The following is a 56,978-nucleotide window of genomic DNA, read 5'->3' as shown; positions in this document are numbered from 1 at the left end:
GTATTCTTCACGCTGCACAGCTCCTCGACCCGTCTGACATCGCGGAGACTCCCTAGCGGTTTTTCTGGGTATTAACAAAGTTTAGAAAATCCTGAGAGGGCAATGCTTTCGAATATAACCAGCCTTGGGCGTAATCCACCTTATACAGCCGCAGGTAATCTGCCTGATGGGGGCTCTCGATGCCCTCGGCAACAATTTCCAGACCCAGCGTTTTAGCCATTGCAATAATATGCGTCACCACCGAACTGGACGCTGAAGATTTATCGATGGCGTCCACGAAGGATTTATCAATCTTGAGCACATTGACAGGAAGGCGCTCAAGATATTGCAAACTGGAGTAGCCCGTACCAAAGTCATCGATTGCAATCTTGAAGCCCAGCGCCCGCGCTTTTTTTAGTGTCGTAACGGCCGATTCGACATCGATGAAGCCTCGCTCAGTGGCCTCTATCCATATTTGACTGTTGTTAATCATCGAGCCTTTCAACGCTTGATCAAGCGTGTCAAGAAAACGCCCGGATTTAAGATCATCTGCACAGATGTTGATGGCCACATGAAGACGCCGGTTATCTCGTAGAAGTTGCGCCATGTCTCTGACGACGCCCTGGATGACCTGGTCAGTGATGGGCAAAATCAGCCCTGTTTCTTCAGCCAGCGGAATGAACTGATCAGGGGCCACAACCGTGCCGTCTGGTCTCAGCCACCGAACCAACGCCTCGGCCCCAGTACATTCTTCTGTTTCAAGATCAATGATCGGTTGATAGTGAACAGTGAACTCCCGCTGGGCGATTGCGATCTGCATCTCGGCCATCGGCGAGAGTCTGATTCGCATGATCCGGATGACCGACAATACGACAATGAAACCTATCCCAAGTCCTATGGGCAGCATCCAGGCCAACTCGCTGTAAAAGCTGGTGTCGACGCTTTTTATCGGCTCAGCCACGAGGGCGGACCAGTCGTCTTGAGTGGAAACAGCATAGAGATAGTCTTTACTCTTGCGATCTCGGTTTGATACGAGTTGGGAAATCGTCTTCTCATCCGCTCCCTGGGAAATATTCACCAATTGGCCTTGGTAGAAAACACCGAGTTGCATTCGATCATCCAGAATGATGTCGCTGAGCCTTCCCGCATTTATAAGGACGCGGTAGGCGCCACGATGCATGATCGTGATCGGCTGGATCCCCTGGTCACTCGGGATCAGGCGAACATTGATTTTATAGCCTCTCGCATCGGTATAAGTCGACGTCGTCGATCCAGACAGTATCGACGTGCCCCCCCATGATGTGCAGGCAAGCGACCCTCGCTCGAGATAATCAATTTCTTCGACCGCACGGGTGTTCACGGTCGCTTTTCGCATTAACGAAATATGCTCTGGAGAACACGGCACCCCAGCCCAGTTCTCCATCTGCGCTATAACATTGAGCCCTTGTTGCAATGACAAGCTAATGTTTTTGAGCGCTCGCTCGGAGTAAGTCGCCAAATGAGTCCTTTCTTTGGCCAGCGCCCTTTCCCAGGAAATGTGAGCCATCGTGATCATAGGAAGAACTGCCCCTATCAGCCCTGACAGGGTGGCTATGATGATGACTCTGGATTTACGCATTCCCTTGCCTCAAAAAATGGACTCATCCTGTACTGATGCTCATTACCTCTCGTTCAGAGTGTGATTTATCCGGAACGACCGAGCAAGAAGGCGCGGAACGTTTTCACCCCTAAGACATTCTGTACACCCCATCGCCGCTCGAAAACCCAAAGGCCACTCACTGGACGGACGTCCGGCACCTGAGATAGCGTGCGGCTCCGACCGACTTCCAGGCAGCCTCCCATGACCGACCGTCAACTCATCGTCCCGGATGAAATGCGCCTGCTCGCCGAACGCGCAGGCTATGCCCCTGCCGTCAAGGTCGGCAAAACCCTCTACTGTGCCGGCCAGGTCGGTCGAACCCATGAGCTGGCCGTGATCGAAGACCCGGAGCAACAATTCCTGGCAGCGTGGGAAAACCTGCGGCGTGTATTGGCCGCTGGAGGATGCACCTTCGAGGACGTCGTCGATCTGACCACCTACCACATCGATCTGCACAGCCATATGCCCGTATTCAGGGCGGTCAAGGACAGCGTCTTCCCTCGTGGCACCTGTGCATGGACATGCCTGGGCGTCAGCGACCTCGCAAAGCCTGGCCTGCTGGTGGAAATCAAATGCGTCGCGGTGCAGCGCTGATCATGAAGGGGGTGCCATGCGCGGGACACGCAAGGCGAAAGGGCTCGGATAACGCAGGCTGACCCGCCGGGTATTCCGACACGTCAGCCTGGCGATTTGCCTCAACGCGCGGTGATCTTCCAGGCGCGGTGAATTTTGCCGTTGCGTGCAAAGTCCGGGTCGACCGTGTGCTGGGTGATTTCTTCCACCGCATAACGCTCGACCAGCGTCTCTTCGAGCTGGAATTTGCGGAAGTTATTGGAGAAATACAGCACGCCGCCCGGCGCCAGGCGCGCCATCGCCAGGTCGATCAGTTGAACCTGATCGCGCTGCACGTCGAACACGCCTTCCATGCGCTTGGAGTTGGAGAAGGTCGGCGGGTCGATGAAGATCAGGTCGTACTCTTCGCGACTGGCCTCCAGCCACACCATCACGTCGCCTTGCTCCAGACGGTTCTTGTCCGAGAAACCGTTCAGCGACAGGTTGCGACGCGCCCAGTCCAGATAGGTTTTCGACAGGTCGACGCTGGTGGTGCTGCGCGCCCCGCCCTTGGCCGCGTGCACGCTGGCGGTCGCGGTGTAGCAGTACAGGTTGAGGAAACGCTTGCCCGCCGCTTCGCGCTGAATGCGCATGCGCATCGGCCGGTGATCGAGGAACAGGCCGGTGTCCAGGTAATCGGTGAGGTTGACCAGGAGCTTCACGCCGCCTTCGTTGACCTCATTGAATTTGCCCTGGGCGCTCTGGCGTTCGTACTGCTTGGTGCCGCTCTGCCGTTCGCGGCGCTTGACTACCACGCGGCTCTTGTCGATGCCGAGCGCCTGGGGAATGGCCGCCAGGGCGTCGAACATGCGGATCGAAGCCTTTTCCGGGTCGATGGACTTCGGCGCGACGTATTCCTGAACGTGGACCCAGTCGTGGTACAGGTCGATGGCCATGGCGTACTCGGGCATGTCCGCATCGTAGACGCGGTAGCAATCGATGCCTTCGCGCTTGACCCACTTGCCCAGCGCCTTGACGTTCTTCTGCAAGCGATTGGCGAACATCTGCCCGCCCTCGCTCAGGCGCGGTTGCTCGATGACCGGCGCAGGGGCCGGCGTCGGCTTGATCGGGTTGCCATTCTTGTTGTACTGGCGCTCTTGGGGCTCGTCCGGCGCCTGATCGTAAGCGGCTTGCTCACGCTCGGCCTGACGCTGCTCCGGGGTGCGACGCTCGCCGGTGACGAACTGATCCGGCAGCACTTTGATCAACAACAGCTTGCACGGCAGTGCGCCGTTCCAGAACGCGTATTGCTTGTGGCTGCGAATGCCCATGCGCTTGCCCAGATCGGGCGCGCCGGTGAACACCGCCGCTTCCCAGTTCAGGCAGGCCTGACGCAGACGCTCGCCGAGGTTCTGATAGAGGTACAACAGGCTCGCCTCGTCGCCAAGACGCTCGCCGTACGGCGGGTTGCAGATCACCAGACCGGTCTGGTTCTGGTCGGGACGCGGCTCGAACGTCGCCACTTCGCCTTGGTAGATCTTGATCCACTCGCTCAGGCCGGCGCGCTCGACGTTGTTGCGGCCTGGCTGAATCAGGCGCGGATCGGCTTCGTAACCACGGATCCACAGCGGCGGCTTGGCCAGGCCCGCTTGCGCACGTGCCTGCGCTTCGTCATGCAGCTTGCGCCAGATCGCCGGCACGTGACCCAGCCACGCCGAGAAACCCCAGCGCTCGCGCTTGAGGTTGGGCGCGATGTCGGCGGCAATCATCGCCGCTTCGACCAGGAACGTACCCACGCCGCACATCGGGTCAGCCAGTGCGCCGCCTTCAGCGGCAATGCGCGGCCAGCCCGAACGGATCAGGATCGCGGCGGCGAGGTTTTCCTTGAGCGGCGCGGCGCCCTGCTGCAGACGATAGCCGCGCTGGTGCAGGCTGTGGCCGGACAGATCCAGGGACAGAATCGCTTCGCCCCGGTCCAGACGCAGGTGCACGCGCAGATCCGGGTTGAGCTTGTCGACCGACGGGCGTACGCCGTCTGCCGTGCGCAGGCGGTCTACGATGCCGTCCTTGACCTTCAAAGCACCAAAATGGGTGTTGTCGATGCCCGAACCATGACCGCTGAACTCCACGGCCAGCGTGCCTTCCGCTTCCAGATGGTCAGCCCACTCGATGTCGTGCACGCCGTGGTAGAGGTCCTCGGCGTCCTTCATCGGGAAACGCTTGAGCACCAGCAGCACCCGGTTGGCAAGCCGCGACCACAGGCACAGCCGGTAGGCAGTTTCCATGTCGGCGGTGCCGCGGATGGCGGAAGTGTGTTCGCGGGTTTCCTCGAGACCGAGGGCGGTGGCTTCCTCGGCCAGCAAGCCTTCGAGGCCTTTTGGGCAGGTGAGGAAAAGTTCGTAACGGTCCGACATGAGTATTCCAGAGCCTAAGGCTATAGCGGCCGGACAACGCATTGTCCGACCCGATTCCAACAAACGCCTTTCAAGGAGGACGCCTGCGCGGCACACAGTTTGTGCCTGTCCCTCGCACCGATACATTTCGAGTGCGACGGTCCGCCAGCACTTGAGCGCCGACGTTTTGATGCTAAAAAAACACTATTCAGCACGACGGCGGCTGCAATAAAAAGTCACATCGCTGACCCTTCGTCGTTTTCCACTGACCGTAAACGGCCAGTACTCTCAATTGCGAAATAATTGCACTGCGACCTGAAAGCCCCGTTTAAAAGGGCCCCCCGCAAAAAACACTGGTCAAACGAGTGATTGCTTATGGTCGTAATGCCTGAATGGTTACGTTCTTATGACAAAACGATCATTCACAGCGCATCTTTCATTGGTTAGAAATCACCCAAGGTCATCGCCGCAACGGCGGTGGCATCAAGCCCGCGACGCCGGCAGCGGGCCGCTAACGGCAGAAGATTTTCTGCCGGACCTCAACCTGAGGTCTCCAGGGACATTACAGTCAACAAACGAGGGCAATACCCTATGAGAAGACTTAAGCGTGATCCGATGGAAAGAGCATTTTCGCGCGGATACCAATATGGCGTATCCGGTAAATCCCGTGAGCTTTGCCCATTTACTCTACCGTCAGTGCGTCAAGCCTGGATCAACGGCTGGCGAGAAGGACGCGGCGACAACTGGGACGGTATGACCGGCACTGCGGGCATTCACAGACTCAACGAACTTCACGCGGTCGGCTGACGCAACCCTCACGTTACAGCCTGACCTAAAGCTTTTTCGACATTCTTGATCGCTTCACCATTACCACGCACGCCCCACCCGGGCGGCGGGCCAAGGCCCAAGAGGGGTTCCAGTCGGAACCCCTCTTTTCGTCTGGATGATCAGCGGGACATCGACGCGATCGCGTCCACCGACTGGCGAATCAACGCCGGCCCCTTGTAGATAAAGCCTGAATAAATCTGCACCAGACTCGCCCCTGCCGCGATCTTATCGGCCGCGTGCCTGCCTTCGGTAATGCCGCCAGCGGCTATGATCGGCAAGCGCCCGCCCAACTCACCGGCCAACACCTTGACGATGTGCGTGCTCTGCTCGCGCACCGGCGCGCCTGACAGGCCGCCTGCCTCGTCGCCATGGGGCAACCCGTCGACGCCCTGACGGCTGAGGGTGGTGTTGGTGGCGATCACCGCGTCCATGCCCGACTCCAGCAGCGCGCCGGCAACCAGCACGGTCTCTTCGTCGCTCATGTCCGGGGCAATCTTGATGGCGAGCGGCACGCGTTTGCCGTGGATCAGCGTCAGCGCTTCCTGACGCACCCGCAGGGCTTCGAGCAGTTGCTTGAGCGAATCGCCGAACTGCAGGCTGCGCAGGCCCGGCGTATTGGGCGAGCTGACGTTGACGGTGACGTAACTGGCGTGGGCGTACACTTTGTCCAGGCAGATGAGGTAATCATCCACGGCGCGCTCCACCGGCGTATCGGCGTTCTTGCCGATGTTGATGCCCAGTACGCCTTTGTACTGCGCGGCCTGCACCCGGCTGACCAGATTGTCGACGCCCAGGTTATTGAAGCCCATGCGGTTAATGATGGCTTCGGCGTGGGGCAGACGGAAAATGCGCGGTTTCGGGTTGCCCGGTTGCGGGCGCGGCGTGACAGTGCCGACCTCGACGAAACCGAAGCCCAGCTGCGAGAAGCCGTCGATGGCCGCGCCGTTCTTGTCCAGCCCCGCCGCCAATCCGACCGGGTTGGGGAAGCGCAGGCCCATGACGGTCACCGGCAGCTGCATCGGCGCCTTGTTGAACAGGCCGTTGAGCCCCAGACGCCCGCCCGCTCCGATCAGGTCGATGGACAGATCGTGGGAAGCTTCGGGGGAGAGTTTGAACAGTAACTGGCGGGCCAGGTTATACATGGGCGGGGGCGGCTCGATTGCGGCTGGGATCAGCGGCGGATTATAAACGCCGGTGCAGGCGAAGCGCGAGGCATGTCGCGAACTTTGCTGACTGACCTGTTCGCCGCTGGCATATCGCTTGCTTTAAGTCCTGCATCGACTCGATCCAATGGCGGAGCGAGACACAGGACAATGACGTCGCTGTCGCCCCGGTTTCAAGGGGGCGAGGCGGCGTTTTTTTTGGACGACCGGCAGCGTTGAAAGGCGCGTCGGCCTCCACGCGGAATGGCACTCATGAATGACACGCTCACCCCCTCGCTGGCCTGGGTAAACGGCAGCGATGCACCGGAGCTGGCCAGCGTCGACCTCGGCTTCATGGCGCTCACCGACAGCGCCTCGCTCATCGTCGCCGCGACCCAGGGCTTCGCCCAGCCCTATGGCCTGCACATCAATTTGCACCGGCAGTCATCGTGGGCCAACCTGCGCGACAAACTGGTCAGCGGCGAACTGCACGCGGCCCACAGCCTTTACGGCCTGGTCTACGCCGTGCAACTCGGACTGGCCGGGCCGGCGAAGAACATGGCGGTGCTGATGGGGCTGAACCAGAACGGTCAGAGCATCAACCTGTCGAGGGCGCTGCAGGACGCAGGTGTGACCACTCCTGATGCACTCGATCGACGCACGCACCAAAGCGAACCAAAACTCACGTTCGCCCAAACCTTCCCCACCGGCAACCACGCCCTGTGGCTGTATTACTGGCTCGCGAGCCAGGGCATTCACCCACTGCGCGACGTCGACAGCGTGGTGGTGCCGCCGCCGCAGATGGTCGAGCACCTGCAGGCCGGTCGCATCGACGGCTTTTGTGTCGGCGAGCCGTGGGGTGCCAGCGCGGTTCAGCAGAACCTGGGCTTCACCCTGGCGACGTCCCAGGCCATCTGGCCGGATCACCCGGAAAAGGTGCTGGGGTGCAGCCTGGAATTTGTCGAGCAATACCCGAACACGGCGCGCACGCTGGTGATGGCCGTGCTTGAAGCCAGTCGCTTCATCGAAGAAAGCGCTGACAACCGCCGAAGCACCGCGCAGTTGCTCGGCGCCCCCGAGTACGTCAATGCACCCGTCGGCGCTATCGAATCGCGGCTACTGGGCGAGTACGACGACGGGCTCGGCAACCGGTGGCACGACCACCATGCCATCCGCTTCCATGATGAAGGCCGGGTCAACATGCCGTGGCTGTCTGACGGCATGTGGTTCATGACCCAGTTTCGCCGCTGGGGCTTGCTGCGCGAAGACCCGGATTACCTCGGCGTCGCCCGCACCGTCCAACAGCTTGGCCTGTACCGCGAGGCCGCCGAGGCACTGGGCATCGCCGTGCCGCCCTCGCCCATGCGCAGCAGCCAGTTGATCGACGGCAAGATGTGGGACGGCAGCGACCCGGCGTGTTATGCCCGCAGCTTCAAGCTGCACGCGCTGGCCGATGCCGCCCTCGCTCATGCCGATCGCTGAGGAGACGCCACCATGCTGCGAATCCTGCTGATCAATGACACCCCCAAAAAAGTCGGTCGCCTGAAAGCGGCGCTGACTGAAGCCGGTTTCGAGGTCATCGATGAATCCGGGCTGATCATCGACCTCCCCGCACGGGTTCAGGCCGTGCGACCGGACGTGATCCTCATCGACACCGAATCACCGGGGCGTGATGTGCTGGAGCAAGTGGTGCTGGTGACCCGGGATCTGCCGCGCCCGATCGTGATGTTCACCGACGAGCACGACCCCGGCGTGATGCGCCAGGCGATCAAGTCCGGGGTCAGCGCCTACATCGTCGAAGGCATTCACGCGCAACGCCTGCAGCCGATTCTGGACGTCGCCATGGCCCGCTTCGAAAGCGACCAGGACCTGCGCGCGCAACTGCACGCCCGCGATCAGCAATTGGCCGAACGCAAACGTATCGAGACGGCGAAAGGCCTGTTGATGAAGATGAAGCAGTGCAACGAAGAAGAGGCCTACACCCTGATGCGACGCCAGGCCATGAGCCGGCAGCAGAAACTGATTCAGGTGGCGGAGCAGATCATTGCCATGAGCGAACTGTTGGGCTGAGCCCCTCCACGTCCGAACCGCGCGCGCTGATTTCATTCGGCCTGCATACCGGCGCACCTTTGGCCCATGTATTGCTAGTCACACCTCACAGGTAGCCAACGGCGGTTGCCCACTCACGACAAAGACGTCGCACCCCTTCGCGCAAGCGCACAGGGCTGCGGCGTTTTTTCGTTTTTGCCTTGAACACGTCGAGGCGGGTGGAGTGCCGGTCTGGTGCTTCGCCTGCATGACCTGACCCGTAGCGGTGCGAGCAACACCTCCACCGAACACGAATCCCTGCAGATGAGGTGTTAGATGAACACGAGTTTCTGGAAAGCCGGCCACAAACCGACATTGTTCGCAGCGTTTCTGTATTTCGACCTGAGCTTCATGGTCTGGTACCTGCTTGGCCCGATGGCCGTGCAGATTGCCGCCGATCTGCACCTGACTACCCAGCAACGCGGCCTGATGGTTGCCACGCCGATTCTCGCGGGTGCCGTGCTGCGCTTCATCATGGGCATGCTGGCCGATCAGTTGTCGCCGAAAACCGCCGGAGTCATCGGCCAGGTGATCGTCATCGCCGCGCTGCTCTGCGCCTGGCAACTGGGCATTCACAGCTATGAGCAGGCGCTGCTGCTCGGTGTGTTCCTCGGGATGGCGGGCGCGTCGTTCGCCGTGGCGCTGCCGCTGGCTTCGCAGTGGTACCCGCCGCAGCATCAGGGCAAAGCGATGGGCATCGCCGGCGCCGGCAACTCCGGTACCGTGTTCGCGGCACTGATCGCACCTGTGCTCGCCGCCAGCTTCGGCTGGAACAATGTGTTCGGCTTTGCCGTGGCGCCGCTGCTGCTGACCCTCATCGCGTTCTCGCTGATGGCAAAAAACGCTCCGGAACGTCCGAAAGCCAAATCCATGGCTGACTATTTCAAAGCCCTGGGCGACCGCGACAGCTGGTGGTTCATGTTCTTCTACAGCGTGACTTTTGGCGGCTTCATCGGCCTGGCCAGTGCCCTGCCCGGCTATTTCAACGATCAATACGGCCTGAGCCCGGTGACCGCGGGTTACTACACCGCCGCCTGCGTCTTCGGCGGCAGCATGATGCGCCCACTGGGCGGCGCACTCGCCGATCGCTTTGGCGGCATTCGAACGCTGTCCGGCATGTACGCCGTCGCGGCGATCTGCATCGCCGCCGTCGGTTTCAACCTGCCCAGCTCGTGGGCAGCGCTGGCACTCTTCGTCGCGGCCATGCTCGGCCTTGGTGCCGGCAACGGCGCGGTGTTCCAGCTCGTGCCGCAACGCTTTCGCAAAGAGATCGGCGTCATGACCGGCCTGATCGGCATGGCCGGCGGCATCGGTGGCTTCCTGCTCGCCGCCGGGCTCGGCGCCATCAAGCAGAACACCGGCGAGTACCAACTGGGCCTGTGGCTGTTTGCATTCCTGGGTGTGCTCGCCTGGTTCGGCCTGATGAACGTCAAGCGTCGCTGGAGAACCACCTGGGGTTCGGCCGCTGTCACCGCTGCCCGCGTTTAGACCGTGAGCGTCAATCAGCCGCTGACGCCGGTCGCGCCCACCACGAGCGGCTTGCAGCTGCGCGTTGCCGAATTCAGCGCGACCGGGCCGCGGGCGGAGAATCAGGACGCCATTCGCGTGGTGACTCCTGCTCCGACGCTGGCGGCCAGCAAGGGTTACCTGTTCGCCCTCGCCGACGGCGTCAGTCAATGTGCCGACGGCGGACTGGCGTCCCGGGCCACGCTGCAGGCGCTGGCCATGGATTACTACGCAACCCCGGAAACCTGGAGCGTCGCCCAAGCCCTTGACCGCCTGCTGCTGGCGCACAATCGCTGGCTGCTGGCCAACGGCTTATTGACCACGCTGAGTGCGCTGGTCCTGCGCGGGCGTCGCTTCACCCTCGCCCACGTCGGCGACTGTCGCGTGTACCGCTGGCACACAGGCCATCTTCAGCGCATCAGTCAGGAGCACGTCTGGGAACAGCCGGACATGCAACACGTGCTGAAACGCGCGCTGGGTCTGGATCAATACGTGGTCATGGATTACCTCGACGGCGAACTGCGCCAGGGCGAGCGCTTGCTGCTGGTGAGCGACGGCGTGTGGGCAACGTTGGGCGATGAACGAATCGCCTCGATTCTCAACGAACAGGCCGATCTGGATACGATAGTCCGAACGCTGATCAACGCCGCTCATCTGTCTGGCAGTGCCGATAACGCGAGCGCGTTGCTGATTCAGGTCGATCAGTTGGGCTCCGACAGCCTGGGCGAAACGCTGCTGCAACTTCAGCAATGGCCTGTCCCGCCCCTTCTCAAGGCAGGCCAGACGTTTGAAGGTTGGCAAGTCGAGACACGTTTGAGCGACTCGCGACAGTCCCTTGTGTATCGCGTACGCGACAGCCAGCAGCAACATTGGTTATTGAAGACGCTGCCGCCTTCTCGCTTTGACGAGGCCGGCGCGGCGGAGGCTTTGCTGCTGGAGGAGTGGTTCTTGCGTCGCGTCGCGGGTCGCTTCTTTCCAGCCCTGCACCCCCTCGGCCAGCGCCAGCATCTGTACTACGTGATGCGTGAGTACTCCGGCCAGACCCTGGCTGAAATCTTCGATCAGGAAGGGCCAATGGCGCTGTCGCCATGGCTGAGTCTGGCCCTGGAACTGATCGCTGCCGTGGGTCTGCTGCACCGGCGCAACATCATTCATCGAGACATCAAGCCTGAGAATCTGCTGCACGAGCAGGCGGGAGGTTTACGCATTCTGGATTTCGGGCTTGCCTACAGCCCGGGCCTGTCAGTGGATCAAAGCGGCGATGTACCCGGCACCCCCAGCTTTATGGCCCCTGAAGCCTTCGACGGCGCAGAGCCAAGCCCAGACTTTGATCTGTATGCCGCCGGCGTCACGCTGTACTTCCTGCTGACCGGCCACTACCCCTACGGCGAGATCGAGCCTTTTCAGCGCCGCCGCTTCGGTAATCCGCTGCCCGTCAGCCGTTACCGACCGGATGTCCCGGAGTGGCTGGATCAGCATCTGCAGCGCGCCCTGCAGGCTGATCCGCTGAAGCGCTTCGAGACCGCAGAGCACTGGCTCGTGCACTTTCAACAGGGAGAGCTTTCGCCGCTGAATACACGTACGACACCCCTGCTGGAGCGTGAGCCCCTTAAGGTCTGGCGCGCAGTGGCCTTGTTGTCGCTGCTGATCAATCTGGTTTTGTGGGTGTTGCTGGTCAAACGATAGTGCGGACTTAGTCGTTTAAGTGGATCCGCTTAGAGGGATCCAGTGTGACCCCGGTCTCTTTGCTTAGACGGCCGGACAGCGAATCAGGGGGGACTGCGGGGTTAAATCGCAGGCAAAGAAAAACCCGGCCTGAGCCGGGTTTTTCGTGAAGCGAGGCTAATTACTTAGCTTGGGCTTCTACTTGTGCTTCTACGCGACGGTTTACAGCGCGGCCAGCGTCAGTTGCGTTGTCAGCAACTGGGCGGGATTCGCCGTAGCCAACCGAGTTTACGCGGTTAGCGCCAACACCGTACTGGTTAACCAGAACTTGCTTAACGGCGTTTGCACGACGCTCGGACAGCTTCTGGTTGTAAGCGTCAGGACCGACGGAGTCAGTGTGACCTTCAACAGTGGTGGTGGTCTGTGGGTACTGCTTCATGAAGTCAGCCAGGTTCTTGATGTCGCCGTAGCTGTTTGGCTTCACAACCGACTTGTTGAAGTCGAATTTAACGTCCAGCTCAACACGTACGACTTCAGCAACAGCTGGGCAGCCGTTAGCGTCAACAGTCACGTTTGCCGGGGTGTCTGGGCACTTGTCAACGTTGTCGCAGACGCCGTCGTTGTCGCTGTCGGAGCACACTTCAGCTACTGGAGCTGGTGCTGCTTCAACTTTCTTCGAACCGCCGCCGAAGTTCACACCGATACCGACGCTTGGCGCCCACTCGGTGTCGCCTTGGTCGATGTTGTACTGAGCTTCAACGCCAGCACGGGCATAGAAGTTGTCAGTGAAGTACAGCTTGGCACCGCCGCCGATGTTGGCGAAGGTGGAGCGGTTACGACCGTTGCTGCCGTTCTGATCGATGCTCTGATCGGAGAAACCAGCCGAAACGTATGGACGCAGCATGTCGCCCGGGTTGTTGAAGTGGTACAGAGCGTCCAGAGCGGTGTTCGCGCCCTTGATGTTCTGGCCATTGTCGCTACGGACGTTGTGCACTTCGTCATAGCCCAGACGCAATTCAACGTCGTCGGTCAGGAAGTAGCCAACAGAACCGCCGAACAGGTTGCCGTCGTTTTTGAAGTTACGAGCGCTGTCGAACTGTTCTTTCTTGGCGAAGCCTTCGATTTCGACTGCGCCTTGGCCTTGAGCCAGAGCGCCGAACGAAGTTGCGGCAACAATAGTACCAATGGCCAAGCCCAAGGTGTTTTTCAGTTTCATCCGTTAAATCCCCATCTGGTGATTGTAAAGCAGTCCCCCTTAGCGAGAGACAACTCGTCGGCAAGTCTATCAGAACTTGCCTGCTCGTTAGAGATATTTGCACCGAGTTAAGTTTCGGTAACGCCTGCAAATTTCTCACGTAATTTATCAAGTGCCCGTTTGTAACGCATTTTCGTGGCACTCAGGCCCATGTGCATGATGTCTGCGATCTCCTGAAATTCCAGCTCTGCGACAAATCGTAGCACCAGAATTTCCCTGTCGATCGGGTTCACATGCACAAGCCAACGATCAAGCCCGCCCTTTTCTTCTGGTTTCGGCGTCTTTTCTTCCGACGCTTCCTCGAGGGGGTCAAGACTCAAAGCGTCCAGTAACCGACGCTTTCGCCGCTCCTTCCTGTACTGCGTGATGCATTCGTTGTACGTGATGCTGTAGAGCCAGGTTTTGAACTTCGATTTACCCTCGAAGTTTTTCAAGCCATACAACACCTTAAGCATCACTTCCTGACAGACATCATCAGCATCACGATCGTTCCCCAGATACCGTGCGCAGACGTTAAAAAGTGTCCGCTGGTAACGACGCATCAGCTCTTCGTAGGCACGCGTCACATGAAACAGCTCGGCGTGCGAACGCGCAACCAGCTCCTCATCGGAGAGCTCGCGTGGGTCGTAGCGCAGAGAGGGCGTTTGAACGTTATTCAAAACAAGTCGTGCCGACAGTCGGGTAGATGTCCGCCGCGCCCGGGAATCGCCCGGGTTTTGCGGCGGCATACATTAGCAGATTCGCCGGCTCAACGGCTGCTCACTCGCTGCTCGAGGAGGACCCGGTTGGACATCGATACCAACTCGCCTTCCTCGGTCAGCAGGGTGGTCTTCACCGTGCCAATTTCTTCGATCTGCCCTTCGACCTCTCCAACGCGCACCTGTTGCCCCACCTGGTACAACTCACGTACATAAATTCCTGCCAGGATCTGGCTCGCGATCTCGCGACTTCCCAGCCCCATGGCCAGCGCAACGGCCAGACCAACGGTAATCAATCCGATAACGATCACATGGTTCAGCAGGTCGGTCTTGACCTCCAGCTGACTGATCGCCACCGAAATACTGATGATGATCACCAGCCACTGGGCGATTCGCCCCAGGCCAGCCGAGTAATCCAGGCCTACGCCTTCCGCAGCGCCGCGAACAATACCGTTGACTAACTGCGCGAGCAAGACCCCGACCAGCAGCACCAGCGCAGCGCCGAACACCTTCGGCAAGTACAGCGCCAGCATGTCCAGCGTCGCGGAAACCCGCTCCAGCCCCAGCGATTCTGCCGCCGACACCAGGAAAATCAAGAGCACGAACCAGTAAACGATCTTGCCGATCAGCGTCGATATCGGGACCTGAATACCCGCGCGGCTGATCAGCTTTGTCAACCCGGTGCCGCCCATCAGGCGATCCAGACCGAGCTTGGCCAACAACTTGGAAAGCAGGGTATCGAGCAGCTTTGCCACCACGAAACCCAGAAGCACCACGACCAGCGCGCCGAACAGATTCGGGATGAAGTTCGCGACTTTGGTCCACAACGCAGTCATTGCAGTAACCAGGCTCTGCGTCCAGAGATCCAATTCCATATTCAATCAGCCTTGTCTTGTACACGGGTCCCGGCAAACGCAGTACCGGTACCTTTCGCCTTGCGGCCGGAAACGGGTGAAACGTGGGCGGAGCCGTTATTCACGGCAATCATCAAAGCCTGCGTGCAACGACCCAGAAGACTGAACAGATCACCGGCGCCGACCTGACGGTTGGCGGTCTTCAACACTCGGCCCAGAACGGCATCATCGTCCCGGCTGCTGGACGAAGCGTTGAGCATGTCGCGCAGTGATTCTTCAAACGGGTCGTGCATAGGCACCTCACGCAATATCACTGAAAGACGCAGCCAATTCTGCTGGAGTCACACGACACTCGTGTGCGCCTTCCGTTTTTTTACACTCACACCCACCGCAATCGCTTGAACAACCACATTTGCCCCACCGCGACGGCCAGCATCAACAGGCAGGCGTACATAAATCCGTAGGGGTTTTCCGATCCCGGGATGCCTCCCACGTTGATACCCAACAAACCGGTCAGGAAGCTCATCGGCAGGAAGATGCCGGTGATGACTCCAAACCGATAGACGGTCCTGTTCATGCGCTCGTTGCGGCGTCTGTCTTCGGCCTCAAGCACAAGCCCCACGCGCTCTTTGGTCAGTTCCAGCTCTTCGAGATAGCGTGTCAGGCTGTTGTTCAACTCGTTCCAGTAATCGGCGTCATCCTCCACAAACCACGGCATCTTGCTGCGCGTCATCTGGGCGTAGATCTCCCGCTGCGGCGCCAGGAACCTTCGCAGCCCCGCCGCTCGCCGACGGATGTGCACCATGTTGCCGTGCTCGGGCAGATACCGTTCGTCGGCATCTATGCGCTCTTCCATGTCATCGACCAGTTCTGTGAGCTCGCCCACCACCGCTTGAACCTTGTCGGTGAGGAACTGAGCCAGATACAACAGCAATTCCGAGGCTGTTTTCGGGCCCTTGCCTTCATCCAATGACGCGATCAGTTCGTCGGTTGCCCGCAGCGAACGAAGGCGCAACGAGATAACGCGCTGGGCGGCGGCAAAAATACGCACCGACACCATGTCTTCGGGCTCGGCGCCAGGGTTCAGGTTGATCCCGCGCAGAAACAACAGCAATTCGTCGTCCGGCAAGGCCAGCAGCCGTGGCCGGGTGTTCTCTTCCAGCATCAGGTCACAGACAAACTCGCTGAGACCGCTGGTCTTGCGCAACCACGTCTGGGTCTGCGGATGGCTGCGGTCCCAGTGGAGCCACACACTTTCGTGGGGCTCCAATTGAAGGCCATCCAGTGCAGTGCGGGGGATTGAACGCGCCCCGCCCTTTCCGTCCAACACGAGGGCATGAACCAGCCCCCACTGCGCGTTTGTTTCGTCAAACATTCGTGTCCTTGCTGAGTGAATCGCTAACCGCGTAAAGAATAATCAGTCCGGCATTTTCAGTGCGCTGGGCGAGACGATGATGCCGTTGTTGTCGGCATAGATGAATTCGCCCGGCTTGAAGGTCACACCGCCGAAGCTCACCACCGTGTTCAGATCACCCAGGCCGCGCTTTTCAGTCTTGAGCGGGTGACTGGCCAATGCCTGCACACCCAGATCGGTCTGCGCGAGGACGTCGACGTCACGCACGCAGCCGAAAATCACCATGCCCTCCCAGCCGTTTTTCGCCGCCTTCTCCGCGATCATGTCGCCGAGCAGTGCGCAGCGCAGAGAGCCACCACCGTCCACGACCAGGACTTTGCCGTGCCCAGGCTGGTCAGCCTGCTCACGCACCTTCGAATTGTCTTCGAAGCACTTGAGCGTGACGATCTCGCCACCAAATGAATCACGGCCACCAAAATTGCTGAACATCGGCTCTACCACCTGAATCAGCTCAGGGTAGGCGTCGCACAAGTCCGGGGTGATGTAGTGCATGGGTAACTCCTGTCAGGAAAGCTCTGTGATGAGGGTAGACAGCCACTAGGATAGACGGCTACGAGAATAGACGGTCTGTTGAACGACCGACGCTCCCCGCGCGTTGCATCCTTATATAGCACCTCATGGCGCACAGAAAAATCTGACCAACGAGTCGCCACCTGCCGTTCGGCCCCGGTGTCGAGAATGGGTGCAGCTTAGCGCCAAGTCAGCGCCCAAGGAATGGCTGAAACCGCGACTATGACGGAGTTGCCATCATGTTCAGCGTTGATTCAGCCTTTGCCACCGGAACATGGCGATTCAGCCAGTCCGCCACGCGCGGCCACACCTGGGTTTGCGCGGCTTTGCTGACCAGCATCGGCACGTGGCCGAAGTCTTCGCTGAAGCCCTGTTCGCGGCCCAGGACGAGAAACGTCTTATCGTCGCTGCCGAAGCGCTCGAAGAGCTCGCGGCAGGCCCATTCCGGGTCCTGATGATCGCCAGCGCCAGCCACGCACAGCAGCGGGACCGTGACCTGTTGCAGCCCGGCCCACCAGTCATCCTTCTTGTGGCCGAAGCTGCCGAACAGGCCGCGCCAGCGCATGTTCTCCAGAAGGACGCCCATGGGTTCGTCTTCCGGGCCACGCTTGAAACGCGGGCCCGAAACGTGCTCGAAGCGCTTGAGCAGCAGCCGTGCGACCCATTGCAGCGGCGGCACTTTGAGCGGCCAGTGGCTGCGGGTGACCTGACTGCCGAACAACGCCACCGACGCGGCGTCGTCCGTCGTCAGGTAGTGCCCGCCCAAAGCCGCAGCGAGGGTCGTGCCGCCCAGGGAATGGCCGATCCAGTGGGGGGCCTCGCCAGTCTGCTCGCGCACGAACCCGGCGATGGCCGGCAGATCAAAGCGCGCATAGTCAGCCACGCCGTTGTCTTTGTACGCACTGTTACGCGCCGACAGGCCGTGCCCGCGCATTTCCGGAATCCACACATCGAACCCGGCACGGGCCAGATAAGCGCCCAGTCCGATGCCTTTGGGGGAGTACCAGAAGCGTCGATTGGAAAAGCTGCCGTGCAGCAGGACCACCGGCACGCCTCGGGCATCCGGGGCGGACACAAGACCCAGCCGGGTGACGGCGATTTCGACGGTGAAATCCGGGCTGTTGCCGGGCTTCAAACGGTAGACGTCCTCGGTCAGGTCGCCACGACGCTCGGCACTGATCAAGGCCACGGGAAAGAGATGACTGCTGCTTTGCATGGTGCTTTTGCTGGATGCTCTTGGTGGAGGGGGAACGGCGGTTGGGCTAGACAGCAGGTTGACGCTGCCAGCGCGCTGAAAATCACCCACAAAAAAGGGCGGATTCGTTAGAGAACCGCCCTCTCGGGAAACCGGCCCATGGAAACGGGCCGGCATCTTACTCGATCTGCATCAGGTTGGAGCGTCCTCTTCGGACAGGAAGAACCAGGTCTCCAGTACCGAATCAGGATTGAGGGACACGCTTTCGATGCCCTGCTCCATCAACCAGCGCGCGAGATCCGGATGATCGGACGGGCCCTGACCGCAAATGCCGATGTACTTGCCGGCCTTGTTACAAGCCTGAATGGCGTAGGACAACAGCTTCTTGACCGCAGGATTACGCTCGTCAAACAGGTGGGCGATGATCCCGGAGTCACGGTCCAGCCCCAGGGTCAGCTGGGTCAGGTCGTTGGAGCCGATGGAGAACCCGTCGAAGAATTCGAGGAATTCATCGGCCATCAGGGCGTTGGACGGCAGCTCGCACATCATGATCACGCGCAGACCGTTCTCGCCACGGGCCAGCCCGTTTTCGGCGAGCAGATCGATGACCTGACTCGCTTCGCCCAGGGTGCGCACGAACGGCACCATGATTTCGACGTTGGTCAGGCCCATCTCGTTGCGCACACGCTTGAGGGCACGGCACTCCAGCTCGAAACAGTCGCGGAAGTTTTCGCTGATGTAACGGGACGCGCCACGGAAGCCCAGCATCGGGTTTTCTTCTTCCGGCTCGTAAAGCTTGCCGCCGATGAGGTTCGCGTATTCGTTGGACTTGAAGTCCGAGAGGCGCACGATGACTTTCTTCGGCGAGAACGCCGCCGCCAGGGTGCTGATGCCTTCCACCAGCTTCTCGACGTAGAAACCGACCGGATCGTCGTAGCCGGCGATGCGCTTGTCGACGCTTTCCTTGATGTCCTGAGGCAGGTTGGCGTAGTTCAGCAGCGCCTTGGGGTGCACGCCGATCATGCGATTGATGATGAATTCCAGACGCGCCAGGCCGATGCCGGCGTTGGGCAACTGGGCGAAATCAAAGGCGCGATCGGGGTTGCCGACGTTCATCATGATTTTGAACGGCAGGTCAGGCATGGCGTCGACGGAGTTCTGCTTGATGTCGAAGCCCAGCTCGCCTTCGAAGATGTAACCGGTGTCGCCCTCGGCGCAGGACACGGTGACGCCCTGACCTTCCTGCAACAGCTCGGTGGCGTTGCCGCAACCCACTACTGCCGGAATGCCCAGCTCGCGGGCGATGATCGCGGCGTGGCAGGTGCGCCCGCCGCGATTGGTGACGATGGCGCTGGCGCGCTTCATCACCGGTTCCCAGTCCGGGTCGGTCATGTCGGAGACCAGTACGTCGCCGGGCTGGACCTTGTCCATCTCGGACACGTCCTTGATGATCCGCACCTTGCCGGCGCCGATGCGCTGGCCGATGGCGCGGCCTTCCACCAGAACGGTGCCCTTCTCTTTCAGCAGATAGCGTTCCATGACATTGGACGAGCTGCGGCTTTTCACGGTCTCGGGACGAGCCTGCACGATGTACAGCTTGCCGTCGTCGCCGTCTTTGGCCCACTCAATGTCCATCGGGCACTGATAGTGTTTTTCGATGATCATCGCCTGGCGTGCCAGGTTGCTGACTTCCTCGTCGCTGAGGCAGAAACGCGCGCGATCGGCCAGGTCGACGTCGATGGTCTTGACCGATTTGCCGGCCTTGGCTTCTTCGCCGTAGATCATCTTGATCGCCTTGCTACCCAGGTTGCGGCGCAGGATCGCCGGGCGACCGGCTTCAAGGGTGTTTTTGTGAACGTAGAATTCGTCCGGGTTGACCGCGCCCTGAACGACGGTCTCGCCCAGGCCGTAGGCACCGGTGATGAAGACGACATCGCGGAAACCGGACTCGGTGTCCAGGGTGAACATGACGCCTGCGGTGCCGGTTTCAGAACGCACCATGCGCTGCACGCCAGCGGATAACGCCACCAGCTTGTGGTCGAAACCCTGATGCACGCGGTAGGAAATGGCGCGGTCGTTGAACAGCGACGCGAAGACTTCTTTCGCCGCGCGGATCACGTTTTCCACGCCACGGATGTTCAGGAAGGTTTCCTGCTGACCGGCGAACGAGGCATCCGGCAAATCTTCTGCGGTGGCGGAGGAGCGCACGGCAACCGCGATATCCGGGTTGCCCGCCGACAGCGCGGCGAAAGCGGTACGGATTTCGGCGTTGAGCTGCTCGGGGAATTCAGCCTCCATGATCCACTGACGGATTTTCGCGCCGGTTCTGGCCAGCTCGTTGACGTCGTCAACGTCCAGAGCGTCGAGGGCCTTATGGATCTGAGCGTTCAGGCCACTCTGCTCAAGAAAATCACGGTAGGCCTGAGCGGTAGTGGCAAAGCCACCGGGAACGGACACGCCTGCGCCCGCCAGGTTGCTGATCATCTCGCCGAGGGATGCGTTCTTGCCCCCCACGTGCTCAACATCATGTTTGCCGAGCTTATCGAGGGAAACTACGTACTCTACCAAGGTGATTTCTCCACTAACCGGTTATTGTTGGGAACGCTTTTGGTGCGGGAATCGCGGCGATTGAAAACAGGTAGAATGCGGCCAGTCATGGCCCGCAAGCCGGCCTATCATATCCACAAATTGTCTTCAGCTTAAGGCCCCGGGGCGCAAATGAAACGATCCGCTTTTTTCATCTCCGATGGCACCGGCATCACCGCCGAAACCCTTGGCCAGAGTCTGCTAGCGCAATTTGAAAACATTACATTCAACAAGTTCACGCGGCCCTATATCGACAGCGTCGAAAAGGCGCGGGCCATGGTGCAGCAAATCAACAAGGCCGCCGAGAAGGACGAGGCCCGTCCGATCATTTTCGACACCATCGTCAACCAGGACATCCGCGAGATTCTCGCGACCTCAGACGGCTTCATGATCGACATCTTCTCGACCTTCCTCGCCCCGCTGGAGCTGGAGCTTAGTTCACACTCTTCGTACTCGGTGGGGAAATCCCACTCGATCGGGCACAACTCCAACTACATGGAGCGGATCGAGGCGGTGAACTTTGCGCTGGACAACGACGACGGCGCCAGAACCCATTACTACGACAAGGCCGACATCATCCTGGTGGGGGTGTCGCGCTGCGGCAAAACCCCGACCTGCCTGTACATGGCCATGCAGTTCGGCATCCGCGCGGCCAATTACCCGCTGACCGAAGATGACATGGAGCGCCTGCAGTTGCCTGCCGCGCTGAAGCTGCACCGGGACAAGCTGTTCGGCCTGACCATCGATCCCGACCGCCTCACCGCGATCCGCCACGAACGCAAACCCAACAGCCGCTACGCCAGCTACGCCCAGTGCGAGTTCGAGGTGCGCGAAGTCGAGGGCCTGTTCCGCCGCGAAAACATCCCGCACATCAATTCCACGCATTTTTCGGTGGAGGAAATCTCGGCCAAGGTGCTGGTGGAGAAAGGCGTCGAGCGGCGGTTTAAGTAGCTGCGCAGCGGCAAGTTTGAAGCTGCAAGCTGCAAGTTGGCCGGAGCAGGCCATGCGCTCCGGTCAGAAGCTGTTGCCCGGCACTCGCACCCATCCCTCCATCAATACCCGCGCGCTGCGGCTCATGATGGCTTTTTTGACCTGCCATTCGCCGTCGACCAACACGGCTTCAGCGCCGACACGCAGGGTTCCGGAAGGATGGCCGAAGCGCACGGCACTGCGCTCGCCGCCGCCCGCTGCCAGATTGACCAGCGTTCCGGGAATCGCGGCTGCCGTGCCGATGGCCACTGCTGCGGTGCCCATCATCGCGTGGTGCAGCTTGCCCATGGACATGGCGCGCACCAACAGATCGGTGTCTGCGGTGGTGACCCGTTTGCCGCTGGAAGACAGGTAGTCCGCAGGCGCGGCCACGAACGCTACTTTGGGCGTGTGCTGACGCGTCGCTGCCTCCTCGACCGTGCCGATCAGCCCCATGCGCAAGGCGCCATAGGCCCGGATCGTTTCGAACATGCTCAGGGCCTTCGGATCGCTGTTTATTGCGTCTTGCAATTCGCTGCCGGTGTAGCCGATGTCCCGGGCGTTGACGAAAATCGTCGGGATGCCGGCATTGATCATCGTCGCCTTGAACGTCCCCACGCCCGGCACTTCAAGCTCGTCCACCAGATGGCCGGTGGGGAACATCGAGCCGCCTGCGCCCTCCTCGTCTGCGGCAGGGTCCATGAATTCCAGCTGCACTTCCGCCGCCGGAAAGGTCACGCCGTCGAGCTCGAAATCGCCGGTTTCCTGCACCGCGCCGTCGGTCATCGGCACGTGGGCGATGATGGTTTTGCCGATGTTGGCCTGCCAGATGCGCACCACCGCCACGCCGTTCCGGGGAATGCGCGCCGGGTCAACCAGACCGTTGCTGATCGCGAACGGGCCGACTGCCGCTGACAGATTGCCGCAATTGCCGCTCCAGTCGACGAAGGGCTTATCGATGGCCACTTGACCAAACAGGTAATCGACGTCGTGATCGGCTTTCTCGCTCTTTGACAGGATCACCGTTTTGCTGGTGCTTGACGTCGCGCCGCCCATGCCATCGATCTGCTTGGCGTAGGGGTCGGGGCTGCCGATCACCCGCAACAGCAAGGCATCACGGGCCGCACCGGGGGTTTGCGCGGCTTCAGGCAGGTCGTCCCGGAGGAAAAACACGCCCTTGCTGGTGCCGCCGCGCATATAGGTCGCGGGAATCTTGATCTGTGCGGTGGAAGCCATCAACTGCTCCTTCTTTATATAGAGCGCGCGTCATAAAGAGCGCGCGTCGGCTCAGGCGACGGCGGCGGATTCGAGGAAGTCCTGGGCGAAGCGTTGCAGCACGCCGCCGGCCTCGTAGATCAACACCTCTTCCCCCGTGTCGAGACGGCAGGTCACCGGCACCTCCACGCGCTCGCCGTTCTTGCGCTGGATGATCAGCGTCAGCGTTGCGCCCGGCGTGCGCGCGCCGATCACGTCGAAGGTTTCAGTACCGTCGATACCCAGGGTCAGGCGATTGGTGCCCGGCTTGAATTCCAGCGGCAGCACGCCCATGCCCACCAGATTGGTGCGGTGGATACGCTCGAAGCCTTCGGCGACGATGACTTCGACACCCGCCAGGCGCACGCCCTTGGCGGCCCAGTCCCGGGACGAACCCTGACCGTAATCGGCGCCGGCAATGATGATCAGCGGCTGCTTGCGCGCCATGTAAGTTTCGATGGCCTCCCACATCCGCGTGACCTGGCCTTCCGGCTCGATCCGCGCGTAGGAACCCTGCTTGACCTTGCCGTTTTCCACCACCATTTCATTGAACAGCTTGGGGTTGGCGAACGTGGCGCGCTGGGCCGTCAGGTGATCGCCGCGATGGGTGGCGTAGGAGTTGAAGTCCTCTTCAGGCAGGCCCATTTTCTCCAGGTACTCGCCGGCGGCGCTGTCGAGCATGATCGCGTTGGACGGCGACAGGTGATCGGTGGTGATGTTGTCCGGCAACACCGCCAGCGGACGCATGCCCCTGAGGGTTCGTTCGCCGGCGAGCGCGCCTTCCCAGTACGGCGGGCGACGAATGTAGGTGCTCATCGGGCGCCAGTCGTACAGCGGCGCGACTTTCGGGCCGGTGTCTTCGTGGATGGCGAACATCGGGATGTACACCTGACGGAACTGCTCCGGCTTGACCGAGGCCTTCACCACCTGGTCGATCTCGGCGTCGCTCGGCCAGAGGTCTTTCAGGCGGATTTCTTCGCCGTTGGGGCCGAGGCCCAGCACGTCTTTCTCGATATCGAAGCGGATTGTTCCGGCGATGGCGTAGGCCACCACCAGCGGCGGCGAGGCGAGAAACGCCTGCTTGGCGTAAGGGTGAATGCGCCCGTCGAAGTTGCGGTTGCCCGACAACACCGCCGTGGCGTACAGGTCGCGGTCGATGATTTCCTGCTGGATCACGGGATCCAGCGCGCCGGACATGCCGTTGCAGGTGGTGCAGGCGAACGCGACGATGCCGAAACCCAGTTGCTCCAGCTCGCCGGTCAGCCCTGCTTCATCCAGGTACAGCGCGACGGTTTTCGAGCCCGGCGCCAGGGACGACTTCACCCAGGGTTTGCGCGTCAGCCCCAAACGATTAGCGTTGCGCGCCAGCAAACCTGCGGCGATGACGTTGCGCGGGTTGCTGGTGTTGGTGCAGCTGGTGATGGCGGCGATGATCACCGCGCCATCCGGCATTTCGCCCGGGGTCTCCTGCCACGGCGCCGCGATGCCTTTGGCGGCCAGATCGGCCGTGGCTACACGTGCATGGGGGTTGGACGGCCCGGCCATGTTGCGCACCACGCTGGACAGGTCGAAACGCAGCACCCGCTCATATTCGGCGCTGACCAGGCTGTCGGCCCAGAGCCCGGTGTGGCGGGCGAAGGTCTCGACCAGCTGCACTTGCTGGTCTTCGCGACCGGTCAGCCTGAGGTAGTCGATGGTCTGTTGATCGATGCTGAACATGGCGGCGGTGGCGCCGTATTCGGGGGCCATGTTCGAGATGGTCGCGCGGTCGCCGAGGGTCAGCGCGCGGGCGCCCTCGCCGTAGAACTCCAGGTACGCGCCGACGACCTTTTGCTGACGCAGGTATTCGGTGAGCGCCAGCACCACGTCGGTGGCGGTAATGCCTGGCTGCGGACGGCCCGACAGTTCGACGCCGATGATGTCCGGCAGGCGCATCCACGAGGCGCGGCCGAGCATGACGTTCTCGGCTTCGAGGCCGCCGACGCCGATGGCGATGACGCCCAGCGCATCAACGTGAGGGGTGTGGCTGTCGGTGCCGACCAGGGTATCGGGGAAGGCAACGCCGTTCAGCGTCTGGATCACCGGTGACATCCGCTCCAGATTGATCTGATGCATGATGCCGTTGCCCGGCGGGATCACTTCGACATTCTTGAAGGCCTGCTTGGTCCAGTTGATGAAGTGGAAACGGTCTTCGTTGCGACGGTCTTCAATCGCCCGGTTCTTGCTGAAGGCATCCGGGTCGTAGCCCCCGCATTCGACTGCCAGCGAGTGGTCGACGATCAACTGCACGGGCACCACCGGATTGACCTGCGCGGGGTCGCCGCCCATGTCGGCGATGGCGTCGCGCAAGCCGGCCAGATCAACCAGCGCAGTCTGGCCGAGGATGTCGTGGCAGACCACACGCGCGGGAAACCATGGGAAATCGAGGTCGCGCTTGCGTTCGATCAGTTGTGTGAGCGAGGCCGTCAGCGTCGTCGGATGGCAACGGCGCACCAGGTTTTCGGCGAGCACGCGGGAGGTGTACGGCAGCGTGGCGTAGGCGCCAGGCTTGATCCCATCGACCGCCGCGCGGGCGTCGAAGTAATCCAGCGCCGTGCCGGGCAGCGATTTGCGGTATTCAGTGTTCATCGTCAGGACTCGATCACGGAAAAGTTACGGGTGGAGAGCCCCGTGGAACTCTCCTTTCCCCATCAGCGCTGTTCGATGGGCACGAATTTGCGCTGTTCGACGCCGATGTATTCGGCGCTCGGTCGTATGATGCGGTTGTTGGCGCGCTGTTCGAACACGTGGGAGGCCCAGCCGGTCAGGCGCGAGCAGACGAAGATCGGGGTGAACAGCTGAGTCGGGATGCCCATGAAGTGGTACGCCGAGGCGTGGTAGAAGTCGGCGTTGGGGAAGAGTTTCTTCTGCTCCCACATGGTCTTGTCGATGGCTTCGGAGACCGGAAAGAGCACCGTGTCGCCCACCTCCTCCGCGAGCTTTTTCGACCAACCCTTGATCACCTCGTTACGCGGGTCGTTGTCCTTATAGATCGCGTGGCCGAAGCCCATGATCTTGTCCTTGCGTTCGAGCATCGCCAAAGTGCCCTTCGTCGCCTCTTCGGCGGAGGCGAATTTCTGGATCATCTCCATCGCCGCTTCATTGGCGCCGCCGTGCAAAGGACCGCGCAGCGTGCCGATGGCCGCTGTGATGCAGGAAAACAGGTCGGACAGGGTCGATGCGCAAACGCGCGCGGTAAAGGTCGAGGCGTTGAATTCGTGCTCGGCGTAGAGAATCAGCGACACGTCCATGACCTTGCGGTGCAGTTCGCTGGGCGCCTTGTCCAGCAGCAGCTTCAGGAAGTGCCCGGCGATCGACACCTCGTCAGTGACGCAGTCGATGCGCTTGCCTTCGTGGCTGAAGCGGTACCAGTAGCACATGATCGCCGGGAACGCGGCCAGCAGCCGGTCGGTGGAATCGAGCTGCTGGGTGAAGCTGGTTTCGGGCTCGAGATTGCCGAGCATCGAGCAGCCGGTGCGCATCACGTCCATGGGGTGGGTGTCGGCGGGAATGCGCTCCAGCACTTCTTTCAACGCCTGGGGCAGCTCACGCAGGCCCTGGAGTTTCTTCAGGTAGCCGTCGAGTTGCGCCTGGGTCGGCAGTTCGCCGTATAGCAGCAGGTACGCGACTTCTTCGAATCGGGCGTCGGCGGCGAGTTCACGCACGTCGTAGCCGCGGTAGGTCAGCCCGGCGCCGGCCTGGCCGACGGTGGACAACGCGGTCTGCCCGGCCACCTGGCCTCGCAGGCCTGCGCCGCTCAATACTTTTGCTTCAGCCATTGCTGTCTCCAGTCTTGTAGTTGTGAGGGAATCGGCAATTCATTTGCGGCTTTTCTACGATTTCTTCTGCGCAAACAGCGCATCAAGCTTCTGCTCGAACGCGTGGTAGTCGATGCGCTCGTACAACTCCATCCGCGTTTGCATGGTGTCGATCACGTTCTTCTGGGTGCCGTCGCGACGAATCGCCGTGTAGACGTTTTCCGCGGCTTTGTTCATCGCCCGGAACGCCGACAGTGGATACAGCACCAACGCCACTTCAGCGGACTTCAGCTCGTCGGTGGTGAACAGCGGCGTCGAGCCGAACTCGGTGATGTTGGCGAGGATGGGCGCCTTCACCCGCGCGGCAAACAGCTTGTACATCTCAAGCTCGGTGATCGCTTCCGGGAAGACCATGTCCGCGCCCGCCTCGATGCACGCTGCGGCGCGGTCCAGTGCGGACTCCAGCCCTTCCACCGCCAGCGCATCGGTGCGCGCCATGATCACGAAACTGTCGTCGGTTCGCGCATCCACCGCTGCCTTGATGCGATCAACCATCTCCTGCTGCGAGACGATTTCCTTGCCGGGCCGGTGACCGCAGCGCTTGGCGCCGACCTGGTCTTCGATGTGCATCGCCGCCGCGCCGAACTTGATCATCGACTTGACCGTGCGCGCCACGTTGAACGCCGAAGCACCGAAACCGGTGTCGACGTCCACCAGCAGCGGCAGGTCGCAGACGTCGGTGATGCGGCGCACGTCGGTGAGCACGTCGTCCAGGCCGGTAATGCCGAGGTCCGGCACCCCCAGCGAACCCGCCGCCACACCGCCGCCGGACAGGTAAATCGCCTTGAAGCCGGCCCGTTGCGCCAGCAGCGCGTGGTTGGCGTTGATCGTGCCGACCACTTGCAGCGGATGTTCACTGGCGACAGCGTCACGGAAGCGTTGGCCAGGAGTGGTGCTTGTGGTCATTGTTCACCTCGGGCAGTGGCAGCGTGAAAGCGCTGCTCAATATTGCGTTTGGACGCGGCAATGTGTCGGCGCATCAACAGCTCGGCCAGCTCACCGTCACGTTCGGCGATGGCATCGAGAATACGGTGGTGCTCGGCGAACGCCTGGCGCGGACGATTGGGCGTCGTCGAGAACTGGATGCGGTACATGCGCACCAGTTGGTAGAGGTCATCGCAGAGCATCTGGGTCAGCGTGCTGTTACGCGCGCCCTGAATGATCCGGTAATGAAAGTCGAAGTCGCCTTCCTGCTGGTAATAGCCGACGCCGGCCTGAAAGGCGCTGTCACGCTCATGGGTTTCCAGCACGCGGCGCAGTTCGTCGACCTCTTCAACGGTCATGCGCTCGGCGGCGAGGCGACAGGCCATGCCTTCAAGGGATTCGCGGATTTCGTACAGCTCGACCAGCTCGGCATGGCTCAGGGAAACCACGCGAGCGCCGACGTGGGGCACGCGGACCAACAGGCGCTGGCCTTCAAGCCGGTGGATGGCCTCGCGCAATGGCCCACGGCTGATACCGTAGGTGCGCGCCAACTCGGGCTCGGAGATCTTGCTGCCGGGGGCGATGTCGCCCTTGACGATGGCCGCCTGTATGCGACGAAACACGTTCTCGGACAGCGTCTCGGCATCGACCGGCGAAGCAGGGAGAATGTCTGCGGCATTCAACATTGTTGACACCTGAAGAGTGAATGCCAGTAAATCTAGCGAAACACGGCTATTACGTCAAAGCTAAATGGTTGATTGTCGACAATCGTCTAATGGCGACAGGTTCTGGCGAAGTGTCTGACGGCACCTGTCCGCGCCGCCCCTCGGTCGCGCCACAAAAGCTTCATGCTAGAATGCCGGCCGCTCCAGCACCCAAGGGGCAGCAAGCGGCTTTCGCAGGATCGGCACCGTTGGTCAAACCAAAAGCCGATTTCGGCGTCAAAGCAGCTCTTTCACTTTTCATCGCGCCTGGACTTATGAGCCGCCACCCTCTTCTCTTCCTCTTATCCCTGTACCTGCCGGGTCTATTTCTGCCCGGGTTTTTTCTCCCCAGTCTGGCCTTAGCCGCTGAAAAGACCGTCTATGGCCTGAACGAATACGCGGAGCTTGCCGACATCGACCTGCAGGTTGCCGCCAAACTGGACACCGGCGCCAAAACCGCCTCCCTGAGCGCTCGAGACATCAAACGCTTCAAGCGCAATGGCGAATCCTGGGTGCGTTTTTACCTGGCCATCGACGATGCCCACGAACACCCCATCGAACGTCCCCTGGCCCGGGTCAGCAAGATCAAGCGCCGCGCCGGCGACATCGACGCCGATGACGACAAGAAGTACACCGCCCGCCCGGTCATCAGCCTGGATGTCTGCATGGGCGGGGCGCTGCGCACCATAGAAGTGAACTTGACCGACCGCAGCGCATTCCAATACCCGCTTTTGATTGGCTCCGAAGCCCTCAAGCACTTCGATGCGCTGGTTGATCCAAGCCTGAAATACGCAGCCGGCAAGCCTGCCTGCGTCACCGATGCTCAAACCGCAGAGTAACGACATGCGCTCTCTTACCCTCCATCTGAAAATCCTGATCGCGACCCTCGTCACGCTGGGCATCGCGATCACGGCTTACCAGATATTGGTGCTCGGCATTCCGGTGACCGAAGACGAAACCGACGACCTGTGGAACATCGACGCCAAGGTCGAGTTCGTCGCCAACCCCAAGGACACGGTCAAGGTGCAGATGTACGTGCCACCACTGTCCCGGGATTACATCAGCCTCAATGAAAGCTTTATCTCCAACAACTACGGCGTGAACGTCAATCGCGCCGACGGCAACCGCAAGGTCACCTGGTCCGCGCGCCGGGCCAACGGCAATCAGACGTTGTACTACCGGCTGGTGTTGACCAAGCGCTACAGCGGCGAGAAAGCCAAGATCAAAGGGCCGATCTTCCGCGACAGCATCGTTGTGGAAGGCCCGGAAAAAATCGCCGCCGACGCGCTGCTTGCGCCGATCCGGCAACATTCCGCCGACGTCGAGACCTTCGTCAGCGAAGCCATCAAGCGTGTCAACAATCTGAGCGACGACAACGTCAAGCTGCTGCTGGCCGGCGACACGTCGGTGCAGAACAAGGCGCGGATCACTGAAACCCTGCTGTCCATCGCCCACGTGCCGGTGGAGAAAGCCCATACCATTCGCCTGGTCGCCGATCAGCCGCAGTCACCCGAACTGTGGCTGCGCAGCTTCAATGGCAAGGACTGGCTGTATTTCAATCCGGAAACCGGCGAAGCGGGCCTGCCCCAGGACCGCCTGCTGTGGTGGATCGGCAACGACAACCTGATCTCCGTGGAGGGTGGCAAAAAGGCCACCGTGAGTTTCAGCCTGAACAACAGCGAGATGAACGCGATTCGTCTGGCCAAGCTGACCGATGAAAGCACCGACGCCGACTTCCTCGAATACTCGCTGTACAGCCTGCCGCTGCAAACCCAGCAGACCTTCATGATCATGGTGATGATCCCGATCGGCGTGCTGGTGATCCTGATCCTGCGCAACCTGGTGGGCCTGCAGACGCTCGGGACCTTCACCCCGGTGCTGATCGCGCTGGCGTTCCGCGAGACCCAGCTGGGCTTTGGCATCGTGCTGTTCACCATCATCACGGCGCTGGGCCTTTCCCTGCGCTCGTACCTCGAACACCTGAAGCTGCAAATGCTGCCGAGGCTGTCGGTGGTGCTGACCTTCGTCGTGGTGCTGATTGCCGCCATCAGCCTGTTCAGTCACAAGCTGGGCCTTGAGCGCGGGTTGTCGGTCGCGCTGTTCCCGATGGTGATTCTGACCATGACCATCGAACGCCTGTCGATCACCTGGGAAGAACGCGGCGGCGGCCATGCGATGAAGGTCGCCATTGGCACGCTGTTCGCGGCGTCCCTGGCGCACATCATCATGAGCATCCCGGAGTTCATCTACTTCGTGTTCACCTTCCCGGCCATCCTGCTGATCCTGGTGGGTTTCATGCTGGCGATGGGGCGTTATCGCGGTTATCGGCTGACCGAACTGGTCCGCTTCAAGGCCTTCCTCAAGGAAGACGCCGAGCGGGAAACCCATAAATGATCGGCTGGTGGAAAACCTGGAAGGCGCTGGAAGCCAAGGGGATCATGGGCATCAACCGGCGTAACGCCGACTACGTGCTCAAGTACAACAAGCGCAGCCTCTACCCCATCGTCGATGACAAGATCATCACCAAGGAGCGGGCGATCGCGGCGGGCATTCACGTGCCCGAGATGTACGGGATCATTTCCACCGAGAAGGAAATCGACAAGCTCGACACGATCATCGGCGGGCGCAGCGATTTCGTCATCAAGCCGGCCATGGGTGCAGGCGGCGACGGCATTCTGGTCATCGCCGACCGATTCGAAGAGCGTTTCCGCACGATTTCCGGGCGCATCATCAGCCACGACGAAATCGAGCATCAGATTTCCAGCATTCTCACCGGGCTGTATTCCCTGGGCGGCCATCGCGATCGCGCGCTGATCGAATACCGGGTTACGCCAGACCAGATTTTCAAGAGCATCAGTTACGAGGGCGTCCCGGACATCCGCGTGATCGTGCTGATGGGTTACCCGGTGATGGCGATGCTGCGCCTGCCCACCCGGCAGTCCGGCGGCAAGGCCAACCTGCACCAGGGCGCCATCGGTGTCGGCGTCGATCTGGCGACCGGCCTGACGCTGCGCGGCACTTGGCTGAACAACATCATCAGCAAGCACCCCGACACCACCAATGCGGTGGATGGCGTGCAACTGCCGAACTGGGACGGTTTCATGAAGCTCGCGGCAGAGTGCTACGAGCTGTGCGGACTGGGTTATATCGGCGTCGACATGGTGCTGGACCAGGACCGCGGGCCGCTGATTCTGGAGCTGAATGCGCGGCCGGGGCTGAACATCCAGATCGCCAATGACTGCGGGCTGACTCACCGGACCGTGGCGGTGGAAAAGCGGCTCGAAGAGCTGGCGGCGGACGGTGTTCAGGAGAGCCCGGAAGAGCGGGTCAAGTTTGCTCAGGGGTTGTTTGGGCACGTTTGAGTTGTGTCGATTGATCAGGGTGATCGGTGTTCGCCGACAAACTGATGGCGATCACACCGGCCCCTTCCCGGCTAAAGCCGGTCCTACCAGGCACCGCACACATTCGTAGGACCGGCTTTAGCCGGGAAGGCGTCAGGCGGCACACCGCAAAATTCAGCCCAATATTCCCGCCCACAACCTCCTGCCAAATGAAGATTCACCCCATGCGGCATTCCGTCCCTAGAGAACCCTCTCCCATCGCTGTATAGTTTTTTACATACCGAAACAATGAGTAACAGATGTCTTCTGCCAGGCTGTATTCCCCTCTGTTGCTCAGCCTGTCGGCATTGACCGTGACGGCCGCCTGCGCGCTGTTATTGGGTCGCTATCACATCTCAATCCACGAATTCAGCACGTTCATCGCAACGATGCTCGGCCTCAGCGACATGCCTGCGCAACGCTACGACCTGCTCCACAGCCTGATCATCGAGGCGCGCCTGCCTCGGGTTATTGCAGCGGTTCTAGTGGGCGCCGGGCTTTCTGTTTCGGGCGCGGCGTATCAGGGCGTGTTCCGCAATCCGCTGGTGTCGCCGGGTTTGCTGGGGGTGTTGAGCGGTTGTGCGTTCGGCGCTGCGCTGGGGATCATCTGGCACCTGCCGCCTTTGGCCATTGCGCTGGTCGCCTGCATGACCGGGCTGATCGCCGTGGCGGTCGGTCTGGGCATCGCGCACATGTTCCACACCCCGTCGATCTTGCTGCTGGTGCTCGGCGGCATTGTCGCGAACGCCCTCTTCACCTCGCTGCTGTCCATCGCCCAATACATGGCCGATCCGGTGGATCAATTGCCGAGCATCGTCTATTGGCTGCTCGGCAGCCTCAGCGCCGTGGATGCTCAAGCACTGTGGATCATCGGCCCGATTCTGGCCGTGGCGATTGTGCTGTTGTGCCTGACGGGCCGCGCCATCGATGCGCTGTCCCTGAGTGATGACGAGGCCCTGAGCCTGGGCGTGCCGGTCGAGCACATCCGTGGCGGCCTGATCGTGCTGACCACGCTGATCTGCGCACTCACTGTGAGTCTGGCAGGGATGGTCGGCTGGATCGGCTTGTTGATTCCGCATCTGGCGCGGCTGCTGGTCGGCCCCGGCAATTCGCGCTTGCTGCCCCTCAGCGCCTGCCTGGGCGGGATCTTCCTGCTGGCGGCCGACGGCGTCGCTCGCAGCGTGTCGGCGGGCGAAATTCCCCTCGGCATCATCACCGAGCTGTTCGGCGCGATCGCCTTTGTGCTGGTGCTGCATCGCGTGCGCAAGGGTTGGCTATGAAGCGCTTGCAGGCCCGTCAACTGAGCTATCGAATCGGCGACCGCGTGATCCTCGATAACGTCTCGCTGGACATCGCCGCCGGCGACAACATCGCCCTCCTGGGGGCCAACGGCGCCGGAAAAAGCACGTTGATGAAACTGCTGCTGGGGTTGCTGACACCCCACGCCGGCGAGGTGCTGCTCGACGGCCAACCGATGCGCTCGATGAAGCGCCGTGCCATTGCCCGGCAGATTGCCTACGTGCCCCAGAGCCATGTGCCGAGCTTTCCGTTCAGCGTCGCCCACATCGTTGGGCAGGGGCGATTGCCCAGCGTGGGCCTGGGCCATGCACCGAGCCGCGACGACAAGACCTCTGTGCAGCAGGCCCTGACCGACCTGGGCATCCTTCAGTTAAGTGAACGGCCGTACACCGAGCTGTCCGGCGGCGAGCGTCAGTTGGTGCTGATCGCCCGGGCCATGGTCCAGCGCGCCAATACCATCATTCTTGATGAGCCGGTCACCGGCCTCGACTACGGCCATCAGCTGCGCCTGCTGGCCTTGCTCAAGCGCCTCGCCGCCCAAGGCATCAGCATTTTGTCCAGCACCCATCGCCCTGAACACGCTCTTGCCTCGGCCAATCGCGTCCTGGTCCTGCACGACGGCCGACTCATCGCCGACGGCGCCCCCCACGACGTCGTCGACAGCGCCCTCATGGCGCGTCTTTACCAGGTCGCCGTCGAGCAGATCGACAGCAGCGGCCACCGCTTTTTCATTCCTTGCTGAGTGTTTGCATGACCCGATCCCTTTCCACGCGCCTGGCCTTCGCGCCACTCTTGTTCGGCGGCTTCGCCCAGGTCAGCCTGGCCCAAGAAATGACCCTGGCGCCGCTGGACATCAGTGCCGAACAGTCGATTGCCGATCAGGCGCGGGAGAAGTCGGCGACCCTCGGCCCGATGGGTGAGCGCAGGCTGCTGGACACGCCTTATTCCCTCAGCGTGCTGTCCTCGGACCTGATCGACAGCCAGCAGCTCAAAAGCTTCAAGGACATCATCCGCTACATGCCCTCCGTGCAGGCCGACGGCGCCCGGCCGCAGACCCGGGGTCTACAGGGCAGCGTGGTGCAGAACAGCCGGCTGGACGGCCTCAATGTGGTGTCGACCACCGATTACCCGGCCGAGCAACTGGGCGGCGTCGAGGTGCTGAGCGGGCTGTCGGGGTCGCTTTATGGCCCGGCGAATCCGGCCGGCACCTTCAACCTGCTGTCGAAACGCCCGACCGATTTCACCCGCAATCGGGTGACCGTCGGCGTGGGCACCGGTCTGACCTGGCTCAAGGCCGCCGACCTGAGCGGCCCGTTCGACCCGGACGGCAAGATCAAATACCGCCTGAACGTGGCCGACGAGCAAGGCCACAGCTATGCCCCCGGCAGCACGTTGCGCAGGCAACTGGTGAGCCTCGCCACGGACTTTCAGATCAGTGACGACAGCGTCATCGAAACCAACGTCAGCCACTACAACTACCTATCCAAGGGCCTGCCCGGCAAGTTCGCCGTCGCCTCGGGCGTGACGCTGCCCCACGCGCCGGACCCGACCCGCAGCAACCTCGGGCAAAATTACTCCGGCGACAACAACACCACGGACACCGCCAGCGCGCATTTCAAGCATGACTTCGACGGCAACTGGAAACTCGACATCGGCGCGCTGCGGCAGATCGCCGACCGCGAGTCCACCGCGGTCACCAACACGCTGATCAACAACGCCGGCACCTATCGCAGCTCGGTGGCGAGCGCGACCGCCAGCCGCTTCACCATCAACAGCTATCTGGCCAACCTCAACGGCAGCGTCTACACCGCCGGCATTCGCCACGACCTGACCGTCGGTGTCACCGGTTTCGACTGGGACAACTACAACCCCGTGAACGGCGGCACGAAGACCTTGGGTAGCGCCTCATTAAGCAATCCGGTCGGCTTCGACGAGCCTGACTTCCCCGACTTTACCGATCGCTATCACTCGGCCAACGCCCGCCAGCGTTCCTTCGTGCTGGGCGACACCCTGACCTTCACGCCGAAATGGAGCCTGATGCTCAGCGGCAGCCAGAGCCGCTTGACCGCCGACAATTATTCTCAAGCGGGCGTCCACACGTCATCCCAAGACTCGGGCATCAGCACGGCGAGCAGCGTGATGTACAAGCCGGTGGACGACCTGACGCTGTACCTGACTTACGCCGACAGCCTGCAACAGGGTGACAGTGCGGCGGCCGGCAGCAGCAACGCCGGGGCGATCCTGTCGCCGTACCGCAGCCGCATGTGGGAGCTGGGTGGCAAATGGGTCGCGCGCGGGGTCAACCTGTCGCTGGCAGCATTTCAGATCAAACGCCCCTTCGCCTACACCCAGCCCGATAACCTGTACGCCGTGGCGGGTGATCAGCGCAATCGCGGGGTGGAATTCTTGGCCGACGGCGACCTGAGCCAGAATCTCAAGCTGTTCGGCGGCATCACCTGGCTGGACCCGAAGCTGCTGTCCACCGGCAACGACAGCACGGAAGACACGCGCATCGTCGGGCTGTCGCGGATGACGGCCAGTCTGCTGACCGAATACCGCATCGATCAGGTGCCGGGCCTCACCGTCAACCTCAACGCCCGTTATGCCAGCGCGCGCCCCACCGATGACAGCAACGATCACTGGGTGGGCAGCTACAAGACCTTCGACGCCGGCGCCAGCTACAGCACCCGGTTGATGAAACGCGACACGGTCTACCGCCTCGAAGTCACCAACCTGGCCAACGAACGCTACTGGACCAACATCGTCCCCGGCGGGCTGAACGGCTACACCGGTGCCGGCCAAGCCAGCGCCACACCGGCCGCGCCGCGCATGCTGCAGGCGTCGATTCAGGTAGACCTGTGAGGCGGCGGCAGGGCGGCATGCGCCATTTGCTAAAAGGCTTGCTGAGCGGTGTGCTGCTCGCCGGCCTGAGTGCCTGCGCCTTCGCTGATCCGGGTGACGCTGGGCAGAACATTCAGGCCAGTCTGCTGAAACCCGGACAGGTGCAGGACGATAGCGGCCAACGTGTCAGCCTTCCCTGCGAACCCGCGCGTATCGCTGACGCCTGGTACGCCCATCACGTGCTGCTGATGACGCTCGGGGCCGGCTCGCGCATCGTTGCGACGGTCAACCACCCTGAAAGCCAACCGTGGATGTTCAAGGTCCTGCCGACGCTGAACCAGGCCACGGCCATCGAAGGCACGGCGTTCAATGCCGAAACTTTGCTCGCCGAGCACGTCGATCTGGTGTTCACCGCCCTCGGCGACCGTCAGGCCATCGCCTATCGACAGCTGGGCCTGCCGGTCATGCAGATGGGTTACACCGACCTGGCGGGGCTGAAACGCTCGGTGCTCAACACCGCTCAAGCCCTGGGCGGCACAGAGCCCGGCGTGCGGGCCCGTGCCTACAACGGGTTTCTGGATCAGCAATTGGCAGCAGTCAATCGCGTGGTCGCGGGTATCCCGGCGGAGCAACGGCCCAAAGTGCTGCACATCGCCTCGGTCAATCCGCTGAAAGTGGACGGCGCCGACACGCTGATCGACGACTGGATCAAGCTCGCCGGAGGCCGCAATGCCGCGACGGGACTCAAGGGCAACCTGCAAATCGTGTCGGCAGAGCAGTTGCTGGCCTGGCAGCCGGATGTCGTCATTCTCGCTGCCAACGCAGGCCGGCTGGACCAAGCAGCGCAACCGCAACTGCTGAACCAGCTTGAGGCCGTGCGCAACGGGCGCGTCCTGCGCAATCCGGCCGGAGTTTTCCCGTGGGATCGGTACGGCACCGAAGTCGCGCTCCAGGTCGCCTGGGCGGCGCAGCAGCTGCATCCCGCTTTGTTCCCGGACGTGGACATGGCGGCACAGACGATGGACTTCTACCGGCGCTTTTTCGATTACCCGCTGACGCCGGAGGAGGCCCAACGAATTTTGCACGGTGAGCCGCCAGCGACTGCGCCTTCCCCCTAGGACTCGCCCTTGGGGAAGACTACAATCGCCGTCCTCGCGCACTGACTGATCCACGCCTCGCATGCCAACTTGCTCTGTACACCCACTGCCCTATTACGCCGACCCCAGCGGTTACTTCGCCCACGTGCGCGGTGCCCCGGGCGCCGTGCTGCTGGACAGCGGTCGCCCGACTGCGGACCGTGGCCGCTTCGATCTGATCAGCGCCTGGCCGCTGGAAACCCTGCAGCCGGTGGCGGACGAATCCGGTCCGGGCTTTCTCCAGCGCCTGCGTGAATCACTGGCCCGGCTCGGTGAAGCTGATCTGCCCGAGCACTGCGCGCTGCCATTCGCCGGTGGGTTGATCGGTTACCTGGCGTATGACTTCGGCCGTCTGTTCGAGCCCCTGCCCGATCAGGCTACCGATGACCTGCACCTGCCCGCCGCGCGGTTGGGCCTCTACGCCTGGGCGCTGATCAGCGATCACCACGACCACACCAGCCAGTTGGTGTTTCACCCCGCCCTTGATCACGCCGAACGCCAGCGTCTGATCGCGCTGTTCGAGCAACCCGTGGCGCAACCGGCACCATCGTTCACGCTGACAGCGCCCTTCGCGCCGGACATCGATGCCGAGCAGTACCGGCAGGCCGTCGAGCGGATTCACGCCTACATTCAGGCCGGCGACTGCTATCAGGTCAATTTCGCCCAGCGCTTTCGTGCGCAGTACCTCGGTGATCCGTGGGCAGCGTATCAAGCACTGCGGGTGGCCTGCCCCACGCCGTTCGCCGGGTATCTGGCCCTGCCAGAGGGGGATGCGGTGTTGAGCCTGTCGCCGGAGCGGTTCGTCAAAGTCAGTCAGCGTCAGGTCGAGACCCGGCCGATCAAAGGCACGCGGCCGAGAGGGCGAGATGCCGTTGAGGACGCCGCATTCGCTCAAGCGCTGCTTGCGAGTGCGAAAGACCGCGCCGAGAACCTGATGATCGTCGACCTGCTGCGCAACGATCTGGGGCGAACCTGCCGGATCGGTTCAGTGAAGGTGCCGGAGCTGTTCAGTCTCGAGAGCTATCCCAACGTGCATCACCTGGTCAGCGCCGTCACCGGCGAACTGGCCGATGACAAAGACGCGCTGGACCTGATTGGCGGCAGCTTTCCCGGCGGCTCGATCACCGGCGCGCCGAAGATCCGCGCGATGCAGATCATCGACGAACTGGAGCCCAACCGTCGGGCCTTGTATTGCGGCTCGTTGATGTACCTGGACGTGCGCGGCAGCATGGACAGCTCCATCGCCATCCGCAGTCTGCTGGCAAAAGACGGCCAGGTTGCGTGTTGGGGCGGCGGTGGGATCGTCGCTGATTCGCAGTGGGAGGCGGAATATCAGGAGACCTTCACCAAAGTGCGGGTGTTGATGCAAACGCTTGAGGGGATGTGATCGGGACGGTGAACCTGTCCGTTTCGGGTGGCAGCCTTTAGGTGATGTATGGCGGGGAATGCAACCCTGTGGGAGTGACCGGGGTGGCAACCCGACAGGTTTGCCGCCCGCCAAAGCACCCGTGCTCTCCTCGCTTTCAGCCAAACGCCCCGACGTTTTTTGTTACCATCTGCGCCATTACGAGCGCTTAAGCGCCAGCCCTGATCAGGAACCCGCCCAGATGAACCACCCTTTTGACGTTGACGACATCGCCGCCACTTTTGCCAACAAATCCCCGTCCGACATCCTCAAATTCGCCTTTCAGCACTTCGGCGACGACTTGTGGATTTCCTTCAGTGGGGCGGAAGACGTGGTGCTGGTGGACATGGCCTGGAAAATCAACAAGAACGTCAAAGTATTCAGCCTGGACACCGGCCGGCTGCACCCGGAGACCTATCGCTTCATCGATCAGGTCCGCGAGCAGTACAAAATCGACATCGACATCGTCAGCCCGGACCGCGAAAAGCTGGAGCCGATGGTCAAGGAAAAGGGCTTGTTCAGCTTCTACCGCGACGGCCATGGCGAGTGCTGCGGGATCCGCAAGATCGAGCCGTTGCGCCGCAAGCTGTCCGGCGTGAGCGCTTGGGCCACCGGTCAGCGTCGGGATCAGAGCCCGAGCACGCGCAACAACGTCGCCGTAGTGGAAATCGACAGCGCCTTCTCGACCCCGGAACTCACGCTGTACAAATTCAACCCGCTCGCCCAGATGAGCAGCGCCGACGTGTGGAACTACATCCGCATGCTCGAACTGCCGTTCAACAGCCTGCACGAGCGCGGCTTCATCAGCATCGGCTGCGAACCCTGCACGCGTCCGGTCCTGCCGAATCAGCACGAACGCGAAGGCCGCTGGTGGTGGGAAGAAGCGACGCAGAAGGAATGCGGGCTGCATGCCGGGAATATGATCGCGAAGGGATAGAGGAGCAGCGCTAAGCGGCAAGCTTCAAGCTGCAAGAGAACAGCAGTCCGCGTGAGGTCTGCTCCTTCTAGCCGCTTGAGACTTGCCGCTTGAAGCTGAGGCTCGCCTCTCAATGCTCCGGCAGTTGAACCCCGGCAAACAGCTCTTCCAGTTCCTGTTTGTTGTGGCACTGAATGGCTTTGGCCATGACCTCGCGGGTCAGGTGCGGGGCGAACTTCTCGATGAAATCGCACATGAAACCGCGCAGAAAGGTGCCGCGGCGGAACCCGATCTTGGTCACGCTGGCTTCGAACAATTCGCTGGCGTCGAGCACCACCAGATCGCTGTCCAGCTTCGGATCGACGGCCATTTTCGCGACGATGCCGACGCCTAATCCCAATCTTACGTACGTCTTGATCACGTCAGCGTCGGCGGCGGTGAATACCACTTTCGGCGTCAGCCCACGGTGGCTGAATGCTTCGTCCAGCTTGGAGCGGCCGGTGAACCCGAACACGTACGTCACGATGGGGTATTCGGCGAGAATCTCCAGGGTCAGCTTCGGCACCTTGGTCAGCGGATGGCCCTGGGGGACGACCACGCAGCGGTTCCAGGTGTAGCACGGCATCATCACCAGATCGCCGAACAACTCCAGCGCCTCCGTGGCGATAGCGAAATCGACGGTACCGTCGGCGGCCATTTCGGCGATCTGCATCGGTGAGCCCTGATGCATGTGCAGCGCGACGTCCGGGTACTGCTTGATGAAATTGCTGATCACCGGCGGCAACGCGTAACGCGCCTGGGTGTGGGTGGTGGCGATGGACAGCGTGCCCTTTTTCTCGTTGGAGAATTCCTGGGCAATCTGCTTGATGCTTTCGACTTTGCGCAGGATCTCGCCGGCGGTGGTGATAATGCGCTCGCCTGCCGGGGTGACGCGGGTCAGGTGCTTGCCGCTGCGGGCGAAGACCTCGACGCCCAACTCGTCCTCCAGCAGGCGGATCTGCTTGCTGATGCCTGGCTGCGAGGTGTAGAGGCTTTGCGCGGTCGCTGAAACGTTGAGGTCGTGGTGCGCCACTTCCCAGATGTAGCGCAGTTGTTGAAGCTTCATATGTATCCCTCAAAGCCGGAAGACGCCACGGGCATCAGCGACGGTATATAACTGGATTATTGGTCAGGAAGGCAAAGCTAGAACTTTTTATCACTTTTATCCGGTAATGGCACGCAGCTTTTAACGCCCTTGGCACATTCCCGGAATGCGATCACCTCGGTGTGCGCCTGTGCAGCATCGGCACCATGTACACCGGCACGTCGGACAGTTGCAGGACTCGCGCCGCCGTCCGGCCAATCGGCGTATCCCCCTCCCCGCCGTGGCTGCGACTGCCCACCACCAGCAGGTCGACGCTGAGCAGGCGCGCCTGATCGAGTATCACATTGGATGGATCGCCCTGGACCACGCGAACGCTGCGAATCAGGGCAAGGTCCTCATGCCCCTCCCCCAGTTCTTCACGAAAGCTGTCCATGACCCGCGCCTCAATGCCATCAATCACCGTGTTGACGCCCTCACTGTGCAGCTCTTTGAGCACGTCGGCGGCCAGATAACTCTGCAACACGGACTCGGCAAACAGGCCCATTGGCTCCACCACATGCACGACATGCAGCTCGGCATCGAAGGTCCGTGCCAGCACCAGCGCGTGCTGCAGGGTATAAGGCGCATAAGCACCGAGGTCCGTGGCGTAGAGCATCGAGCGGATCATGGGACCCCCGGACAGCCTTTGAAGTGAAGACTTACTCAGCGTAGCAGCGCGCCGCGCACTCAGGCGGCCCGACTGCTGCTTTTCGGTCTAACGCCTCAAGGTTTTAGCTCGTTGCTGATGCCGTGGGGCACATGCCCGGTCGCCACCACTTCCCGCGCGCGCTCACAGTGGCCCGGCTGATCGTCGAAGAACACGTCCGCCGCGAAGGCTTCCAGAAACGCCGATTTGTCCAGGCCGCCGAGGAACAGCGACTCATCCAGACGAATGTCCCACTCGCGCAGTGTGCGGATGACCCGCTCGTGAGCCGGCGCCGAGCGCGCGGTGACCAGCGCCGTGCGAATCGGGCAGGACTCTTCGGGGAATTCGCGCTGCAGGGCGTTCAATGCCGCGAGAAAGGGTTTGAACGGCCCGCCGGGCAAGGGCCGTCGCGCCGCTTCGCGCTCATTGGCCTGAAACGCCTCAAGCCCTCCGGACTGATACACGCGCTCGGACTCATCGGAGAACAGCACAGCGTCACCGTCGAAGGCGATGCGCAGCTCGGCACTGGCCGCGCGACGGGCGCCACCAGAGAGAATGGTCGCGGCGGCGAACCCGGCGTCCAGCGCGCTGCGCACGTCTTCGGCGTGGGTGGACAGGAACAGATGACTGCCGAAAGCGGCCAGATACGGAAACGGACTGCGGCCGCCGACGAACGCCGCGCGGGAAATGTCGAGGCCGTAATGCTGAATCGAATTGAATACGCGCAACCCGGTGTCGGCACTGTTGCGCGAGACCAGCACCACTTCCACCCGGGACTGGTTCAGGCTGGCGTTCAGGCTGAGCAGTTTTTCCACCAGCCGGAACGCATCACCGGGCTCAAGAATTTCGTCCTCGTGGTCGATCTGGTACTGGCGATAGGCAGCGACGCCGCTGGCCATATAAACGTCATGGCTTTCCCGCAAATCAAACAGCGCCCGCGAGGAAATCGCCAGCACCAGCTTGCTCCCCGGGGTTTTTACGTTCAGCTGAGTGCTCATCAGTCTTCCTTAAAGCGGGAGGTGGGCAAGCGCACGGCATTGGCCGTCAACGATTGCCGCGATCAATAAACGCCAGCGCGTGATACAGGGCGCGCACCTTGGGCATGTCGCAGCCGGCGGCCAGCGCAGCCGCAAGGGGCAGGGCGTAGATGGCGTCAAGTTCCAGCGGGCGTTTTCCGGTGAAGTCGTGGTACATGCTCGGCCGATAATCCGGCATCTGGCCAGTGACCTTGAGCAATTGCTCGGCGTAGGCCTCCGGCAGTACGTGCCCGCACGCTTCGGCGCCCTGCACCACTTCCGCCATCAAGCCCTGGATCAGGGCGCGACTGTCGGCGTCAGCCATCAGCGGCGTGGTGCTCGCGTTGAGCAGCACCGATAGCCCGTTGTAGGGCACGTTCCACACCAGTTTCTGCCAGCGTGCTTTGTCGAGGTTGTCCATCGCCACGGAGTCAATGCCCGCCTGGTGAAACAGCGAAGCGCCCTGCTCGACCCAGTGCCCGCGCGTTGCCAAATTGGCCGGCCCGCTGTGGTAGCCGATGTTCACGGCACCAAAGGCTTGGTGGGTGATTTGCCCTGGCCCTGTGCGATGCACGCAGACAAAACACAGGCCGCCCAATAGATGAAGGGAATCCGGTAGTTCGGCGCGCAGCTCTTCCTCAACGCCCAACCCGTTTTGCAGCAGCAACACCTTGGCGTCTGGCGCCGAGGCGTGGACGATAGCGTTGGCCACCCCGCCGTTGCCGGTGGTCTTGGCGCCGACCAGCAGCCAGTCACAGGGCGGCATATCAGCCGCTGAGGCGTAGACCTGGACATTCTCCAGCACCAACGGGCCGTGCACCTGGCTGTCCACGTGCAGGCCATTGCGGGCGACGGCCTCGAATTCGCTGCGCAGCAGAAAATGTACATCGAAGCCGGCCCGGGCCAGCATCACGCCATAGAAGCCGCCGATCGCACCGGTGCCGATGATGCCGATCCGGGGTTTGACTGCGCTTTCGCTCGCTGCACTTTCGCTCATGGAAACTCCGCTTCAGGGTAATTCGTCTGGCGGCGTCGCCAGCGCGTGTGCCAGGCCCGTGACAATAGCGTCGGCTGACATCTGCGTGCGAAGGGCCCCGAAGAAGGCGCCGTCGCGTATCACAAACATCGTCGGCAGATGAAACACGCCGTAGCGCTCCACCGCGCCGCCGTTTTCTTCGGCATCGATCCAGCACAGCCGATCCAGCGGCAACGATTGCTCGGGCAAATGATGCCGGGCCCAGCGGCAACTGGAGCAGCCCAGGCTGGTGAAAATCAGCAGTGAGACGCCGGGCAGATTGAGAAGTTGCTGGTCGAGGTCGAAGTCCGTCAGTTGCAGTTGATCCACGCGCTTCTCCTCTGAATGATGTTCGGGTGACTGAAGGCCTTCGCCGCCTTTCGCAGGACGGGCTTTAGCCGGGAATAGCGGGGTATCAGTCGAGTCGGCTTTCGTCGGGAATATCCATCGTGCCATTCCTCAGTCCGAAACAGGTCAGACAATGCCGCAACCGTTGGACGAAAGCCACGTTTACCCATTGTCGAACCACCGGCTAACGCGCTAAGGTTCGGCTCCCCCGTTGCGCTCAATCATGCTCGGCTCCGCCGCACGGGGACGCTGGCGGCCAGCATCCGTGACCTGATGAGTAACACGATGGCTGATTTACCGATTGACGACCTCAACGTTGCCTCCAACGAGACACTGATCACCCCGGATCAGCTGAAACGCGAAATCCCGCTGACCGCCGCCGCCCAGGCCACTGTCAGCCAGGGCCGCGAAGTCATCCGCAACATCCTCGATGGCAAGGATCACCGCCTGTTCATCGTGATCGGGCCCTGCTCGATCCACGACCTCAAGGCCGCCCACGAATACGCCGATCGCCTGAAAGCGCTGGCGGCCGAGGTGTCCGACACTCTGTATCTGGTCATGCGCGTCTATTTCGAGAAGCCACGCACCACTGTCGGCTGGAAAGGCCTGATCAACGACCCGTATCTGGACGACTCCTTCAAGATTCAGGATGGCTTGCACATCGGCCGTCAACTGCTGCGCGACCTGGCCGAAAAAGGGCTGCCGACCGCGACCGAAGCCCTCGACCCGATTTCGCCTCAGTACCTGCAGGACCTGATCAGTTGGTCGGCCATCGGCGCGCGCACCACCGAGTCCCAGACTCACCGGGAAATGGCCTCGGGCCTGTCCTCGGCAGTTGGCTTCAAGAACGGCACCGACGGCGGTCTGACCGTGGCCATCAACGCCCTGCAATCGGTGTCCAGCCCCCATCGCTTCCTCGGTATCAACCAGGAAGGCGGCGTGTCCATCGTCACCACCAAAGGCAACGCCTACGGTCACGTGGTATTGCGCGGCGGCAACGGCAAGCCCAACTACGATTCGGTCAGCGTTGCCCTGTGCGAACAGGCGCTGAACAAGGCGAAGATCAAGCCGAACATCATGGTTGATTGCAGCCACGCCAACTCCAACAAGGACCCGGCGTTGCAACCGCTGGTGATGGAAAACGTTGCCAACCAGATTCTCGAAGGCAACCAGTCGATCATCGGCCTTATGGTCGAGAGCCACCTGAACTGGGGCTGCCAGGCCATTCCCAAAGACCTCGCCGACCTGCAATACGGCGTGTCCATCACCGATGCCTGCATCGATTGGGACAGCACCGAGAAAACCCTGCGCAGCATGCACGCCAAGCTCAAGGACGTACTGCCAACGCGCAAACGCGACTGACCGTACTGCAGAAACGACAACGCCGAGCACATGCTCGGCGTTTTACTGTGTGAAGCGCGGTTCGGTCAGATCTTGGCAGCCTGCCGCTGGTTGCGCTCCATGTAACGCTCCACATAGGAGCACGAAGGAATCACGGTGTAGCCGATCCGGTCGGCATAGTCGAGGGCCACCTTGGTCAAGGCTGCCGCTATGCCACGTCCGCGCAATTCGTTGGGAACGAACGTACGGTAGATATCCAGGGTCTCTTTACCCAGGTCCATGTACGTCAGATAGGCACGGTAGCCGTCGATATTGACTTCGAACTGGTGACCGGTCTCGTCATGGTGGATGGACAACGCCTCGCTCATCACTACTCCTCGCGGGTCTTGGAATTGGACCCTTACCTTATCGACATTTTCCCGGCGAAGGAACCTCTACAGGCAGTACGACTACTATTGGCTTCTGCAATAGGGCCTTCTGCAATAGAGCTGACTGCGCCACCCTGTGCCGTTTGGACACCGCGAAGAGCATCGCTGTTCTCAAACAATTTGAGCACAGGCGAATATAGGCGCCCCGAGCGAATGCGCTCAAGTGAATCAACTGTTAATTGCGTTGCCGCGCATCCGACTGCACGCCCCATGGAACCTGTTATCGCCGACGAATGTCCATTGAGACGCCATGCCCGGACTCAAGCCACTTGAGGGCCATTTAAACGGCTCTCAAGGGTGCGCCTGTCCCGATAATCGACTATATAAAAATGGTCGATGATACGTGGATGGTAGGGGGAAATCGCCTGGGCCGGAGTCATCTCACAGACACCTGCGCCCTGGGGCTTCTGCGTGCGAAGAAAAAGCGTGAGGAGTTCGACGGAACCCGTTCAAACCCAAGAATTTTCTGCAGATGTTGCGCGCGGTCCGTTTACTTACTACAAACAATGAGTAAGATGTACGCCGGTCGTTTTCTCACTCTCGAGAGATGACTAATTTGATAGAAGTCCTTTAAGGGGAACACGATGAACAACGTTCTGAAATTCTCTGCTCTGGCCCTGGCCGCAGTTCTGGCTACCGGTTGCAGCAGCGCATCCAAAGAAACCGAAGCTCGTCTGACTGCAACTGAAGACGCAGCCGCTCGTTCGCAAGCCCGTGCCGATGAAGCCTACCGCAAGGCTGATGAAGCTATGGCTGCTGCTCAAAAAGCTCAGCAAACTGCTGACGAAGCCAACGAGCGCGCTCTGCGTATGTTGGACAAGGCTAGCCGCAAGTAATAATCCCTCGGGATTATTGATAAGCCGACCCGTTAACGGGTCGGCTTTTTTATTGCCCGGCGTATGGCGTCGCAGCGTTACTGCAGCGTCATTGGCGCTTCGCCCACCGCGGGGGCCGGCGTGGTCGGCACGGCAATTTCGACCGGCATTCCGTCTTCGGCAGCCACCACGTCCCGCACTTCATCCCAATTGATCCGCAGGCTGTTGGCCAGGTCTTCGCGCTTGAGCAGTGCGTTGATCACGGCGGTGTGCTTGTCGACCACCGACGGCTTGCCGCTTTCGTCCAGCGGCGTGTGCGCTTCGAGGTAAACCTTGCCGCCGCTGACGCCGAACTTGTACGGCTCGCTCATGATGCGCACGGTGGTGCCCACCGGGACCATGTCCGCCATTTCCAGCACGTTGTTGTTGTACATGCGGAAGCAGCCGTGACTGGTGCGCATGCCGATGCCGAACTTCTTGTTCGAGCCATGGATCAGGTAGCCCGGCAGCCCGAGGCCGAATTTGAACGGGCCCAGGGGGTTGTCCGGCCCGGCCGGGACCACGTTGGGCAGGATATCGCCGTCGGCGGCGTGCTCGGCCTTGACCGACGCAGGCGGCGTCCAGGTCGGATTCGGTGTTTTGGCGGTGACCTTGGTGGTGAAGACCGGCGAACCCCAGCCTTCGCGACCGATACCCAGCGGGAAGGTGTACACCACGTTCCGGCCTTTCGGGTAGTAGTACAAACGGTACTCGGCGAGGTTGATGACGATGCCTTCCCGCGGACCCGGCGGCAGGATGAAACGCGTCGGCAGCACCACCTGGGTGCCTGCGCCCGGCAGCCAGGCATCGACGCCCGGGTTGGCGGCGATCATTTCCAGGTAACCCAGGTCGTAGCGCGTGGCCAGGTCAGCGAAAGTGTCTTCGTACTTGGCGGTCACGGTCTGCACCTGGCCGATGATGTCCTCACCGGGCGGCGGCAACGGAAACTCCAGGGCGGAGACGGGGCCGGCCGCGCACAGCGCAGCGAGCGACAGACAGCGGGCGAAAGCTGGAATGCGCGACAACATCCGGAGAATCCTTGGTAAACGGAAGGCTTGATTGTGCGCGATTGTACACGCACCCCTGCGCGTCCGGGAGTGTTCGCGTGGCCTTAAACGCCGGCTTCCAGTTCCGGCCAGATCGGGTGCCAGCCGCGCCGTTGCGCGTCGATGATCGCCCGGCACAGCGGGCACAGGCGCTCGTCCTGATAAACCGTCTGCTGCACTTCCGACCAGCGCGGCTGCGCCGGCAACAAGGTGCCGCACAACGTGCGGTCGGCGGAGCCTGCCAGTTCGAGCTGGCGAGCGACCAGATGCACAAGGATTTCCTGGCACGCGAACAGGTCGAGCTGTTCGTCAGGCTCGATCAGTTGATAGGCATAAAGGGACCAGGCAGGACGGCGCGGCATTGGGGGCTCCAGAGCGGGGGCGCCACATTAGCCGAAAGCCCCCGTCCGGAAAAGGCCTGCAGGCCTTTAAATCAGCGGTTTTGGTCTGAGGGCCTGGAAACCGTACAACTGCCGTCGCGGCATCGGCGGCTGCCATCCGGATGAGGTAACCACGCCAGCTGGGGACGAAAGCGGCAGAACAGCCGATAACCGAGGTTCAACAGGGGTCTCAACGGCCGCCATGACAGTGGCGCAGCCCAGGCGCCAAGCCCGGCTGCACGCCAGCTCCAGAGCGTCGCATCCAGGCCCGTGACCCAGGTGCCATCGTCGAAACGGGCATGCAAAACAGACTGCATCTGCTCATGGGTGAATCCAAGAGCCGGTGCATCAAAGCCCTCTTCGCTCATGTCGACGAACAGCAGTCGCGCGGTTGTTGTGTCTGCGCCTGCCTCTGCGTTCGCGCAAGCGTGGGAACGCAGGAGTTTGATCTCCCGCGCGCAAAGCGGGCAGTCACCGTCGTAGTACAGCGTGAGTAGCCACTGCTCTTTCTTGTACATCTTTTGGGTCCTGTATAGGTTTGGGCCACCATAGGCGCAAACCTTCGTGCTGGCAATGAGCGGTCCCTCGCACCCGATGTTTGACCCCATCGCCGAACGCCTGATGTCTGCAGCCGCGACTAAAGCAAGGGTTTAAGGACCGGCCAGACGTTATCCAGCAAGTACGGCTGAGCCGGAACATTGGGGTGAATGCCGTCTTGCTGGGTCATGTCAGGCCGGCCGCCAACCCCTTCCAGCATGAACGGCACCAGAGGCACATTGGTCTCCTCAGCGACTTTCGGGTACACCGCCGCGAAGGCCGTGGTGTAGCGCTCACCGTAGTTAGGCGGGATTTTCATGCCCAGCAGCAGCACCTTGGCCCCCGCCGCCTTGGACTGCTCAACCATGTCGGTAAGGTTTTGTTGCAATTGCGCCGGCGGTTGCCCGCGCAGGCCGTCATTACCGCCCAGTTCGAGGATCACCAGATCCGGTTTGTGCTCGGCAAGCAGCGACGGCAGCCGCGCCTGGCCTCCTGCGCTGGTGTCGCCGCTGACCGACGCATTGACCACTTTTTCCTTGAAGCCTTCCTTCGCCAGACGCTGTTCCAGCAGACTGACCCAACCCAACCGGGTATCCAGGCCGAAAGCCGCGCTGATACTATCGCCAACGATCAGCACCGTGCCTGCCATCGCGCCTTGTGATACCAGCAGCAAACCCAGGCCAGCACTTAAAAACCACGCACGCATCGGATTCTCCATGAGCGAAAGTATTCTCAGTGCTCGGAACCTCAGCAAAGTGGTCCCAAGCACCGAAGGTGACTTGACCATCCTGCACGAACTCTCCCTGGAACTAAACAAGGGCGACACGCTGGCCATCGTCGGCGCGTCGGGCTCGGGCAAATCCACCCTCCTCAGCCTGCTGGCCGGTCTCGACCTGCCCAGCGCCGGTTCCGTAGTCCTGTCGGGGCGCAACCTCAGCGAGCTGGATGAAGATCAGCGCGCCCGGGTTCGCGCCGAATACGTGGGCTTTGTCTTCCAGTCCTTCCAGTTGCTCGACAGCCTGAACGCGCTGGAAAACGTCATGCTGCCCATGGAGCTTGAGGGCCGCAAAGACGCCCGCGATCAGGCCCGGCATCTGCTGGAGCGGGTCGGCCTGGGTCAGCGCCTGACCCACACACCACGGCAGCTGTCGGGCGGCGAGCAGCAACGGGTCGCCATCGCCCGTGCATTTGCCGCCGACCCGGACGTGCTGTTCGCCGATGAGCCCACCGGCAACCTGGACAGCTACACCGGCGAGCGCATCAGCGATCTGCTGTTCGAGCTGAACCAGGAGCGCAACACGACGCTGGTGCTGGTCACCCACGATGAGCGCCTGGCCCACTGTTGCCGGAGCCTGATCCGTCTGGAGGGTGGCCGACTGGTCGCCCCAATGGAGCCTTGATGGCACGCCTGCCTTTCTCACGCCTGCTCAGCCTCGCGGCGCGCCAGCTCATGCGCGATGCCCGCGCCGGCGAGCTGCGCGTGCTGTTCTTCGCACTGGTGGTGGCGGTTGCCGCCAGCACCGCCATCGGCTATTTCGGCGCACGCCTCAACAGCGCCATGCTGCTGCGAGCGACGGAGTTTCTCGGTGCTGACCTGATCCTCGGCGGCTCCACGCCGGCGACACCTGCGCAGATCGATGCCGGCAACGCGCTGAAGCTGGATCACTCGCAGATCGTGATTTTCTCCAGCGTGGTGGCCACCGATAACGGCATCCAGCTGGCCAGCGTCAAGGCCGTCGATGGGGCGTACCCATTGCGCGGCGAGCTGAAAAGCGCGCCTGCCCCCTACGAAGCGGAAACCGTTGGTGGTGAGCCCCAAGCCGGCGAAGCCTGGGCGGAAGCGCGGATCCTGGTGGCGCTCAACTTGAAAGTGGGCGACAGCATCGACGTCGGTTCCAAGACCTTGAAGCTGACCCGGGTGCTGACCTACGAGCCCGACCGCGCCGGCAACTTCTACAGCCTGACGCCCCGGGTGATGATCAACATGGCCGACCTTGAGGCCACCAAGGTCGTGCAGCCCGGCAGCCGCGTCAGTTATCGAGATCTGTGGCGCGGCACGCCCCAGGAACTCGCGGCTTACCGCAAGGCCGTCGAACCCGGGTTGGCGCCGAATCAGAAAATCGACGACGCCCGTGATGGCAATCAACAGATCGGCGGCGCGCTGGGCAAGGCCGAGCGTTACCTGAACATGGCCAGTCTGGTCGCGGTGCTGCTGGCCGGCGTGGCGGTTGCCTTGTCGGCGGCGCGTTTCGCGGCGCGGCGTTTCGATGCCAGTGCGCTGCTGCGTTGCCTGGGCCTGTCGCGCAATGAAGCACTGGTGCTGTTCGGTTTGCAGCTGGCGATGCTCGGCGTTGCGGCCAGTGCGGCAGGCGCCCTGCTCGGCTGGTTTGCCCAACTGGGCCTGTTTCATCTGCTGGAGAGCCTGCTGCCCGCCGCCGTGCCGCCGGGTGGCTGGCTGCCGGCAGTCGCCGGTATCGGCACCGGGCTCGTCGCCCTGGCCGGCTTTGCACTGCCGCCGCTCGCAGCGTTGGGTCGCGTGCCACCGCTGCGGGTATTGCGTCGGGACATGCTGCCGATCCCGGCCAGCACGTGGCTGGTCTATGGCGCGGCGCTGTTCGCGCTGGGCCTGATCATGTGGCGCTTGAGTCTGGACCTGGTGCTGACGTTCGCCCTGCTCGGCGGCGGTCTGATCGCGGCGCTGGTGCTCGGCGGTGTATTGCTGCTGGCCCTGAAAAGCCTGCGCCGCTTGCTGGCCGGGGCCTCGCTGCCGTGGCGTCTGGGCTTGGGTCAGCTGTTGCGCCATCCCATGGCCGCCGCCGGCCAGTCCCTGGCGTTCGGGCTGATTCTGCTGTCGATGGGACTGATTGCGCTGCTGCGCGGCGAGCTGCTCGACACCTGGCAGAACCAGCTGCCCAAGGATGCGCCAAACTACTTCGCGCTGAATATCCTGCCCAACGACAAGGATAATTTCGCTGAACGCATGGGGCGTCTGTCGACCCACAGCGCGCCGCTGTACCCGATGATTCCAGGGCGCTTGATGACCATCAATGGCGAGCCGGTGAGCAAGTTCGTCACCAAGGACTCCCGTGGCGAAAACGCCACCCAGCGCGACCTCAACCTGACGTGGGCGGCCACGATGCCGGAAGGCAACAGCATCACCGCCGGCCAGTGGTGGGCGAGCGATCAGCCGCCTGCGGAGGGCGTGGTCCCCGGCGTGTCGGTGGAAACCAAACTGGCCAACAGCCTGAACATGAAACTGGGCGACACCCTCGGTTTCGTGATCGGCGGTCTGACCCGCGAGGTCAAGGTCACCAGCCTGCGCGACATCAACTGGGACACCTTTCAGCCCAACTTCTTCATGATCTTCCAGCCCGGCACCCTCAAGGACGTGGCGGCCACGTACCTGACCAGTTTCTATCTGGCGCCGGGCAATGATCAGCAGATCGTCGAGCTGTCCCGGGCCTTCCCGGCCGTGACGATCCTGCAGGTGGAAGCGTTGCTGGAGCAGCTGCGCAGCATTCTCGATCAGGTGACGATGGCGGTGCAGTACGTGCTGCTGTTCGTGCTGGCGGCGGGGATGGCGGTGCTGTTCTCCGGCTTGCAGGCGACGCTCGATGAGCGGATTCGACAGGGCGCTCTGCTGCGGGCGCTGGGCGCCAACCGCGCGTTGCTGATCAAGGCCCGGCGCATCGAGTTCGGTCTGCTCGGGGCGGTCAGCGGTGTGCTGGCGGCGATTGGCTGTGAACTGGTGAGTTTTGCCCTCTACCGCTATGCCTTCAACCTGCAGTGGCACCCCCACGCCTGGCTGCTGGTGCTGCCACTGATCGGCGCCTTGCTGGTCGGCGGCGCAGGCGTGTTCGGCACGCGGCGCGCGCTGAACGCCAGTCCGCTGCAAGTGCTGCGCGAGGGTTAGGAGCAGGATCTGACGGTGGTCGGCAATGCCCCGCCACCGTCTGCTCAAGAAGCCAGACCGGCCAGCGCAACGCTGCGGCTAGTTCAGGTATTCGATTTTAGTGATCCACCATTGCTTGCTGCCGGACGGAACCGGCACCGAGACTTCATCGTCGACTTGTTTCTTCAGCAGCGCCCGGGCCATGGGCGAATCGATGGAGATGTAGTCCATACGGCCGTAGATTTCGTCATAACCGACGATGCGGAAACGCTTGCTCTCGCCCTCCTCGTCCTCGACCTCGACCCACGCGCCGAAGAACACCCGGCCTTCCTGCTCCGGCGAATAGGCAACCACGCGCATGTCTTCCAGACGTTTGCGCAGGTAGCGCACCCGCCGGTCGATCTCGCGCAGCAGCTTCTTGTTGTACTGATAATCGGCGTTCTCGCTGCGATCACCCAGGGAAGCGGCCCACGCCACTTTTTGCGTGATGTCAGGGCGGTGCTCGCGCCAGAGGTAGTCGAGCTCTTTCTTGAGAGCGGCATGGCCCTCGACGGTGATTATTTTGGTGCTGATTTCACTCATTGACGCTGTCTCTGTGCGGCCAGGCCTGGGTCCGGCAGTGCTGGTCTGTGCCTGCCTGTCCTTGTCAGAACGAAGCCTACAGGGTTGGGCTGGCGGGCGGGTAAATCAAGGCGGCGCTCATTTGACCAGACGCTTTTCTTTGGAGGGCCGATAGCCGAAGTAGGCGCTGTAGCATTTGCTGAAATGGCTCGGCGAGACAAACCCGCAGGCCACCAGCACTTCCACCTGGGTCAACTCGGTGTGCTGCAGCAGGCGCCGGGCCTCGGTGATGCGCAATTCCAGGTAATAGCGTTGCGGGGTGGTGCCCAACTGCTCCTGAAAGAGCCGCTCGATCTGTCGCCGCGAACGCCCGGCGTACACCGCCAGTTGCTCAAGCTCCAAGGGTTCTTCCAGGTTGGCGTCCATCAACTTGACCACTTCCTTGAGCGGTGCGCTGACTGTCATGTGCCGGCTTGGCTTGATCCGCCGATAGCGCGACTCCTCGAAAGACAGAATGTCCTCGATGCCTTCGATCAGGGCCTTGTCGTGCAGGGTCTTGATCCATTCCAGCGCCATGTGAAACGCCCCCGCCGGGCTGGCGGCGGTGAGGCGATCGCGGTCGATGACGAAGGCTTCGCTGGTCACCTCACTGACTTTGCAGATCTCCGCCAGGGCGGCGCGGTGCTCGGGGTGAATCGCGCACCGGTAGCCGTCGAGCAGGCCGGCTGCGCCGAGGAACCAGGCGCCATTCCACAGCCCGGCGAGGGTAATGCCATGCTCGGCAGCCGTGGTCAGCAGGTGGGACATTCGCTCATCGGCCTTTAGCCCGGCGCGATAACCGCCACAGACCACCAGCAGGTCGAGGTCCTTCAGCGCCGAGACGTCGAGCCGCGCGTCGGGCCGAATGACGAGCCCCAGATCACTGATCACTTCGCCCTCGTGCAAGCCGAATGTCTGCGAGGTGAACAGCTCGGGGCGCAGAAGGTTGGCCGTGACGAATGTGTCCAGAGCCTGGGTGAAAGCCGGCAACGAGAAGTGTTCGAGCAGCAGGAAGCCGGTTCGGGTCTGGGCCGAGGGGGCAGGCTTGTTCTCATCCACGTAGCGAAGATTCTTGCCCTTCATGCCCCCGCTGAATTCTCGCCGCTCGATCACTGCCGCCTCGCTTTTGCGTCCTGCCCGGGGTGCCGATGGTTGCACCCGTTCGCTCCCCAAGGAGACTTCCTTGATCAACGACGGCCGGGTCTGCGCCATTCTAGCGGAACGGCGCCGGCGTTAAAGTTTTGTCGAGGTGGCCGATACACATCGGCCTGCGAAAAAAAGCCTGCCAGGGCTGACATTCGCCCAACCACCACCCTCCTTACCCACCAGGCTGCTTATGGCGCTCGACCCGACCACCCTGCTGACGATCACCATCGCCCTCGCTGCGGCGGCCGCGCTGTACCTGGCCGTGGAATGGCAGACGGTGCGGGGGCCTTCGTTGCTGTTCTGGAGCGCAGGATTCGCCACCATTTCGGTGGGCTCCACCCTGGCATTGCTGCGCAGCAGCGGCATTCTGGTGATTGGCATCTGGTTCGCCAACGGCTTGCTGGTCACCGCACACTGGCTCTTCCTGCTGGGCGTTGCGCGGTTTACCGAAGCCCGGCTGTCCAAGGCCTGGTACCTGATCTTCGTCGTGTGGCTCGGGCTGTTGCTGCTGCCGGACCAGCCGTGGTGGTCAAAGGTGATGCTGGCCGCCAACTCGCTGTTGATCTCGCTGCTCATGGTCAAGGCCAGCGGGCTGCTGCGCCCCCACGGCAAGTCCCTGAGCGTCGGCGCGGTGCAGTTGCGCTATGTGCTGCTGGTCCACGGCCTGTTCTATTTTTCGAAGGCGGTCACAGCGGTGGTGCCTGGCACGCTGATCGATCTGGCGGCCTTTCGTGGCGAGATCTTCCAGATTTCGCTGGTCGAAGGGACGATGGCGGTGATGCTGATCGCCCTGTCGATGACCGGCTCGGAGCGTCATCGCCGGGAAAAACGCATGGCCCGGCTGGCGGCTCGGGATCCGCTGACGGCGCTGTACAACCGCCGCGCGCTGGAAATGCGCGGGCAGCGTCTGCTGGAAAGTGTCTCGCAGGCTCGGCCGGCAGCGTTGCTGCTGATGGACATCGACAATTTCAAACTGGTCAACGACCTCTATGGCCACAGCGCCGGCGACCGGCTGCTGGTCGCGCTCAGCGACATCATCCGTGCGGCCTTGCCCCAGGGGTCGCTGGCAGCGCGCCTGGGCGGTGACGAATTCGTGGTGTTGCTCAGTGACACGTCCAGCGAGCACTTGCTGGCCGTAGGGAGCACGCTGCGTGAGGCCTTTCACGCGACGGCCTCGGCAACCTTTTCCACGCCCCAGCCCGTGACGTTGAGCATCGGCGCCAGCCTGTTCAGCCAACCGCCGCCCAACCTGGCGGCGTTGATCGAGCGCAGCGATGCGGCCTTGTATGAATCGAAACGGGGTGGACGCAACCGCATTCAGCTGGTAGATCAGAGTGTCAACGGCAGCGATCCGCTGCCCACACAGTGAAGGCTCACCGAAGGAACACCGGCCATGCCCATGAGCAGCCCTCATCTGATCTACCGCGCCCCTGACCCTGAAGATCTTGCCCGCCTGTTCGCCATCTACAGCGACCCGCAGACTCAACTGTTCAACCCTTCGGGGCCCATGACTGATGAGGCCCAGGCGCAGGCCATGCTGGAGGGGTGGATCGAGCACTGGCAGGCCCACGGCTACGGCTGGTGGGCGATTGCGCGCAAGGATGCGCCCGAACACATCATCGGCTTCGGCGGCATCGGGCTTCATGATTTTATGGGCGAGCAGCGAGTCAATCTGGGCTATCGGTTTGCCGTTGAGGCATGGGGACGGGGGTTTGCCACGGAGATGGGCCTAGCCGCGCTGGAACACGGATTCTCGACGCTGAGGCTGGATGAGGTGCTGGGTTACGTGCGGCCGACCCACGCTGCATCGATCCGCGTGCTGGAGAAAATCGGCATGCAACGCTGCGGCGAGCTCGATGACGTGCCCGGCCAGGCCCCAAGCCTGATTTTCAGAGCCGTTGCGGCGCGGTGAGGGGCGGCGAGGTTCAGTGAGAGGTCTGCAGTCCGCAACTGGCGTCGAGCTCATCCCAGGGGTGCGCGGATTCGCGGGCATAGCCGCACGTCGGCAAATGCACAAACGTCGCTTCCCGTTCTGCTTCGCTCTGCCGGGCCTTGCAGGTCCTGCACAACACAGTGTGGTCATTTAGCCGCCAGTGGCTGTTCCACCGGACGAGATCGTCGGTCACCATCTTACTTCCCCTCACCCTCACATACGTAACCAGTTGATTCAACTTGTCGCCGGAGGTTTCGCCCGCAAGGCCGCTGGCTGATCGGCGGTCGTTGTTTTTGCGGGTTCCGCGCAGGGATGGTATGCGTCGGGAGGCAAAACCAGAGGCCCAGGCCTGCGCCACGGGTCGTTTCGAGCTCGACCCGGGTTTACGCAACCTTTACCGATCCTAGACGTGGGTTTACACGGATCCGGTGTTTCATACGTCCATGGCGAACCCACTCTTTCGCCAAAGGAGACACCATGATGTCCAAGATGACCCAAGCCCTGATCCTGTCCGGTCTGCTCGCCAGCGCCGGTGCGGCGTCCGCCAGCGAACGCAACGTGATTGTGCCCGTCATCGCCGGAGCCGCCGTGGGTGCCGTACTGGCCGCGGTGATCAGTCAGTCCAGCCACGACCGACACGATCGCTATCAGGATTATCGCCCGCAACCGCGCTACGCGCCGCGTTATCAGCCGCAGTACCAGCAGGTTGTCTATGTGCCAGTGCGTGAGCGAGTCGAATATCGTCGCTTCGCGCCACCGCCGCCCCGTGGCTACTACGACGGAGGATACCGCCGAGGTTTTGACCACGGTCCGGGCAATGACCGCTGGTAAGCGCTTGAGCGGCCGTTAATGTGGGACCGGCTTTAGCCGGGAAGGCGTCAGATGTCACACTGCAAATCTCACGGTGTTAATGCGGGCCTCTTCCCGGCTGAAGCCGGTCCCACCAAGGCGTCGCGTTCAGTCAACCGGCGCGCTTTCTCTGACAAAACTGCTAACGTGTCCGCCCATCACTCGCCCATCGACGCAGGGACGGACATGTTCGAATTCATTTACCTGGCAATTCTCATCGGCATGAGCGGCACCGCGCTGCTGGATCTCTGGGCGTTGTTGCTGAAAGCTATGCTGGGTTTGCCGACCCCGCCCTGGCACCTCGTCGGGCGCTGGTTTGCCGGGATGCCCAAGGGACAGTTCGTGCACCGCAATGGCATCGGTACTTCCCCTCCCGTCCCCAATGAACTGGCGATTGGCTGGTTTATGCATTACACCGTCGGCGTGCTGTTCGCCGCCGCGCTGTTATTCATCTGGGGCGTGCAATGGGCGCATGGGCCGACCTTCCTGCCGGCCCTGATCGTCGGGTTGGTCACCGTCGGCGCCGGCTGGTTCATCCTGCAGCCCGGCATGGGTGTCGGGGTCGCCTGCAACAAGGCACCGCAGCCGACCGTGGCGCGGCTGCAAAACGTGGTCGGGCACATAATCTTTGCCATCGGCATGTATGGCGCGGCGCGACTGGTCGGGTGATCAAGCGCGGTGTGAGGTCGCACCCGGCCAATCGCGGTGAACCTATCGACGCCGCTGCCGTTCTGAAACCTGAGGGCTGCATGATTATGAAGCCCGTTCCACTCGATCAATCAGGAGACCCCCATGACTCAAACGGCCTTGGTCGTCGGCGCCAGCGGCATCGTCG

General features: G+C 61.8%; 53 protein-coding genes (1 of these 53 only partly in view). 25 read left to right on the top strand and 28 right to left on the bottom strand.

The genetic code is table 11. From position 1 onward, the window contains the following. Positions 1–52: 52 nt before the first annotated feature. Complete coding sequence (locus SLW75_RS07690) at positions 53–1,597, bottom strand: EAL domain-containing protein (protein ID WP_410934079.1); 1,545 nt, start codon at positions 1,595–1,597, stop codon at positions 53–55. 222 nt (positions 1,598–1,819) lie between these two features. Between SLW75_RS07690 and SLW75_RS07685 the strand changes: the two genes are divergently transcribed. Then, positions 1,820–2,212: a RidA family protein gene (locus tag SLW75_RS07685; RefSeq protein ID WP_410934078.1), complete on the top strand. Its 393-nt coding sequence runs from the start codon at positions 1,820–1,822 to the stop codon at positions 2,210–2,212. Between the two features lie 101 nt (positions 2,213–2,313). Here SLW75_RS07685 and rlmKL read toward each other — a convergent pair whose 3' ends face one another. Then, complete coding sequence (gene rlmKL, locus SLW75_RS07680) at positions 2,314–4,584, bottom strand: bifunctional 23S rRNA (guanine(2069)-N(7))-methyltransferase RlmK/23S rRNA (guanine(2445)-N(2))-methyltransferase RlmL (protein ID WP_410934077.1); 2,271 nt, start codon at positions 4,582–4,584, stop codon at positions 2,314–2,316. Positions 4,585–5,154: 570 nt separating this feature from the next. Here rlmKL and rmf point away from each other — a divergent pair. After that, positions 5,155–5,370 carry a ribosome modulation factor gene (rmf, locus tag SLW75_RS07675; protein ID WP_074887169.1) on the top strand — a complete coding sequence of 72 codons (216 nt, stop codon included), beginning with the start codon at positions 5,155–5,157 and terminating at the stop codon, positions 5,368–5,370. 140 nt (positions 5,371–5,510) lie between these two features. On the opposite strand, the gene SLW75_RS07670 is transcribed toward rmf, so the two are convergent. Then, complete coding sequence (locus SLW75_RS07670) at positions 5,511–6,533, bottom strand: quinone-dependent dihydroorotate dehydrogenase (protein ID WP_410934076.1); 1,023 nt, start codon at positions 6,531–6,533, stop codon at positions 5,511–5,513. A gap of 273 nt (positions 6,534–6,806) precedes the next feature. Between SLW75_RS07670 and SLW75_RS07665 the strand changes: the two genes are divergently transcribed. The 4 genes from SLW75_RS07665 to SLW75_RS07650 all read left to right on the top strand — a co-directional run bounded on the left by SLW75_RS07665 (position 6,807) and on the right by SLW75_RS07650 (position 11,813). Then, positions 6,807–8,015 (top strand): CmpA/NrtA family ABC transporter substrate-binding protein, encoded by a 1,209-nt coding sequence (locus SLW75_RS07665; RefSeq protein ID WP_410934075.1) that lies wholly within the window; start codon positions 6,807–6,809, stop codon positions 8,013–8,015. Between the two features lie 12 nt (positions 8,016–8,027). Then, positions 8,028–8,603: an ANTAR domain-containing response regulator gene (locus SLW75_RS07660; protein ID WP_037011032.1), complete on the top strand. Its 576-nt coding sequence runs from the start codon at positions 8,028–8,030 to the stop codon at positions 8,601–8,603. Positions 8,604–8,897: 294 nt separating this feature from the next. Next, the gene (locus SLW75_RS07655) at positions 8,898–10,109 is read left to right on the top strand and encodes a nitrate/nitrite transporter (RefSeq protein ID WP_410934074.1); all 1,212 of its coding nucleotides are present in this window, start codon (positions 8,898–8,900) and stop codon (positions 10,107–10,109) included. Between the two features lie 51 nt (positions 10,110–10,160). Beyond that, positions 10,161–11,813: a protein kinase domain-containing protein gene (locus SLW75_RS07650; protein ID WP_410934373.1), complete on the top strand. Its 1,653-nt coding sequence runs from the start codon at positions 10,161–10,163 to the stop codon at positions 11,811–11,813. 160 nt (positions 11,814–11,973) lie between these two features. On the opposite strand, the gene SLW75_RS07645 is transcribed toward SLW75_RS07650, so the two are convergent. The 8 genes from SLW75_RS07645 to ppsA all read right to left on the bottom strand — a co-directional run bounded on the left by SLW75_RS07645 (position 11,974) and on the right by ppsA (position 20,286). Next, positions 11,974–13,008 carry an OmpA family protein gene (locus SLW75_RS07645; protein ID WP_065988496.1) on the bottom strand — a complete coding sequence of 345 codons (1,035 nt, stop codon included), beginning with the start codon at positions 13,006–13,008 and terminating at the stop codon, positions 11,974–11,976. A gap of 107 nt (positions 13,009–13,115) precedes the next feature. Next, entirely contained in the window at positions 13,116–13,706 is a 591-nt protein-coding gene (gene sigX, locus SLW75_RS07640) for an RNA polymerase sigma factor SigX (RefSeq protein ID WP_065988497.1), read from the bottom strand. A gap of 89 nt (positions 13,707–13,795) precedes the next feature. Then, the gene (locus tag SLW75_RS07635; protein WP_065988498.1) at positions 13,796–14,620 is read right to left on the bottom strand and encodes a mechanosensitive ion channel family protein; all 825 of its coding nucleotides are present in this window, start codon (positions 14,618–14,620) and stop codon (positions 13,796–13,798) included. A 2-nt stretch (positions 14,621–14,622) separates the two neighbouring features. Further along, positions 14,623–14,892: a CrfX protein gene (locus SLW75_RS07630; RefSeq protein ID WP_410934073.1), complete on the bottom strand. Its 270-nt coding sequence runs from the start codon at positions 14,890–14,892 to the stop codon at positions 14,623–14,625. Between the two features lie 86 nt (positions 14,893–14,978). Then, positions 14,979–15,974: a zinc transporter ZntB gene (locus SLW75_RS07625; RefSeq protein WP_065988500.1), complete on the bottom strand. Its 996-nt coding sequence runs from the start codon at positions 15,972–15,974 to the stop codon at positions 14,979–14,981. Between the two features lie 42 nt (positions 15,975–16,016). After that, positions 16,017–16,505, bottom strand: coding sequence for a ribonuclease E activity regulator RraA (rraA, locus tag SLW75_RS07620; protein WP_065988501.1), 489 nt, complete (start codon positions 16,503–16,505; stop codon positions 16,017–16,019). Between the two features lie 238 nt (positions 16,506–16,743). Then, positions 16,744–17,739, bottom strand: a complete 996-nt coding sequence (locus tag SLW75_RS07615) for an alpha/beta fold hydrolase (RefSeq protein WP_296307227.1) — start codon at positions 17,737–17,739, stop codon at positions 16,744–16,746. Between the two features lie 171 nt (positions 17,740–17,910). Then, positions 17,911–20,286: a phosphoenolpyruvate synthase gene (gene ppsA / locus SLW75_RS07610; protein WP_410934072.1), complete on the bottom strand. Its 2,376-nt coding sequence runs from the start codon at positions 20,284–20,286 to the stop codon at positions 17,911–17,913. A gap of 150 nt (positions 20,287–20,436) precedes the next feature. Between ppsA and SLW75_RS07605 the strand changes: the two genes are divergently transcribed. Next, positions 20,437–21,255, top strand: coding sequence for a pyruvate, water dikinase regulatory protein (locus SLW75_RS07605; protein WP_074887131.1), 819 nt, complete (start codon positions 20,437–20,439; stop codon positions 21,253–21,255). A 63-nt stretch (positions 21,256–21,318) separates the two neighbouring features. Here the strand turns inward: SLW75_RS07605 and prpF are convergent, their stop codons facing one another. From prpF to SLW75_RS07580, 5 genes are all read right to left on the bottom strand, one after another. Next, positions 21,319–22,509: a 2-methylaconitate cis-trans isomerase PrpF gene (gene prpF / locus SLW75_RS07600; protein WP_410934071.1), complete on the bottom strand. Its 1,191-nt coding sequence runs from the start codon at positions 22,507–22,509 to the stop codon at positions 21,319–21,321. Positions 22,510–22,560: 51 nt separating this feature from the next. Next, on the bottom strand, positions 22,561–25,155 hold the full coding sequence (acnD, locus tag SLW75_RS07595) for a Fe/S-dependent 2-methylisocitrate dehydratase AcnD (RefSeq protein ID WP_410934070.1): 2,595 nt from the start codon (positions 25,153–25,155) through the stop codon (positions 22,561–22,563). A gap of 62 nt (positions 25,156–25,217) precedes the next feature. After that, positions 25,218–26,345, bottom strand: coding sequence for a 2-methylcitrate synthase (prpC, locus tag SLW75_RS07590; RefSeq protein WP_410934069.1), 1,128 nt, complete (start codon positions 26,343–26,345; stop codon positions 25,218–25,220). A gap of 54 nt (positions 26,346–26,399) precedes the next feature. Then, a complete protein-coding gene (prpB, locus tag SLW75_RS07585) occupies positions 26,400–27,290 on the bottom strand; it encodes a methylisocitrate lyase (protein WP_410934068.1) in 891 nt (296 codons plus the stop codon). After that, positions 27,287–27,994 (bottom strand): GntR family transcriptional regulator, encoded by a 708-nt coding sequence (locus tag SLW75_RS07580; protein WP_410928824.1) that lies wholly within the window; start codon positions 27,992–27,994, stop codon positions 27,287–27,289. Before SLW75_RS07580 ends, prpB begins: the two co-directional genes overlap by 4 nt. 293 nt (positions 27,995–28,287) lie before the next feature. Between SLW75_RS07580 and SLW75_RS07575 the strand changes: the two genes are divergently transcribed. The 9 genes from SLW75_RS07575 (at position 28,288) to SLW75_RS07535 (ending at position 39,010) form a co-directional block, all read left to right on the top strand. Further along, entirely contained in the window at positions 28,288–28,851 is a 564-nt protein-coding gene (locus SLW75_RS07575) for an ATP-dependent zinc protease (RefSeq protein WP_296308985.1), read from the top strand. 4 nt (positions 28,852–28,855) lie between these two features. Continuing rightward, positions 28,856–30,406: an inactive transglutaminase family protein gene (locus SLW75_RS07570; protein WP_065988742.1), complete on the top strand. Its 1,551-nt coding sequence runs from the start codon at positions 28,856–28,858 to the stop codon at positions 30,404–30,406. Beyond that, positions 30,406–31,374: an alpha-L-glutamate ligase-like protein gene (locus tag SLW75_RS07565; RefSeq protein WP_410934372.1), complete on the top strand. Its 969-nt coding sequence runs from the start codon at positions 30,406–30,408 to the stop codon at positions 31,372–31,374. Before SLW75_RS07570 ends, SLW75_RS07565 begins: the two co-directional genes overlap by 1 nt. A gap of 278 nt (positions 31,375–31,652) precedes the next feature. Further along, on the top strand, positions 31,653–32,672 hold the full coding sequence (locus SLW75_RS07560) for a FecCD family ABC transporter permease (protein ID WP_410934067.1): 1,020 nt from the start codon (positions 31,653–31,655) through the stop codon (positions 32,670–32,672). Continuing rightward, positions 32,669–33,433: an ABC transporter ATP-binding protein gene (locus SLW75_RS07555; RefSeq protein ID WP_410934066.1), complete on the top strand. Its 765-nt coding sequence runs from the start codon at positions 32,669–32,671 to the stop codon at positions 33,431–33,433. The genes SLW75_RS07560 and SLW75_RS07555 overlap by 4 nt, the downstream gene beginning before the upstream one ends. Positions 33,434–33,441: 8 nt before the next feature. Further along, a complete protein-coding gene (locus SLW75_RS07550) occupies positions 33,442–35,553 on the top strand; it encodes a TonB-dependent receptor (RefSeq protein WP_410934065.1) in 2,112 nt (703 codons plus the stop codon). A gap of 17 nt (positions 35,554–35,570) precedes the next feature. Beyond that, entirely contained in the window at positions 35,571–36,650 is a 1,080-nt protein-coding gene (locus SLW75_RS07545) for an ABC transporter substrate-binding protein (protein WP_410934064.1), read from the top strand. Between the two features lie 61 nt (positions 36,651–36,711). Next, the gene (pabB, locus tag SLW75_RS07540; protein WP_410934063.1) at positions 36,712–38,055 is read left to right on the top strand and encodes an aminodeoxychorismate synthase component I; all 1,344 of its coding nucleotides are present in this window, start codon (positions 36,712–36,714) and stop codon (positions 38,053–38,055) included. 220 nt (positions 38,056–38,275) lie between these two features. Continuing rightward, positions 38,276–39,010 carry a phosphoadenylyl-sulfate reductase gene (locus SLW75_RS07535; protein ID WP_410934062.1) on the top strand — a complete coding sequence of 245 codons (735 nt, stop codon included), beginning with the start codon at positions 38,276–38,278 and terminating at the stop codon, positions 39,008–39,010. 109 nt (positions 39,011–39,119) lie between these two features. On the opposite strand, the gene cysB is transcribed toward SLW75_RS07535, so the two are convergent. From cysB to SLW75_RS07510, 5 genes are all read right to left on the bottom strand, one after another. After that, positions 39,120–40,094, bottom strand: coding sequence for an HTH-type transcriptional regulator CysB (cysB, locus tag SLW75_RS07530; RefSeq protein WP_410930174.1), 975 nt, complete (start codon positions 40,092–40,094; stop codon positions 39,120–39,122). A gap of 151 nt (positions 40,095–40,245) precedes the next feature. Then, on the bottom strand, positions 40,246–40,740 hold the full coding sequence (locus tag SLW75_RS07525) for a universal stress protein (RefSeq protein ID WP_296313394.1): 495 nt from the start codon (positions 40,738–40,740) through the stop codon (positions 40,246–40,248). A gap of 95 nt (positions 40,741–40,835) precedes the next feature. After that, complete coding sequence (locus SLW75_RS07520; protein WP_074892511.1) at positions 40,836–41,756, bottom strand: 5'-nucleotidase; 921 nt, start codon at positions 41,754–41,756, stop codon at positions 40,836–40,838. 46 nt (positions 41,757–41,802) lie between these two features. Next, the gene (locus SLW75_RS07515; RefSeq protein ID WP_410934061.1) at positions 41,803–42,771 is read right to left on the bottom strand and encodes a putative 2-dehydropantoate 2-reductase; all 969 of its coding nucleotides are present in this window, start codon (positions 42,769–42,771) and stop codon (positions 41,803–41,805) included. Positions 42,772–42,783: 12 nt separating this feature from the next. Beyond that, the gene (locus SLW75_RS07510; protein ID WP_244160342.1) at positions 42,784–43,119 is read right to left on the bottom strand and encodes a thioredoxin family protein; all 336 of its coding nucleotides are present in this window, start codon (positions 43,117–43,119) and stop codon (positions 42,784–42,786) included. Between the two features lie 303 nt (positions 43,120–43,422). Here SLW75_RS07510 and SLW75_RS07505 point away from each other — a divergent pair, with 303 nt between their 5' ends. Beyond that, positions 43,423–44,499, top strand: coding sequence for a 3-deoxy-7-phosphoheptulonate synthase (locus SLW75_RS07505; protein ID WP_065988520.1), 1,077 nt, complete (start codon positions 43,423–43,425; stop codon positions 44,497–44,499). A gap of 65 nt (positions 44,500–44,564) precedes the next feature. On the opposite strand, the gene SLW75_RS07500 is transcribed toward SLW75_RS07505, so the two are convergent. Then, positions 44,565–44,846 carry a GNAT family N-acetyltransferase gene (locus SLW75_RS07500; protein WP_065988521.1) on the bottom strand — a complete coding sequence of 94 codons (282 nt, stop codon included), beginning with the start codon at positions 44,844–44,846 and terminating at the stop codon, positions 44,565–44,567. Positions 44,847–45,490: 644 nt separating this feature from the next. Between SLW75_RS07500 and SLW75_RS07495 the strand changes: the two genes are divergently transcribed. Then, positions 45,491–45,742 (top strand): Lpp/OprI family alanine-zipper lipoprotein, encoded by a 252-nt coding sequence (locus SLW75_RS07495; RefSeq protein WP_065988522.1) that lies wholly within the window; start codon positions 45,491–45,493, stop codon positions 45,740–45,742. Positions 45,743–45,819: 77 nt separating this feature from the next. Here SLW75_RS07495 and SLW75_RS07490 read toward each other — a convergent pair whose 3' ends face one another. The 4 genes from SLW75_RS07490 to SLW75_RS07475 all read right to left on the bottom strand — a co-directional run bounded on the left by SLW75_RS07490 (position 45,820) and on the right by SLW75_RS07475 (position 48,429). Next, positions 45,820–46,788, bottom strand: a complete 969-nt coding sequence (locus SLW75_RS07490; RefSeq protein ID WP_410934060.1) for a L,D-transpeptidase family protein — start codon at positions 46,786–46,788, stop codon at positions 45,820–45,822. Between the two features lie 83 nt (positions 46,789–46,871). Further along, on the bottom strand, positions 46,872–47,168 hold the full coding sequence (locus SLW75_RS07485; protein WP_065988524.1) for a hypothetical protein: 297 nt from the start codon (positions 47,166–47,168) through the stop codon (positions 46,872–46,874). A 71-nt stretch (positions 47,169–47,239) separates the two neighbouring features. After that, positions 47,240–47,704 carry a thiol-disulfide oxidoreductase DCC family protein gene (locus tag SLW75_RS07480; protein WP_410934059.1) on the bottom strand — a complete coding sequence of 155 codons (465 nt, stop codon included), beginning with the start codon at positions 47,702–47,704 and terminating at the stop codon, positions 47,240–47,242. Positions 47,705–47,823: 119 nt separating this feature from the next. Continuing rightward, positions 47,824–48,429, bottom strand: coding sequence for an arylesterase (locus tag SLW75_RS07475; protein ID WP_192130214.1), 606 nt, complete (start codon positions 48,427–48,429; stop codon positions 47,824–47,826). Positions 48,430–48,439: 10 nt separating this feature from the next. Between SLW75_RS07475 and SLW75_RS07470 the strand changes: the two genes are divergently transcribed. Both SLW75_RS07470 and SLW75_RS07465 read left to right on the top strand, forming a co-directional pair. Further along, complete coding sequence (locus tag SLW75_RS07470; RefSeq protein ID WP_410934058.1) at positions 48,440–49,123, top strand: ABC transporter ATP-binding protein; 684 nt, start codon at positions 48,440–48,442, stop codon at positions 49,121–49,123. Then, complete coding sequence (locus SLW75_RS07465; protein WP_410934057.1) at positions 49,123–51,636, top strand: ABC transporter permease; 2,514 nt, start codon at positions 49,123–49,125, stop codon at positions 51,634–51,636. Before SLW75_RS07470 ends, SLW75_RS07465 begins: the two co-directional genes overlap by 1 nt. 78 nt (positions 51,637–51,714) lie before the next feature. Here the strand turns inward: SLW75_RS07465 and greB are convergent, their stop codons facing one another. Together greB and SLW75_RS07455 are read right to left on the bottom strand one after the other, a co-directional pair. Continuing rightward, positions 51,715–52,188 carry a transcription elongation factor GreB gene (gene greB / locus SLW75_RS07460; RefSeq protein WP_065988745.1) on the bottom strand — a complete coding sequence of 158 codons (474 nt, stop codon included), beginning with the start codon at positions 52,186–52,188 and terminating at the stop codon, positions 51,715–51,717. A 126-nt stretch (positions 52,189–52,314) separates the two neighbouring features. After that, positions 52,315–53,298, bottom strand: a complete 984-nt coding sequence (locus SLW75_RS07455) for a GlxA family transcriptional regulator (RefSeq protein WP_410934371.1) — start codon at positions 53,296–53,298, stop codon at positions 52,315–52,317. A gap of 253 nt (positions 53,299–53,551) precedes the next feature. On the opposite strand from SLW75_RS07455, the gene SLW75_RS07450 reads away from it, so the two are divergent. The 5 genes from SLW75_RS07450 to SLW75_RS07430 all read left to right on the top strand — a co-directional run. Then, positions 53,552–54,730: a GGDEF domain-containing protein gene (locus tag SLW75_RS07450; RefSeq protein WP_410934056.1), complete on the top strand. Its 1,179-nt coding sequence runs from the start codon at positions 53,552–53,554 to the stop codon at positions 54,728–54,730. A gap of 24 nt (positions 54,731–54,754) precedes the next feature. Continuing rightward, positions 54,755–55,273 carry a GNAT family N-acetyltransferase gene (locus SLW75_RS07445; protein WP_410934055.1) on the top strand — a complete coding sequence of 173 codons (519 nt, stop codon included), beginning with the start codon at positions 54,755–54,757 and terminating at the stop codon, positions 55,271–55,273. Positions 55,274–55,771: 498 nt separating this feature from the next. After that, complete coding sequence (locus SLW75_RS07440) at positions 55,772–56,125, top strand: hypothetical protein (protein ID WP_065988531.1); 354 nt, start codon at positions 55,772–55,774, stop codon at positions 56,123–56,125. Positions 56,126–56,329: 204 nt separating this feature from the next. Beyond that, a complete protein-coding gene (locus tag SLW75_RS07435; RefSeq protein ID WP_410934054.1) occupies positions 56,330–56,812 on the top strand; it encodes a DUF2938 family protein in 483 nt (160 codons plus the stop codon). A gap of 123 nt (positions 56,813–56,935) precedes the next feature. Beyond that, on the top strand, positions 56,936–56,978 hold the 5' end (the start) of the coding sequence (locus tag SLW75_RS07430; protein WP_410934053.1) for an SDR family oxidoreductase. 1,019 nt of this gene lie beyond the right edge of the window; 43 of the gene's 1,062 nt are visible here — the first part of the coding sequence; it begins with the start codon at positions 56,936–56,938; its stop codon lies off the right edge, out of view.

The sequence above is a fragment of the Pseudomonas sp. W5-01 genome, from assembly GCF_046540435.1.
Taxonomy (GTDB): Bacteria; Pseudomonadota; Gammaproteobacteria; order Pseudomonadales; family Pseudomonadaceae; genus Aquipseudomonas; species Aquipseudomonas graminis_B.
This window is presented reverse-complemented; position numbering and strand designations above follow the sequence as displayed.

Bases quoted from the DNA above. Each gene is read 5' to 3' on its own strand.
- rmf (WP_074887169.1), top strand. From the start codon at position 5,155: ATGAGAAGACTTAAGCGTGATCCGATGGAAAGAGCATTTTCGCGCGGA.
- SLW75_RS07575 (WP_296308985.1), top strand. From the start codon at position 28,288: ATGAGCCGCCACCCTCTTCTCTTCCTCTTATCCCTGTACCTGCCGGGT.
- SLW75_RS07445 (WP_410934055.1), top strand. From the start codon at position 54,755: ATGCCCATGAGCAGCCCTCATCTGATCTACCGCGCCCCTGACCCTGAA.
- SLW75_RS07505 (WP_065988520.1), top strand. From the start codon at position 43,423: ATGGCTGATTTACCGATTGACGACCTCAACGTTGCCTCCAACGAGACA.
- prpC (WP_410934069.1), bottom strand. From the start codon at position 26,345: ATGGCTGAAGCAAAAGTATTGAGCGGCGCAGGCCTGCGAGGCCAGGTG.
- SLW75_RS07670 (WP_410934076.1), bottom strand. From the start codon at position 6,533: ATGTATAACCTGGCCCGCCAGTTACTGTTCAAACTCTCCCCCGAAGCT.
- SLW75_RS07560 (WP_410934067.1), top strand. From the start codon at position 31,653: ATGTCTTCTGCCAGGCTGTATTCCCCTCTGTTGCTCAGCCTGTCGGCA.
- SLW75_RS07660 (WP_037011032.1), top strand. From the start codon at position 8,028: ATGCTGCGAATCCTGCTGATCAATGACACCCCCAAAAAAGTCGGTCGC.
- SLW75_RS07440 (WP_065988531.1), top strand. From the start codon at position 55,772: ATGATGTCCAAGATGACCCAAGCCCTGATCCTGTCCGGTCTGCTCGCC.
- pabB (WP_410934063.1), top strand. From the start codon at position 36,712: ATGCCAACTTGCTCTGTACACCCACTGCCCTATTACGCCGACCCCAGC.
- SLW75_RS07655 (WP_410934074.1), top strand. From the start codon at position 8,898: ATGAACACGAGTTTCTGGAAAGCCGGCCACAAACCGACATTGTTCGCA.
- SLW75_RS07500 (WP_065988521.1), bottom strand. From the start codon at position 44,846: ATGAGCGAGGCGTTGTCCATCCACCATGACGAGACCGGTCACCAGTTC.
- SLW75_RS07685 (WP_410934078.1), top strand. From the start codon at position 1,820: ATGACCGACCGTCAACTCATCGTCCCGGATGAAATGCGCCTGCTCGCC.
- SLW75_RS07435 (WP_410934054.1), top strand. From the start codon at position 56,330: ATGTTCGAATTCATTTACCTGGCAATTCTCATCGGCATGAGCGGCACC.
- SLW75_RS07455 (WP_410934371.1), bottom strand. From the start codon at position 53,298: ATGAAGGGCAAGAATCTTCGCTACGTGGATGAGAACAAGCCTGCCCCC.
- SLW75_RS07630 (WP_410934073.1), bottom strand. From the start codon at position 14,892: ATGCACGACCCGTTTGAAGAATCACTGCGCGACATGCTCAACGCTTCG.
- SLW75_RS07555 (WP_410934066.1), top strand. From the start codon at position 32,669: ATGAAGCGCTTGCAGGCCCGTCAACTGAGCTATCGAATCGGCGACCGC.
- SLW75_RS07515 (WP_410934061.1), bottom strand. From the start codon at position 42,771: ATGAGCGAAAGTGCAGCGAGCGAAAGCGCAGTCAAACCCCGGATCGGC.
- prpF (WP_410934071.1), bottom strand. From the start codon at position 22,509: ATGGCTTCCACCGCACAGATCAAGATTCCCGCGACCTATATGCGCGGC.
- rlmKL (WP_410934077.1), bottom strand. From the start codon at position 4,584: ATGTCGGACCGTTACGAACTTTTCCTCACCTGCCCAAAAGGCCTCGAA.
- SLW75_RS07570 (WP_065988742.1), top strand. From the start codon at position 28,856: ATGCGCTCTCTTACCCTCCATCTGAAAATCCTGATCGCGACCCTCGTC.
- SLW75_RS07615 (WP_296307227.1), bottom strand. From the start codon at position 17,739: ATGCAAAGCAGCAGTCATCTCTTTCCCGTGGCCTTGATCAGTGCCGAG.
- SLW75_RS07550 (WP_410934065.1), top strand. From the start codon at position 33,442: ATGACCCGATCCCTTTCCACGCGCCTGGCCTTCGCGCCACTCTTGTTC.
- SLW75_RS07485 (WP_065988524.1), bottom strand. From the start codon at position 47,168: ATGCCGCGCCGTCCTGCCTGGTCCCTTTATGCCTATCAACTGATCGAG.
- SLW75_RS07465 (WP_410934057.1), top strand. From the start codon at position 49,123: ATGGCACGCCTGCCTTTCTCACGCCTGCTCAGCCTCGCGGCGCGCCAG.
- SLW75_RS07480 (WP_410934059.1), bottom strand. From the start codon at position 47,704: ATGTACAAGAAAGAGCAGTGGCTACTCACGCTGTACTACGACGGTGAC.
- SLW75_RS07470 (WP_410934058.1), top strand. From the start codon at position 48,440: ATGAGCGAAAGTATTCTCAGTGCTCGGAACCTCAGCAAAGTGGTCCCA.
- SLW75_RS07605 (WP_074887131.1), top strand. From the start codon at position 20,437: ATGAAACGATCCGCTTTTTTCATCTCCGATGGCACCGGCATCACCGCC.
- rraA (WP_065988501.1), bottom strand. From the start codon at position 16,505: ATGCACTACATCACCCCGGACTTGTGCGACGCCTACCCTGAGCTGATT.
- SLW75_RS07625 (WP_065988500.1), bottom strand. From the start codon at position 15,974: ATGTTTGACGAAACAAACGCGCAGTGGGGGCTGGTTCATGCCCTCGTG.
- SLW75_RS07520 (WP_074892511.1), bottom strand. From the start codon at position 41,756: ATGAGCACTCAGCTGAACGTAAAAACCCCGGGGAGCAAGCTGGTGCTG.
- SLW75_RS07535 (WP_410934062.1), top strand. From the start codon at position 38,276: ATGAACCACCCTTTTGACGTTGACGACATCGCCGCCACTTTTGCCAAC.
- prpB (WP_410934068.1), bottom strand. From the start codon at position 27,290: ATGACCACAAGCACCACTCCTGGCCAACGCTTCCGTGACGCTGTCGCC.
- SLW75_RS07525 (WP_296313394.1), bottom strand. From the start codon at position 40,740: ATGATCCGCTCGATGCTCTACGCCACGGACCTCGGTGCTTATGCGCCT.
- SLW75_RS07635 (WP_065988498.1), bottom strand. From the start codon at position 14,620: ATGGAATTGGATCTCTGGACGCAGAGCCTGGTTACTGCAATGACTGCG.
- SLW75_RS07545 (WP_410934064.1), top strand. From the start codon at position 35,571: ATGCGCCATTTGCTAAAAGGCTTGCTGAGCGGTGTGCTGCTCGCCGGC.
- SLW75_RS07495 (WP_065988522.1), top strand. From the start codon at position 45,491: ATGAACAACGTTCTGAAATTCTCTGCTCTGGCCCTGGCCGCAGTTCTG.
- SLW75_RS07475 (WP_192130214.1), bottom strand. From the start codon at position 48,429: ATGCGTGCGTGGTTTTTAAGTGCTGGCCTGGGTTTGCTGCTGGTATCA.
- SLW75_RS07665 (WP_410934075.1), top strand. From the start codon at position 6,807: ATGAATGACACGCTCACCCCCTCGCTGGCCTGGGTAAACGGCAGCGAT.
- SLW75_RS07645 (WP_065988496.1), bottom strand. From the start codon at position 13,008: ATGAAACTGAAAAACACCTTGGGCTTGGCCATTGGTACTATTGTTGCC.
- acnD (WP_410934070.1), bottom strand. From the start codon at position 25,155: ATGAACACTGAATACCGCAAATCGCTGCCCGGCACGGCGCTGGATTAC.
- SLW75_RS07690 (WP_410934079.1), bottom strand. From the start codon at position 1,597: ATGCGTAAATCCAGAGTCATCATCATAGCCACCCTGTCAGGGCTGATA.
- SLW75_RS07490 (WP_410934060.1), bottom strand. From the start codon at position 46,788: ATGTTGTCGCGCATTCCAGCTTTCGCCCGCTGTCTGTCGCTCGCTGCG.
- cysB (WP_410930174.1), bottom strand. From the start codon at position 40,094: ATGAAGCTTCAACAACTGCGCTACATCTGGGAAGTGGCGCACCACGAC.
- SLW75_RS07580 (WP_410928824.1), bottom strand. From the start codon at position 27,994: ATGTTGAATGCCGCAGACATTCTCCCTGCTTCGCCGGTCGATGCCGAG.
- SLW75_RS07450 (WP_410934056.1), top strand. From the start codon at position 53,552: ATGGCGCTCGACCCGACCACCCTGCTGACGATCACCATCGCCCTCGCT.